Raw genomic sequence first — 56,432 nt, forward strand, 5'->3', positions numbered from 1 at the left:
CTCGACCGGCAACGGCGACGCGGCCGACGGCGCGGCCCCGCAGCTCGTCCTGGACGGGACCCCCGCCGACGGCAGCGTCGCGATCAGCCACACCGCCGACCCGGGCGCCCCCCAGGCGGCCACCACGATCCCGAACGCGTGCGCGGGCACCATCTACCGCACGGGCGTCCTGGACGCGTCCTAGCGCGGAGGCGTCCAGGCGCCGGGACGCCTCCCGGCGCCGACGGTGCCTGCTGAGGGTGTCTAGAGCCCCAGCGCCTCGTCGCGCTGGGCCTCTGCCTCGCGGCGCAGGAGGCGGAACCACATGAAGAGGACGAAGCCGGCGAAGACGAACCACTCGGCGGTGTAGCCGAGGTTCTGGAACGCCTTCAGGTCCAGAGACGTGCCCGCCGCGGCTGCCGCCGGGACGGGGGTCAGCCCGGCGGGGGAGTCGGTGAGCGTGACCCAGGCGTCGTAGACCTCGTCGGGGACCACGTTCACCAGGGACCCCGCGCTGATCATGGCGAGCTGGCCCTCGGGGAGGCCGCCGGCCGCGCGGACCCCCTTCGTGCCCGCGGTCTCGGAGGCCTGGAGCGCGCCGACCACGGTGACCTCGCCCGACGGCGGGGCCGGCGCCTTCGCGCCGGCAGGCAGCCAGCCCCGTACCACCGGCAGGGACTTGCCGCCGTCCGTCTTCAGGAGCGTCAGGACGTAACTGCCCGGGCGGCCGTCCAGCTCACGGTCCGGCACCAGGAACTGCTGGTCGTACCGCCCGCTCACCTGCGCGTGCCGGCCCGAGGTCTCCTTGTCCACCGGCAGCAGCGCGGCCAGCGGTTCGGTCTTCAGCGTGCCCGGGTCGGGGGCCCGCTCCGCCTCCTGATGGGAGTCGACGCGGTCCTCGAACTTGCCCATCTGCCACGTCCCCATGAACAGGCAGAACGGGATCGCCAGCAGGACGAAGACGTTGATCCCCCACCAGCGGGGCGTTCTCAGGAACCGGTACACCCCTCCACGGTACGCAGCCGCCTCACCCCCCGACCGGCCGGGTCCCCAGGTGACGCGCGGCGAAGGCCAGCTCCTGGCGAACCTGCTTGATCCGCTCCTCCACCACCAGGGAGCCGTGCCCCGCGTCGTACCGGTACACCTCGTGGACCGCGTCCCGTGCGGCCAGCCGGTCCACGTAGTTGTCGATCTGGCGGATCGGGCAGCGCGGGTCGTTGACGCCCGCCGAGATGTACACCGGGGCCGTGACCCGGTCCACGTACGTCAGCGGCGACGAGGCCTCGAACCGGTCCGGCACGTCCTCCGGCGAGCCGCCGAAGAGCGTCCGGTCCAGCGCCTTCAGGGCCTCCATCTCGTCCGCGTACGCCGTCATGTAGTCGGCGACCGGGACGGCGGCGAGCCCCAGCGACCAGGCCCCCGGCTGCGTACCGAGCCCGAGGAGCGTCAGATACCCGCCCCACGAGCCACCGGACAGGACCAGCTTGGCCGGGTCGGCGAGCCCCGAGGCGACGGCCCACTCGCGGACCGCGGCGATGTCCTCCAGCTCGATCAGGCCGACGCGGTGCTTGAGCGCGTCCGTCCACTCCCGGCCGTACCCGGTCGAGCCGCGGTAGTTGACGCGGACCACCGCGTACCCGTGGTCGAGCCAGGCCGCCGGGCCCGAGGCGAAGGCGTCGCTGTCGTGCCAGGTGGGGCCGCCGTGCACCTCGAAGACGGTCGGGAACGGCCCCTCGCCCTCGGCCGGCCGCTGCACCAGCGCGTGGATCCGGCCGCCCGGGCCCTCCACCCACACGTCCTCCACCGGAATCGATCCGGGCGCCTTCGGGCCCGGCGGGTCGAGGACGACTCCGCCGGACGTCGAGCGCACGCTCGCCGGCTCGGCGGCCGAGGACCACAGGTACTCCACGGTGCCGTCGGGGCGGGCCGTGGCCTCCGACACCGAACCGGCCGGGGTCTCCACCCGCGCCAGGGCGCCCGTCGCGATGTCGTACCGCCACAGCTCGCTGCGCGCCTCGAAGCTGTGGACGATCAGCAGGCCCGTGCCGTCGACGTACCACTCGGCCGCCACGTCGCCCGGCAGGTCGAGGCGGAGGTCGGTCTCCCGGCCCGTCGCCACGTCCCACAGCATCGGCTCCCAGCGGCCGCGCCGCTGGTGCCCGACGAGCAGCCGGGTGTCCCCGTCCACCGGCGCGAAGCCGAGCACGGAGAGCCCCAGCTCCTTCGTGCCGCCCTTGGAGTCGTCCAGCTCGGCCACCACCGAGGAGTCCTCCGTGCGCACCACCCGCAGGGCCTCGTGCATCGCGTCGCCGTGCTCGGTGTGCTCGATCACGAGCAGCGAACCGTCGTGAGAGAGGTCGCCCACCCCGGCCGACTCCGGGTGCCGGTAGATCTCGACGGGCGCCGCCCCGCCCCGTACGAGATGGATCGTCGAGCCCTCCTCGTCCGTCGACCGGCCGACGACCACCGTGCCCTCACGGCCGATTGCGAGCCCGGCCGGATACGAGGGCGCGAGCCCGGGCACCGCGGGCTCGTCCGCGCCGCCCTCGAAGGGCTGGCGCATCCAGACCCCGAACTCGTCCCCGTCCTTGTCCGAGAACCACCAGATCCACCGCCCGTCGGGCGACAGCGTGCCGTCCGTCGTCCCGTTCGGCCGGTCCGTGACCTGCCGCTGGACACCGGTCGCCCGGTCCCAGGCGTACAGCTCGTACGTCCCCGTCGCGTTGGACACGAACAGCGAACGATCGGGCGCCTCCTCGGCCCATTCGGGCAGGGAGACACGGGGGGCCCGGAACCGCTGCTCCCAGGCGGGGATGTCACGGAGGTCGGGGGTGGCGGTGATCTCGTTGCTCTCGGTCATGCCCCCCATCATGCTCCGATCGGCGGACATTCCGTCGCCCGCGTCCGCAGCCTGTGGACAACTCCCCACGACCTGCCTCGCGGCTACGTCCGCGCGCGGGTGCGGATGACCGCGCGGCCGCCCGCCAGATCCACCGTCGAGCGGTTCGGCGGCGCGCCGTCCTCCTCGTCGTCGCGCAGGACGAGGGCGCTCTGCCGCTCCTTGAGCTCGTTCTGCTTGCCCTGCGAGAACGTGGCGTGCAGCTGCTCGAAGCCGGTCGACGAGACCTGCCCCGTCCGCCGGCCGCGCCCGGTCATGCGCAGGATCTGGTCGGCGAAGGCGACCACGGTGAGCAGGATGACGAGACCCGGCAGCGTCACGAACACGGCGAACTCCATGCGCGCCATTGTCCGGCGGACGGCCCGCGCGGGGCCACCCTTCGCGGCCACCCCTCAGAGCCACCCCTCGTAGCCACCTCTCCTGGCCACCTCCCCCGGGCTGCCTCTCGGGGCTACCGCCCCGGGCTCCCCCTCGGGGCCTACCCCTCCCCCGTCCCCCAGACGTCCGGGCGGACGTGGTGGCTGCGGCGGCCGTCCGGGCCGAGGACCTGGGCGCCGAGCTTGCGGACGCGCAGGGAGAGGGTCGTGCCCGTGATCCGCAGCCCCGGGACGGCCCGGGCGACCGCCGCCGTCACGTCGTTCAGCTCGTCGACCGAGCGCAGCCACACCCCGGCGCTCAGGTTGTGCGGCCCGGTCACCGAGGTGACCAGCCGGGTCTGCCGCAGCCGCCCCACGGCCGCCGAGGTCGCCCGTCGGGCCGCCGACTGGTGGCACGGCGGACGCCAGGAGGACGCCCGTGCGCTCGCCCTGCGCGAACTCCCCGATCTGACCGTCGCCATGGACCCGACGACCGCCCCGCTGTCGCCGTCGGCCGAGGCGGACTCGGCGGTGGAGATCGCCGTCTCCCTGTGGTTCCTGTGGGTGGCCTGCGGGCGGGTCGTCGAGGGCCTGACGCGGCTCCGGCACGCCATGGCCCTGCATCCGGGCCCGCTGCCCGCCCGCGCGCTCTGGCTGGCCGCCTTCCTGGAGCTGGAGGCCGGTCGCCCGGAGGACGCCGACCCCCTGCTCGTCCAGGCCTGGGCCACCGCCGTCCGCCAGGGCGACGACCGCTGCCTGGGGCTCCTGGCGCACCTGCGGGGCTCCACGGCCCTGTTCTAAGGGCGAACGGATGCCGCGGCGGCGGAGTTCCACGAGGCCCTGAACACCATCGGCGACTACCCCGAGGTCGGCCCGAGCCGGGAGGCCGTGTGGGCGGCCCTCGCGCTCGCCCTGATCCGTACCGACCCCGAGGCCGCCCAGGAGGCCCTGGACCGGGCGGCGGGCTGGAACTGGACGGGCCGGGACCTCATGGCCGAGGCCTGGACGCACTACGCCCGCGCCGAACTCCACTCCTGGGAGGGCGATCCGGTACGCGCCGAACGCCACGCGGTCCGCGCCCTGCGCACCCACCTCCGCCTCGGCGGCGTCGTCGGAGCGACCTGCGCGGCCGAACTCGTGGCCCGCCTGCGGATCCTGCGAGGCCGCCCGAGGGACGCGGCCCATCTGCTGGGCGCCGTAGACCTGTTGCGGACCTCGGCCTTCGACGACTCGTACAGCGCCGCCCAGTTCTGCGCCCCGGCGCGCCGCCGCAGCGACAGCGCACTCCGCGAGGCGCTTCCGGCTCCGGAGCTGACCAGGGCGTACGAGGAGGGCGCGCGTCGAGGACTGGAGGAACTGGTGCGGGAGACCCCGTAGAGCTCAGTTCTGCGACGGATCGGAACCCGTCCCGCTCCCGGGCGTTCGCTCGGGCGCCCCTTCGATCGTCTTCGACATCCTGCTGCGGACGACGGCGGTGCCGATGGCGCCCGCGACGGCTGCGGCGCCGAGGCCCAGGGCGAGGGCGGACGGGCCGGAGTCGGAGACGACGTCGGCGGGAACGGTGGCCGCAGCCTCGGCGGCTGTGTGGAGGGGGTGCATGTCCCCAGGGGACCGGACCGCCCCACCCCGGGCCACCCGGCGACCCCCGTTCGGGTCACTCACGACAGCCAGGCCATGCCGATCAGGAGGAAGACGACGAAGGCTATGCCGCCGGCGACGGCGGCGGTCTTCCGGGGCCGCCGCCGGGAGAGCGCGGCGAGCCCACTCTCGGCACGCCGGGCCTGCCGCCGGGAGGCGGCGCGAGGCGCGGGGGGCTGCCCCTGACGCCGCATCGGCTGCTGAGGCGCGCGAGGCGTCTGCGGCCGTACGGGCGGCCGTCCGTACGGCTGTACCTGCGGCTGTACCCGCGCCCGTACCTGCGGCTGAACCGGAGGCATCGGATGCCCCCGCCAGGCCCCCGAGGTGAACCAGTCGGAGATGGCCTGGGCGGGAGGTCTCTGCTCTGGCTCCTTGGCCAGCATGGTGAGGAGGTACGCCTCGAAGGCCGCGGGCAGCCCGACCCCGAGCTGCCGGGGCGGCGCGGGAGGCGTGTCGATGTGCTGGTACAGCAGGGAGGTCGCGGTGTCGCCCTGGAACGGGGGCCGTCCGGTGAGGAGTTGGTACAGCACGCAGCCGAGCGAGTACACGTCGGAGGCGGGCGAGGCGGTCCGCCCGAGGGCGCGCTCGGGGGCGAGGTAGAGGCCGGTGCCGACGATCTGGCCGGTGGTCGTGAGCGCGGCGGAGGGGTCGTCGACGAACCGGGCGATCCCGAAGTCCGCGAGCTTCACGGTCCCGTCCCCGTCGAGCAGCAGGTTCCCGGGCTTGATGTCCCGGTGCACGACGCCTTCCCGGTGCGCGGCGGCGAGCCCGGCGGCGGCATGGCCGGCGACGACGGCCACCCGCTCGGGCGGCAGCACGAGGGGCGGCGCTCCGCGCTCGGAGGCGAGGCTGGACCCTTCGACCAACTCCATGACGAGGAACAGCTTTCCGTCCCACGTACCGAAGTCGAAGACGCCGACGACATGCGGATGACTGAGCCGGGCGGCGGTCTGCGCCTCGAGCCGGAACCGTTCGCCCGCGGAGGGATCGTGTTCGTGCCCGAGCATCAACTTCACGGCCACGGACCGCCCGAGCACCTCGTCGGTGGCCTGCCAGACCTCGCCCATGCCGCCACGCCCGACACACGTTTGAAGCCGATATCGGTCCGCGACCAGCACCTGAGACCCAGCCTTTCGACGGTCGACTACCTGGTCGACAACCTGACAGCAGCACGCGTCGCCGTCTCCGCCGTCCGGCACCGATGCCGTAACAGCGTAGAGCCGCTTGATCGACTTCGAGCACACGCCCCATGGAGCGGCACCTACTCGGGCAACCCCCAGAACGCACCGCGCAGACCGACCTCGGCGAAGTAGGCGGCGGCGGAGGCGGGGTCGCGGCGGGTGTAGCCCGGTTGGAGGCGCCCGGTGTACCAGTCACTGGCGAACCGCCAAAGGGTCCCGAGCCCCATCACATGACCACGCTCCTCCCCGGCCCTCGTCAGCCACGTCTCGACGCAACCTTCGGAACAGAACAGCCGCTGATGGGCGCAGGTGTGCACGACGTCGTCCCAGACCCGCGCCATGGGAACGAGGAAGTGGGCCACTTGCTCGCCCGCCGGGGGTTCCTCCCGGCCGACCACCCAGGCGTGCGGGGTGTCGCAGGCGGGGCAGCGGGTGGCGACCAGGACGTCGGGTTCGTCGTGGAGCAGGTGGGGCAGGGCGAACGAGTCCCAGGCACAGCCGCCCCACCTCAAGGTGTGCGCCCCCATGACGGAGAACCCGAGCGGCACGGAAGCGAAGGGGTGCGCCATGACGACCCGGTCGGCGTCCTCGGGGTCCAGCACCAGATCACGACTCTCATGGAGCCCGAGCAGCTCCTGCCGCACCTGATCACCGCTGAGCCGGGTGAGCCCGGCGAGCTCCGCCACACCAGGCGCGCCCCCGGTCCGCGCGAACCCGTGATAGACGGCCAGCCGAACCCTCTCGGCCCCACTCAGATGCGCCGGCACTGAAGAGGCGGCGTTCCCGCTCATCCCCGTGGCTCCTTCCTGGGCCGAGCCCTGGTCGAGCCCTGATCGAGCCCTCCATGCCCAGGAAACCACTCAGGGGCCTGATCCGCTCTCGCGGATCAGGCCCCTGACCTGGTGTTTCAGCTGTCGGGGTGGCGGGATTTGAACCCACGACCTCTTCGTCCCGAACGAAGCGCGCTGCCAAGCTGCGCTACACCCCGATGTCACTGCTCAGTTCTTCACGTCGCGGCGACATCGATTACTTTAGCCCACCGGCGCCCGGAGACGAAATCCGGTTTTCGCGGCCCCTCACCGCAGGTCGGACGTGGTCCAGGCCGACGATCGCGAGGCCGAGGGCGAAGAAGGCGAGGCCCAGGACGAGGGCGTTGACCGTCACGCCGGCGTAGCCGTAGCGGGTGACGTCGATGAAGGGGTACGTGTAGCGGGTCGGGACGTCCGGGGAGAGGACGGCGCCGCGGATCAGGGCGAAGGTCAGGTACGCCGCCGGGGCCGCCAGCCACTGGGCCGCGTGGCGCCACCGCAGGGCGCCCGGGAGGGTGAGCAGGAGCCAGTCGAGGGCCGCGCCGATCGGGGTCACCGTATGCAGGAGCTGGTTGGCGACCGCCTTCCCGCCCGTGAGCTTCGCGATCTCCGCGGCCTGGTTGAACTCGCTCGAACCGTTCGCCAGGACGAGGTGGAAGACGAGCCCCACCACCGAGATGCAGAGCAGCACCCCGCCCGTCCACACCGCCGGCAGCGGCGGCCGGCCGATCCAGGCGCGGCGGGCCGAGAGCGCGAAGACGACCGCGACCGCGATGTTCGACCAGATCGTGAAGAAGCTCAGGACGACCGGCACGCTCCCCATGACGCACTCGATCACCACGCCCGTCGCCGCCGCGAGCGCGATCAGGGCCCGGAAGACCGCCGCGACGGGGCGACGGACGGTCGGTATGACGGCGGATGCGGGCACGGCCGCGGCGGAGTTCGGCGTGAGCATTCCCCCACCGTAAACGGGCGGCCGCAGAGGGGCCCCGTCAGTCGCGCGCCGTCAGCGTCAGCAGCGTCGCCTCCGGCGGGCAGGCGAAGCGGACCGGCGTGAACCGGTTGGTGCCGCACCCCGCCGAGACGTGCAGGAACGACGTCCGGCCCGCCACCGTGTGCGTGGAGAGGCCCTTCACCCGGTCCGTGTCGAGGTCGCAGTTGGTCACCAGGGCGCCGTAGAAGGGGACGCACAGCTGACCGCCGTGCGTGTGCCCCGCCAGGATCAGCCCGTAGCCGTCCGCCGTGAACGCGTCCAGCGTCCGCAGGTACGGCGCGTGCACCACGCCCATCGAGAAGTCGGCCGACACGTCCGGGCCGCCGGCCACCCGGTCGTACCGGTCCCGCTTGATGTGCGGGTCGTCCAGGCCCGTGAAGGCCAGGTCGAGGCCGGGCAGCTTCAGCCGGCCGCGCGTATTGGTCAGGTTCACCCAGCCCGCCTCGTCGAAGGCGTCCCGCAGCTCCTCCCACGGGTTGTGCACCGCGCCCACCACCGGCTTGTTGCCGTTCAGGCCGTGCCGCCCCTGGGCCTTCTCCAGGAGGTAGCGGGCGGGGTTGCGCAGCCGCGGCCCGTAGTAGTCGTTGGAGCCGAAGACGAAGACGCCCGGGAACTCCATCAGCGGGCCGAGCGCGTCCAGGACCTCCGGCACCGCGTCCGTGTCGGAGAGGTTGTCGCCGGTGTTCACGACGAAGTCCGGGCGCAGCCCCGCGAGCTTCTGCAGCCACGCCCGCTTCTTGCGCTGCCCGCACACCATGTGGATGTCGGAGACCTGAAGGACCCGCAGGTCCCGCATCCCGCGCGGGAGCACCGGGATCGTCACCCGGCGCAGCCGGAACGAGCGGGCCTCGAAGCCCGCCGCGTAGACGATTCCGGCCGCGGCCGTCGCCGTGAGACCTGCCGTGACCTTCAGGGGGATCCCGTACCGTGCGCGCATCCCCCCATCGTCGCAGACCCGATGGGCGGAAATGCGCGGGCGGTCGGGGCTCGGCACCTGACACACTTGGGTCATGACCACGCTCAAGGCCAAGCTTCAGGACGACCTCAACGCCGCCATCAAGGAGCGCGACGAGCTGCGCTCCTCGACGCTCCGGCTCACCCTCACCGCGATCACCAAGGAGGAGGTCTCGGGCACGACCAAGCGCGAGCTCTCCGACGACGAGGTGCAGAAGGTGATCGCCCGCGAGGCGAAGAAGCGCCGCGAGGCCGCGGAGGCCTTCGCCCAGGGTGGCCGCGCCGAGTCGGCCGAGCGGGAGAAGGCGGAGGGCGTGCTCCTCGACGCGTACCTGCCGAAGCAGCTCGGCGACGCGGAGCTGGAGCAGATCGTCGCCGCCGCCGTCGCCGAGGCGAAGGCAGCGGGCGCCGAGGGCCCGCGCGCGATGGGCGCCGTCATGAAGATCGTGAACCCGAAGGTCGCCGGCCAGGCCGAGGGCGGGCGCGTGGCGGCCGCGGTGAAGAAGCTGCTCGCCGGCTAGCCGACAGAGGCAGACGAAGAGCGCAGACGAAGAAGACAGACGAAGAGGGCGCCCCCCCGCCGCGCGGGAGGCGCCCTCTTCGTCATGACTGCTGCTTACGGGCCGTTGCCGCCGCCACCGCGGCCGTTCCCGCCACCGTTCCCGCCACCGTCCCCGCCGCCGATCACGCCCGGCGGGAGGGTGATCTCGGGGAAGCCCGGCTTGTTCGGCTTGTTCGGCTTGTTGTCGCCGCCGGGCTTCTCCTTGTCCTTCTCCTCGCCCGTCTGACCGCGCGGTACGGAGATGGGGGCGAACTGCGGCGTCTCGGAGGCGTCGAGCGCCCCGCGCATCGCGATCTTCCAGATCGGGCCCGGGAGGCAGCCACCACAGACCTTGGGGTAGTACTGGCCGCCGATGGTGATGTTGAACATCGACACCTTCTCGCCGACGTCGTCGCCGACCCAGACGGCCGTGGACAGGTTCGGCGTGTACCCGACGAACCAGGCGTCCTTGCGGTCGTTCGTCGTACCGGTCTTACCGGCGTTGTCGCGGTCGCTCAGACCGGCCTTCGTACCGGTGCCGTCCTCGACGACGCCCTTCAGCATCTGGTTGATGGTGTCGGCCGTCCGCTCGCTCATCGCCCGCGAGCATTCGGTCTGAGGCACCTTCAGCTGCTCGCCGTTGGCCGTCTTGATCGACTCGATGGCGATCGGCGTGCAGTACGTGCCCCGGTTGGCGAACGTGGCGTAGGCGGCGGCCATGTCGAGCGGGGTGGACTCGATCGCGCCCAGCGTGATCGAGGGGCTCTCCTTGACCTTCTTGCCCAGCTCGCGCTCGTACCCGACGTTCTTGGCCATCGTGATCGTCTCGCACAGGCCGGCCATCTGCTCCAGCTTGGCGAAGTAGGTGTTGATGGACTTGCCGAGCGCGCTCGTCATGTCCCAGCTGCCGGTCTCGGACTTGAGCTCGTTGCCGACCTTCCAGTTGGCGTAACCGGCCGGCTTGCCGTCGCAGCGCGTGTACGAGTTCTCCGGGATGTCGATCTCGTACCCGGTGGCGAAGCTCTGCGCCGGGCTCAGCCCCTTCTCCAGGGCGGCCGCGGCCGTGATCGGCTTGAAGGTCGAACCGGTCTGGAAGCCGTACGTCGTGCCGCCCATCTTGCTGCCGACGGCCAGGTTGAGCGTGGTCTGGTGCTGCTTCTGGTCGAGACCGTACGGCCGCGACTGACCCATCGACAGGATCTTGCCGCTGCCCGGCTGGACCTGGACGACCGAGGCGGCGACCTTGTCGTCCTCGTTGACGTGGGCGACGGCGGCCTCGTTGGCCGCCTCCTGCGCGCGCGGGTCGAGCGTGGTCCGGACGGTCAGGCCGCCGAGGTTCCACAGCTTCTGCCGCTCCTCGACCGTCTTGCCGAAGACCGGGTTGTTGAGGATCGTCTTGCGCACGTAGTCGCAGAAGAAGCCGGCGCCGTCGACGGCGGTGATGCAGCCGTTCTTCGGGGTCTTCACCTTCAGCTTGATCGGCGCGGCCTTCGCCTTGTCGGCCTCGGCCTGGCTGATGTCCTTGACGTCGGCCATCCGCTGGAGGACCACGTTGCGGCGCTTCGTGGCTTCCTGGAGGTCGTTGACCGGGTCGTAGCGGCTCGGCGACTGGACGAGGCCGGCCATCATCGCGGCCTCCTCCAGCTTCAGGTCGGCGGCGGGCTTGGAGAAGTAGCGCTGGGCCGCCGCCTCGATGCCGTAGGCCTGCTGACCGAAGAAGGTGATGTTGAGGTAGTTCTCGAGGATCTTCTTCTTCCCCAGCTCCTCCTCGACCTGGATCGCGTACTTCAGTTCGCGCACCTTGCGGCCGATGGTCTGCTGGGTGGCCGCGGCGACCTTCTCGGGGTCGTCACCGGCCTCCTCGACGAAGACGTTCTTCACGTACTGCTGCGTGAGCGTGGACGCGCCCTGGGCCACGCCGCCCGACTGGGCGTTGCGGTTGATCGCGCGCAGCACGCCCTTGAGGTCGATCGCCCCGTGCTCGTAGAAGCGCGAGTCCTCGATCGCGACGATCGCCTTCTGCATGTACGGAGAGATCTTCTCCAGCGGCACGACCTTCCGGTCGCGCGAGTACACGGTGGCGAGGACACCGCCGTCCGAGTCGAGGATGGTGGTCCGCTGACTCAGGGGTGGCGTCTTCAGGTTGGACGGGATCTCGTCGAACCCCTCGACCGTCCCCTTCGCCGCCAGACCCAGTGCACCGGCCGCGGGCAGGGCGATGCCCGCCAGTACGGCTCCCGCGAGCACACTGACACCGAGGAACTTGGCGGCCTGCTGGGTCCCGGTCAGACCTCCGCCCGAGCGCTTCTTTGCCATGGGGGCAGCCTAATCCGTAGTGATGAGCGTTCCGTAGGAGCGGGGGCCTCTCGGAGCGTTCGAGTACCAGACCGTGACATCCGAGCGGGTCCGGGGCGGGTCCGCGCGGGTCAGGGCACACGTCGGAGCGCACGTCAGGGGCGTGTCCGGCAGCGGTGTTCGCATTCGCCGGACACACGGGAATGCCTTGGCCTAAGCTGCTCTCAACTGTCACAGCAGTGTGGTTTTGCATCAAGGCCGAAGCAAGACCCGGGCGTGACATCGGCAGGAATTCCCTTGGCCCCGAACCCTGGGAACCCCCTGCCCGATTCCGCCCCATGCGTCACTCGACGCCCCAAGTGGCACCGTCACAGTCGGGCGAACTGTACCGGTTCGCCGGATTCGGCACGCATGTCCATCGGTCACTCCCCTGGGTGATCTGCCGCGTACGCATAGTCCGTTCGGGCCATTCAAGATTGGGCCCGAAGGGGGTGTTGCGCTGTGCCCACCTTCCGTAACGTCACCAACTGGCAGCGGTGAATATGCCGCTACCGCCGTGGGGGAGCCTCGATTCGGGAGAGGACGGCGCCGGTATGGGCTGGGTAGCTGACTGGAGTGCGCAGGCGGCCTGCCGCACTACCGATCCGGATGAACTTTTCGTGCAGGGAGCGGCGCAGAACAGGGCGAAGGCGGTGTGCACCGGCTGTCCGGTGCGGACCGAGTGCCTGGCCGACGCCCTCGACAACCGCGTGGAGTTCGGTGTGTGGGGCGGCATGACGGAGCGCGAGCGCCGTGCCCTGCTGCGCCGGCGGCCGACCGTCACCTCGTGGCGTCGCCTGCTGGAGACCGCGCGGACGGAGTACGAGCGGGGAGCGGGCCTGCTGCCCGTGGCGATCGAGGACGACGCGACGTACGAGGCGTACGCGGCGGTGGGCTGACCGCCCGCCGGTACGCGCACGGCAAGCGTGGAGCTCAGAGTGACGGCATCCGGCCCGCCGTGAGGCGGTCGCCGATGGCGCGGAGTCCGGACAGGTCGTGCACGTCGCCCGGCAGGGCGGCCACTTCGGCGACGGCCACCTCGGGGTGGAGCGCCGTGAACCGGTCTCGTGTGCGCTGCTCGCGCGCGAGCACCTGCATCCGCTCGGCATGGAGCCGGAGCAGGCCCGCGGTCAGCTGCTGGATGTCCTGTGCGTCGGGGTCGGCATGAACATCGGTCTCGTCGGCTGTGGGGGCAGCCTCGGTGCTCGGCGCAGAGGGGTCTGCGGTCGTGCCTGTGCTTGTGTCGGCGGCGGTCGTGGAGTCTGACGGCTCGTTGGGGGCGGTGGCACGGGAGCCACGCCCTCCAGTCTTCCCGGCCCCCTGATCCACAATGCGCCCCTCGTCAAGATTTTCCGCCGCGGCCCGCGCCCGCTCGGCCGAGAGCCGGGCGGCGCCACTGCCGTGGACGCGGTTGAGGACGAGCCCCGCGAGCGGCATCTCCTCGGCCGCGAGCCGCTCCACGAAGTACGCGGCCTCCCGCAGCGCGTCCCGCTCCGGCGTCGCGACCACCAGGAACGCCGTGCCCGGCGCCTGGAGCAGCTTGTACGTCGCGTCCGCCCGGGTCCGGAAGCCGCCGAACATCGTGTCCATCGCGGCCACGAACGTCTGGACGTCCTTCAGGAACTGACCCCCGAGCAGCTTCCCCAGCGTCCCCGTCATCATCGACATGCCGACGTTCAGGAACTTCATCCCCGCCCGGCCGCCCATCTTCGCCGGGGCCATCAGGAGCTTGATGAACTTCCCGTCCAGGAACGACCCGAGCCGCTTCGGCGCGTCCAGGAAGTCGAGCGCGGAGCGCGACGGCGGAGTGTCGACGACGATCAGGTCCCACTCGTCGCGGGCCCGCAACTGCCCGAGCTTCTCCATCGCCATGTACTCCTGCGTACCGGCGAAACCGGCCGACAGGGACTGGTAGAACGGGTTCTCCAGGATCGCCCGGGCCCGCTCGGCGTCCGCGTGCGCCTCGACGATCTCGTCGAAGGTCCGCTTCATGTCGAGCATCATGGCGTGCAGCTCTCCGCCGTCGGACCCCTTGATCCCCTCCACCTTGCGCGGCACGTTGTCCAGCGAGTCGATCCCCATCGACTGCGCGAGCCGCCGCGCCGGGTCGATCGTCAGGACGACGACCTTGCGGCCCCGCTCCGCCGCCCGTACGCCGAGGGCCGCCGCGGTCGTCGTCTTCCCGACGCCGCCCGCGCCGCAGCAGACGATGATCCGCGTGCCCGGGTCGTCGATGAGCGGATCGAGTTCGAGTACGGGGACGGAGTCCAGACCGTTCGCCGTGCCGTTCACCGGACCCGTCACACGCCCACCCCTTGTTTCCGCAGCTCCTTCGCCAGCCGGTACAGGCCCGCGATGTCCGCCCCGTCCCCCAGGAAGGGGAGTTCGTACGACGGTACGTCCAGCTCCATGAGCACCGCCCGCTGTTCGCGCTCCAGCTCCACCCGCTGCGCGTGCTCGGCGGCCTGCTCCAGGAGCGGCTCGACCAGCTTCGTACCGCCCCGGACGCCGGCACCGGCGAGGGTGCGCGCGATCGCGTCCCGGTGGTCGCCGGAGGCCGCCCGTACGGCCGCCTCGTCGAGGACGTGCGGGCGGACCATGTTCACGATGACACCGCCCACCGGCAGTTCGGCCCCGCGCAGCTCCGCGATGCCGTCGGCGGTCTCCTGGACCGGCATCTCCTCCAGGAGCGTCACCAGGTGCACGGCCGTCTCCGGGGACTTCAGGACGCGCATGACGGCCTGGGCCTGATTGTGTATCGGGCCGATCCTGGCAAGCCCGGCCACCTCGTCGTTGACGTTGAGGAAGCGGGTGATCCGGCCCGTCGGGGGCGCGTCCATGATGACGTGGTCGTAGGTGTAGCCGTTGTTCTTCTCGCGCCGGCGGACCGCCTCGCAGGCCTTGCCGGTCAGCAGCACGTCCCGTACGCCGGGCGCGATCGTCGTCGCGAAGTCGATCGCGCCGAGCTTCTTCAGGGCCCGGCCCGCGGTGCCCAGCTTGTAGAACATCTGGAGGTAGTCGAGGAGCGCGCGCTCGGCGTCGATGGCCAGCGCGAAGACCTCACCACCGCCCGGGGCGACGGCGATCTTGCGCTCCTCGTACGGAAGCGCCTCCGTCTCGAAGAGCTGTGCGATGCCCTGTCTGCCTTCGACCTCCACGAGGAGAGTCCGCTTGCCCTCCGTCGCGAGGGCGAGCGCGAGGGCGGCGGCGACCGTCGTCTTACCGGTACCACCCTTGCCGCTGACGACCTGGAGCCTGCTCACGCCTTCGAGCCTAACCACTGGAGCGCTCGCCTAAGCAGGAGGCTGCCTGTGGCAGCGGATACAGTCGGCTCCATGACCAAGTGGGAATACGCGACCGTGCCCCTTCTCGTGCACGCGACGAAGCAGATTCTGGACACCTGGGGCGAGGACGGGTGGGAGCTCGTCCAGGTCGTTCCCGGCCCGAACAACCCCGAGCAGCTCGTGGCCTACCTGAAGCGGGAGAAGGCCTGATGAGCGGCGCCGCGAACGGCGCCGGCAGCGTCGAGGCGAAGCTCGCCGAACTGGGCCTGACCCTGCCGGAGGTCGTGCCTCCGCTGGCCGCCTACCAGCCGGCCGTGCAGTCGGGCGTGTACGTCTACACCTCGGGCCAGCTCCCGATGGTGCAGGGCAAGCTCCTGGCCGCCGGCAAGGTCGGCGCCGAGATCACCGCCGAGGAGGCCAAGCAGCTCGCGGCCACCTGCGCGCTGAACGCCCTCGCGGCCGTGAAGTCGGTCGCCGGTGACCTGGACCGGATCAAGCGGGTCGTGAAGGTCGTCGGCTTCGTCGCCTCGGCCGCCGACTTCACCGGCCAGCCCGGCGTCATCAACGGCGCCAGCGAGCTGCTCGGCGCGGTCCTCGGCGACAAGGGCGTGCACGCGCGCAGCGCGGTCGGCGTGGCCGTGCTCCCGCTCGACGCCCCGGTCGAGGTCGAGGTCCAGGTGGAGCTCGTCGAGGCCTGACAGCCGATCCTTTCGATGAGAGCCGGTTCTCCCGTCCAGGGGGAATCGGCTCTCGTGCATCACGGTAGTTGCGCATACCATCCGGCCATGCCGAATGGTCAGTGGTACCCACCGGAATGGCCCGACCGCATCCGCGCCCTGGCGGCGGGCGAGCTCACGCCCGCGGCCCCCAGGCGGGCGGCGACCGTCCTGCTGCTGCGCGACGCCGCCGAGGGGCCGCACGTCCACATGCTGCGGCGGCGCACCTCCATGGCCTTCGCGGGCGGTGCGTACGCGTATCCCGGCGGCGGTGTCGATCCGCGTGACGAGCACCCGGTGCGCTGGGCCGGCCCCTCCCTGGAGAGCTGGGCCGAGCGACTCGGCGTCCCGGGTACGCAGGAGGCGCAGGCGATCGTCTGCGCGGCCGTGCGCGAGACCTTCGAGGAGGCGGGCGTGCTGCTCGCCGGCGGGACCGCCGACACCGTGGTCGACGACACCACGGGGGCGGACTGGGAGAAGGACCGGGAGGCGCTGGTCGCCCGCGAGCTGTCCTTCGCCGACTTCCTCGACCGGCGCGGGCTCGTGCTGCGTTCGGACCTGCTCGGCGCGTGGGCGCGGTGGATCACGCCGGAGTTCGAGTCCCGGCGGTACGACACCTGGTTCTTCGTGGCCGTCCTTCCGGCCGGTCAGCGCACCCGCGACGTCTCGACCGAGGCGGACCGCACGGTCTGGATCCGCCCGGCGGAGGGGGCGGCCGGCTACGACCGGGGCGAGCTGACGATGATGCCGCCGACGATCTCCACCCTGCGGGGCCTGGAGCGCTTCGGTACGGCCGCAGAGGCGCTGGCCGCGGCCAAGGACCAGGACCTGACCCCCGTACTGGCGCAGGCGCGTCTCGAAGGCGACGAGCTGATCCTGAGCTGGCCGGGCCACGACGAGTTCACCAAGCACATCCCGACGGGCGGGGACGCGGCGCACGGGGGTCCGCGATGACCGCCGCCGGTTCGCTGCCCGGGCAGCCCCGGGGCGCGGTCGTCTCCGGGCCGGCGACCGCCCGTACCGTCAACGTCCTCGCGCCGAATCCGTCCGCGATGACCCTGGACGGCACCAACACCTGGATCGTCTCCGAGCCCGACTCCGACCTGGCCGTCGTCATCGACCCCGGGCCGCTCGACGACGGCCACCTGCGCAACGTCGTCGCCACCGCCGAGAAGCTGGGCAAGCGCGTCGCGCTCACCCTCCTCACCCACGGCCACCCCGACCACGCCGAGGGCGCCGGCCGGTTCGCCGAGCTGACCGGGACCCGGGTACGGGCCCTGGACCCGGCGCTGCGCCTCGGCGACGAGGGGCTTGGCGCGGGGGACGTCATCACGGTCGGCGGCCTGGAGCTGCGGGTGGTGCCGACGCCGGGCCACACCTCGGACTCGCTCTCCTTCCATCTCCCCGCCGACCGGGCCGTCCTGACGGGCGACACGATCCTGGGGCGTGGCACGACGATCGTCGCCCACCCCGACGGGCGGCTCGGCGACTATCTGGACTCGCTGCGCCGGCTGCGCTCGCTCACCGTCGACGACGGGGTCCACACCGTGCTGCCGGGCCACGGGCCGGTCCTGGAGGACGCCCAGGGCGCGGTGGAGTTCTATCTGGCGCACCGCGCGGGCCGGCTCGCGCAGGTGGAGACGGCCGTCGAGAACGGCCACAAGACGCCGTCGGAGGTCGTCGCCCATGTGTACGCGGACGTGGACCGCTCGCTGTGGCCGGCCGCCGAACTCTCCGTCCGGGCGCAGCTGGAGTACCTGCGGGAGCACGGCCTGATCTGACCCTCGCACCACCTCCCCACCACTTCCCACCCGGGGGCGCGCGGCGCACGGGGCGTGCTTTACGCTCCGTTTACTTGTGGTCGTAGCTCTCGGGGGGAAAGCCCGTGTTCGTCATATCGATTCTGCTGCTCGTCGCAGCGGTCGTGCTCTTCTTCGTCAGTAGGTCCAACGGCTCGAAGGGGCTGAAGCTCGGCGCGCTCGGCGCGGTCCTCGCCGGCGCCTTCTCGCTGATCGCCTCCATGACGTACGTCGTCAGCGCGTACGAGGTCGGTGTCCCGGTCGCCTTCGGCAAGGTGGGCCAGCCGATGACCTCGGGCATGCACGTCAAGTCGCCGTTCACGGACGTCACGACCTTCTCGACCCGCCCGGTCGACCTCAACCTCTCCGACAAGGACGTCGTCGAGGTCCGCTCCTCGCAGGGTGGCGTCATGGAGGTCGAGGTGACCGTGAAGTGGGCGGTCACGCCCACCAAGGCCGTCGAGCTGTACCGCCTCGCGGGCAGCGAGGAGTCGATCCAGACGCGGCTCGTCTACCCGGACAGCCGGGAGATCGTCCGCAACGTCTTCGCCCGCTACACGAGCGAGCAGGGCTACGCGAGCGATCGCGAGAAGATCAACGCCGAGATCGGCACGCTCATCAAGGAGCGCCTCGCCCCGCGCGGCATCGACGTCACCGCCGTCAACCTGCGCAACGTGAAGCCCTCGGCGGCCCTGCAGACCCAGATCGACCGCAAGATCCAGCAGCAGCAGGCGACCGAGCGCGCCACCGAGGCGGCCCGCACGGCCAAGGCCGAGTCCGACCGGCGCCGTATCGAGGCCGAGGGCATCGCCCGCGCCAACAAGATCCTCAACGACTCGCTGACCGACAAGGTCCTGGCGAACCAGTGCATCGAGGCCTACAAGGAGGCCGCCGCGAAGAACCCGGTCTACGCCGTTCCGTGCGGCAGCGGCGGCACGGGGACCCCGGTGATCGTGGACGGTTCGAAGCGGTAGTCGTCGGCACGCGTACGAGGAAGGCCGCCCGGTCGACGACCGGGCGGCCTTCCTCGTTGCGATTGCGGCGCGGTGCGGTGCTCAGCGCGAGCGCTTCGCGAGGCGCTCCACGTCCAGCAGGATCACGGCGCGGGCCTCAAGGCGCAGCCAGCCGCGCTGGGCGAAGTCCGCGAGGGCCTTGTTGACCGTCTCGCGGGAGGCGCCGACCAGCTGGGCCAGCTCCTCCTGGGTGAGGTCGTGGACGACGTGGATGCCCTCCTCCGACTGCACGCCGAAGCGGCGCGACAGGTCGAGGAGCGCGCGGGCGACACGGCCCGGCACGTCGGAGAAGACCAGGTCGGACATCTGGTCGTTGGTCTTGCGCAGCCGGCGTGCGACCGCGCGCAGCAGCGCGGTGGCCACCTCGGGGCGGGCGTTCAGCCAGGGCTGGAGGTCGCCGTGGCCGAGGCCGAGCAGCTTGACCTCGGTCAGCGCGGTCGCGGTGGCGGTGCGCGGGCCCGGGTCGAAGAGCGAGAGCTCACCGATCAGCTCGCCGGGGCCGAGGACGGCCAGCATGTTCTCGCGGCCGTCGGGCGAGGTGCGGTGCAGCTTCACCTTGCCCTCGGTGACCACGTACAGGCGGTCGCCGGGGTCTCCCTCGTGGAACAGCGCGTCGCCACGGGCGAGCGTCGCTTCACTCATCGAGGCGCGCAGCTCCGCGGCCTGCTCGTCATCGAGCGCCGCGAAGAGCGGGGCGCGCCGCAGAACGTCGTCCACGAGTTCTCTCCTATGTCGACCTGCTCAGGGGACCTTGATCCCATGATGCCGGACGCACAAAACAGTGCGATCAATCACAACAAGTTTGACGTACCGAACCGCCCGTCCGTACGTCAGGGCCCCGATTGGGTCCTCATCGGCCGTGCCCGGGGCGGATGTCAGTGTCGGCCCTTAGGCTGGCCGGGTGTCCAACTCGCCGGTGAGAGCGCAGGCCAAGGGGGCTGGAAGAGTGTCCGCGAAGGGTAATTCCGCTGTGGGCGAACAGGGTGCGTCGAAGCGGACAAATGCCGCGAAACGTACGGCGAAGGCTGCCCAGAAGACCGCGAAGCCCGCGCCGAAGACGGCGAAAACCGCGGCCAGGACGAGCCCCAAGGCGGGCCCGAAGGCGGGTGCGAAGACCGCCCCCAAGGCCACCCCCAAGACCACTCCCAAGGCGGCGAAAGCGGAATCCCGGCTCGGGATGGTCCGCAGAGCCCGGAAGATCAACCGGGAGCTGGCCGAGGTCTATCCGTACGCCCACCCCGAACTGGACTTCCGGAACCCCTTCGAACTGCTCGTCGCCACGGTCCTCTCCGCCCAGACCACCGACCTGCGGGTCAACCAGACCACCCCCGCGCTCTTCGCCGCCTACCCGACGCCCGAGGACCTGGCGGCCGCCGTCCCGGAGGAGGTCGAGGAGCTGATCCGGCCCACCGGGTTCTTCCGCGCCAAGACCAAGTCGATCATGGGCCTCGCGGCCGCCCTCAGGGACGACTTCGGCGGCGAGGTCCCCGGCCGCCTCGACGACCTGGTCAAGCTGCCGGGCGTGGGCCGCAAGACCGCCTTCGTCGTCCTCGGCAACGCCTTCGGGGTGCCCGGGATCACCGTCGACACCCACTTCATGCGCCTCGCCCGCCGCTGGAAGTGGACCGAGAGCGACGACCCGGTCAAGATCGAGGCCGAGGTCGCGGAGATCTTCCCGAAGAGCGAGTGGACGATGCTCTCGCACCGGGTGATCTTCCACGGCCGCCGCATCTGCCACGCCCGCAAGCCCGCCTGCGGCGCCTGCCCGATCGCCCCGCTCTGCCCGGCGTACGGAGAGGGCGAGACGGACCCGGAGAAGGCGAAGAAGCTCCTGAAGTACGAGAAGGGCGGCTATCCGGGCCAGCGCCTCAACCCGCCGCCGGACTACCCCGGCCGCCCGGCCGCCCCCGCCCCGGGAGTGGCGCCGGGGGCCGAGTGAGCCCTGGCCCGGGGGAACGAACCCACGCACGGATCGCGTTGTGAATCACGGGGGTGCCTGCCTATGACGCGCACGGACGAAGAGACGGACCGGGAGACGGACCGAGAGACGGAAGCAGCGACGGAACGGGAAAGCGGGACGACGAACGGGCTGCTGCCCGCGGCGACGCCGAAGCCGGCGTCGACGCGAGGGCCGGCGCCAAGGCCGAAGCCGGCGGCCGACGGCATGCCGCGCGGTGTCGGCAGTGGCGGGCTCGTGCGCCGGGACGGGCTGCCCGACTGGCTCGCCCCCGTCGACCGGGCCGCGCGCGGCGTCCAGCCCGAGCAGCTCAGCCGCTTCCTGCCGCCCGCGAGCGGCGCAGGACGGCAGTCCGCCGTCCTCATCCTCTTCGGCGAGGGCGAGCGCGGCCCCGAGCTGCTGCTCATGGAGCGCTCGGGCTCGCTCCGCTCGCACGCCGGCCAGCCCTCCTTCCCCGGCGGCGCCCTGGACCCCGAGGACGGCGACCCGGCCGACGGAGGCCTGCTGCGGGCCGCCCTGCGCGAGGCCGAGGAGGAGACCGGACTCGACCCCTCCGGCGTCCAGCTCTTCGGCGTCCTGCCCCAGCTCTACATCCCGGTCAGCGGCTTCGTCGTCACCCCGGTCCTCGGCTGGTGGCGCACCCCCAGCCCGGTCGGGGTCGTCGACCCCGCCGAGACCGCCCGGGTCTTCACCGTGCCCGTGGCGGATCTCACGGACCCCGCCAACCGCGCCACCGCCGTCCACCCCAGCGGCCACGCGGGCCCCGCATTCCTCGTCGCGTCTGCCCTGGTCTGGGGTTTTACGGCCGGTGTGATCGACCGGCTCCTGCACTTCGCCGACTGGGAGCGACCGTGGGACCGGGCGAAGCAGGTCCCGCTCGACTGGCGCTCATGACAGGCTGACCCAGGAACGGACCGACCCGGGGCCGGGGCGACCGAAGACGAAACTGCGAGGCTATTGACGGTGAACGTGCTGGACATCCTGCTGCTGCTCGCCGCCGTATGGTTCGCGATCATCGGCTACCGCCAGGGCTTCGTGGTCGGCATCCTGTCGGTCATCGGCTTCCTGGGCGGCGGCCTCGTCGCCGTTCTGCTGCTCCCGATCATCTGGGACCAGCTGACGGACAACTCCGAGGTCTCGACCACGGCGACCGTCGTCTTCGTGGTCGTGGTGATCGTCTGCGCCTCGGTCGGCCAGGCCTTCACCACCCACCTGGGGAACAAGCTGCGCCGCCACATCGTCTGGTCACCGGCGCGCGCCCTGGACGCCACCGGCGGCGCCCTGGTCAACGTGGTCGCCATGCTCCTCGTGGCCTGGCTGCTCGGCTCCGCCCTCGCCGGCACCTCGATGCCCACGCTGGGCAAGGAGGTCCGCAGCTCCAAGGTGCTGCTCGGGGTGGAGCAGGTGATGCCCGATCAGGCGTCCACCTGGTTCACCAACTTCACCTCGACGCTCGCCCAGAACGGCTTCCCGCAGGTCTTCAGCCCGTTCGCCAACGAGCCCATCACCGCGGTCCGCCCGCCGGACCCGGCGCTCGCCGGCAGCCCGGTCGCCGCCGAGGCCAAGCGGGCCATCGTCAAGGTCGTCGGTACGGCCCCGAGTTGCGGCAAGGTCCTCGAAGGCACCGGCTTCGTCTTCGACGAGCGCCGGGTCATGACCAACGCCCACGTGGTCGGCGGCGTCGACGAGCCGACCGTCCAGATCGGCGGCGAGGGCAAGCTGTACGACGCGAAGGTCGTCCTCTACGACTGGCAGCGCGACATCGCCGTACTGGACGTGCCGAACCTGAACGTCAAGCCGCTCCAGTTCACCGAGAAGGACGCCCGCAGCGGCGACAGCGCGATTGTCGCGGGCTTCCCGGAGAACGGCTCGTACGACGTCCGCTCGGCGCGCGTCCGGGGCCGTATCAACGCCCAGGGCCCGGACATCTACCACCGCGGTGAGGTGCGCAGGGACGTGTACTCCCTGTACGCGACGGTCCGTCAGGGCAACTCCGGCGGCCCGCTGCTCACCGAGGACGGCAAGGTGTCCGGGGTGATCTTCGCCCGCTCCCTCGACGACAAGAACACCGGCTACGCCCTGACGGTCGACGAGATCCGCGAGGACATCGTCCAGGGCCGCGCGGCGACCCAGCAGGTCGACAGCCAGGGATGCGCGCTGTAGGGCCTGGCCCCGGGCGTCGTGGCGAGAAGGACGGAGGGTACGCCCGGGCTCAGTCCCGGGTGTGCCTGAGCCGCGCCGAGACCCAGCGGGCCCGGCGGCGCAGGATGCGCGGGATCCCGATTTCCTGCACGGGATGCGAACGGCCCTGTTCCTGTGGGCCGCTCCTCTCGTGGGAGCCCGGCCCAGCGGCCGAGCGGCGGTTGCGTGCTGTGTCACCGAAGTCGTGCGTCCAGCCCATACCCCGACGTCTGCCCGTGGCCCAAGGTCGGTAACCGCCCCGGGGCCCGCCAATTGGAGTATGCGCCGGGCACATGGCCGTTCGTAGAACGGAAGTACGCCGACGGTGTGTCAGCCGGGGCGTCAGCGGTCGGGCTCGGGGTCCTTGAGCCAGTTGATGAGCTCCGTGGAGAACGCCACCGGGTCCTCCTCGTGGGGGAAGTGCCCGAGACCGTCGAAGAGCCGCCAGCGGTACGGCGCCTCCACGTACTGGCCCGAGCCGGCCGCGCTGCGCGTCCGCATCACCGGGTCCATGGAGCCGTGCAGATGCAGCGTGGGCACCCGCACGGGGCGCTTCATGCGCCGGTTGAACTGGATGCCGTCCGGGCGGGCCAGGGACCGCACCATCCACCGGTACGGCTCGATCGAGCAGTGCGCCGTCGACGGGATGCAGATCGCCCGCCGGTACACCGCGACCGCCTCCTCGTCCGGCAGACCGGGGCCCGACCAGTCCTCGATCAGCCGCCCCACCAGGGCCGCCTCGTCCGCGACGAGTTGACGCTCCGGCAGCCACGGGCGCTGGAAGCCCCACACGTACGATCCGGCGCGGGACTGCGAGAAGTCCGACAGCATCGCCGAGCGCCAGCGGCGCGGGTGCGGCATCGAGGAGACCGCGAGCCGGCGCACCAGCTTCGGCCGCATGACCGCCGCCGTCCAGGCGAGGTAGCCGCCCAGGTCGTGGCCGACCAGGGCCGCGTCCGGCTCGCCGAGGGAGCGGATGACGCCGGTGATGTCGAGCGCCAGGTTGGCGGGGTCGTAACCCCGGGGCGTACGGTCGCTGCCGCCGACGCCCCGCAGGTCCATGGCCACGGCCCGGAAGCCCGCGTCGGCGAGAGCGGGCAGCTGGTGGCGCCAGGTCCACCAGAACTGCGGGAAGCCGTGCAGCAGCAGGACCAGCGGTCCGTCGCCCATCTCGGCGATGTGGAAGCGCGCGCCGTTGGCGGCCACATCGCGGTGGGTCCACGGACCGTCGATCCGGACGGGGCTGCCGACGGGGCCGCTGCCGTTGCTGCTCTCAGGGACGGTCATGTGGACGAGCGTCCCACAGCCGCGACCTTCTCCTGGACCGCGGCGGGCAGCGCCACCTGTTCGGGGCGGGGGTGCGGCTTGGCGTTCTGCAGGATCGCGGCGGTCTGCTTGGCCGAGGCGATGGACTTCTCCGGCGGCTTGACCTTCTTGAACTTGGCGTAGGCGATCAGCCCGAGCAGCCCCGCGAGCAGCACGTTCGCCGCGAAGGAGAGCAGGAAGCACCAGGCGAGGTTCCACCCGCCGTCGCCGTTGTGGCCGCCGGTCCATGCGTTGATGCCGTACGCGAGCGCGAAGCTCAGCATCGGCAGCGAGAAGAGGAGCACCGTGGCGGCCGTCGCTCCGGCCGCGCCGCCGATGACGCCCCGCTTGACGTCCTGCCGGATCTCCGCCTTGGCCAGGGCGATCTCGTCGTGCACCAGCGCGGACATCTCGGCGGTCGCCGAGGCGACCAGCTGCCCGAGGCTGCGCTCGGCTCCGTTGACCGGGTCGCTCATCGCTGCTCCCTCTTCTCTTCTACGGTCCGACCTCAGATCATGCCGGACTGTCGCCGTCGTCGCTCGATGCCCCCGCCGCCAGTTGTGCGAGCTGCCGGTGCTCGGCGGCCTTCCGCTCGTAGATCGCGGCCATCCGGAGGTGGTACTCGGGGTTGTCCTGCTCGTAGATGTCCGGGATGCCGTCCTCGTCCTCGTCGCGCTCCTCCTCCGCCATCAGCGCCTCGTACTTGCGGACGCGCAGCTTGAGCAGAATGGTGGCGAGGATGGCCGCCGTGAGCGAGCCGATCAGGACGGCGGCCTTGACCTCCTCGGTCAGCGCCGCGTCGCCCTCGAAGGCCAGCTCGCCGATGAGGAGCGAGACGGTGAAGCCGATACCGGCGAGGGAGGCGACGGCGAAGACGTCCGGCCAGGCCAGGTCGCTGTTGAGCTCCGCCTTGGTGAAGCGGGCCGCGAGCCAGGTGCCGCCGAAGATGCCGACGGTCTTGCCGACGACGAGCCCGAGGATCACACCGAGGGTGACCGGGTTCGTGGAGACCTCGGAGAGGGTCTTGCCGGTGATGGTGACGCCCGCCGAGAACAGCGCGAACAGCGGCACCGCGATGCCCGCGGAGACCGGCCGGACCAGGTGCTCGATGTGCTCGCCGGGGGAGTTCTCCTCGCCCTCGTGCTTGGTGCAGCGCAGCATCAGGCCCATCGCGACACCGGCGATGGTGGCGTGAATGCCGCTGTTGTACATCAGGCCCCAGATGACCAGGGCGAGCGGGACGTAGATGTACCAGCCGCGGACGCCCTTGCGCAGCAGCAGCCAGAAGACGCCGAGGCCGATGAAGGCGCCGCCGAGCGCTGCGAAGTTCAGGTCGCTGGTGAAGAAGACGGCGATGATCAGGATCGCGAAGAGGTCGTCGACGACGGCGAGCGTGAGCAGGAACGCGCGGAGCGCCGACGGCAGCGAGGTGCCGATGACGGCGAGGACCGCGAGGGCGAACGCGATGTCCGTGGCCGTGGGCACGGCCCAGCCCTGCGTGGAGCCGCCGCCGATGACGTTGGTCAGCATGTAGACGAGGGCCGGTACCGCCATGCCGCAGATGGCGGCGATGACGGGGAGCGCGGCGGCCTTGCGGTCGCGCAGCTCGCCCGCGACCAGCTCACGCTTGAGCTCGATACCGGCGACGAAGAAGAAGATCGCGAGGAGGCCGTCGGCCGCCCAGTGCTGGATCGAGAGGTCCAGGCCGAGCGCGGCCGGGCCTATGTGGTAGTTCCGTACCGTTTCGTAGCTTTCGCTGAGGCCGGTGTTCGCCCAGACGATGGCGGCGACGGCGGCCACGAGCAGGAGCACACCACCGACGGTCTCGGCGCGCAACGCGTCGGCCACGAACCGTCGCTCGGGCAGCGACAGGCGGCCGAGGAACTTACGGTCGGTAGGGGTGGGTGCGGGCGCGGGCACGGTGGGTGACCTCCGGTCGGTAGGCAGGGCGAAGCACATGCCGACCAGACTTCCCGGCGCACCTAGGTTTTTCTGTCGCGTCTCTGACGCGATCTTTACTTTACCTAACGAGCGGGGGTTGTGTCCGGTGATCTTCACTTTAAGTAGAAGTCGGTATTCCGGCTCGTTGTGGACAAAAAGGGCGCCCACTCCAGGTGGCCTGGAGTGGGCGCCCTTTCCGGAGCCTGAGTTGTGGGGGCTCAGTCCTCGCTGGCCGCGCTCGGCAGCTTCGTCTGGATGAGGTCCATGACGGACGAATCTGTGAGCGTCGTCACATCGCCGAGCTCCCGGTTCTCCGCCACGTCCCGCAGCAGCCGCCGCATGATCTTGCCGGACCGGGTCTTCGGCAGCTCGGCCACCGGCAGGATCCGCTTCGGCTTGGCGATCGGGCCGAGCGTCGTACCGACGTGGTTGCGCAGCTCCGCGACGAGGCCCTCGTCCTCGCTCGCCGTACCGCGCAGGATCACGAAGGCCACGATCGCCTGACCGGTCGTCTCGTCGGCGGCGCCGACGACCGCCGCCTCGGCGACGGACGGGTGCGAGACGAGCGCCGACTCGACCTCGGTGGTGGAGATGTTGTGCCCGGAGACGAGCATGACGTCGTCGACCCGGCCGAGCAGCCAGATGTCGCCGTCCTCGTCCTTCTTCGCGCCGTCGCCGGCGAAGTACTTGCCCTCGAAGCGCGACCAGTACGTGTCGAGGAACCGCTGGTCGTCGCCCCAGATCGTGCGGAGCATCGACGGCCACGGCTCGGTCAGGACCAGGTAGCCGCCGCCCCCGTTCGGGACCTCGTTGGCGTCGTCGTCGACGACGGTCGCGGAGATGCCGGGGAGCGGGCGCTGGGCGGAGCCCGGCTTGGTCTCGGTGACGCCGGGCAGCGGCGAGATCATCATCGCGCCGGTCTCGGTCTGCCACCAGGTGTCCACGATCGGGGTCTTCCCGGCGCCGATGTGCTCGCGGTACCAGACCCACGCCTCGGGGTTGATCGGCTCGCCGACCGAGCCGAGCACGCGCAGGCTCGTCAGGTCGAACTTGGCGGGGATGTCGTCGCCCCACTTCATGAACGTACGGATCGCGGTGGGCGCCGTGTAGAGGATCGTGACGCCGTACTTCTGGACGATCTCCCAGAACCGGCCCTGGTGCGGGGTGTCCGGGGTGCCCTCGTACATGACCTGCGTCGCACCGTTGGCCAGCGGGCCGTACGTGATGTACGAGTGCCCGGTGACCCAGCCGATGTCGGCGGTGCACCAGTAGACGTCGGTCTCCGGCTTGAGGTCGAAGACGGCGTGGTGGGTGTAGGCCGCCTGGGTCAGGTAGCCGCCGGAGGTGTGCAGGATGCCCTTGGGCTTACCCGTCGTCCCGGAGGTGTAGAGGATGAAGAGCGGGTGCTCGGCCGGGAACGCCTCGGGAGTGTGCTCCGTGGACTGGCGGCCGACGATGTCGTGCCACCACACGTCCCGGCCCTCGGTCCAGGCGACGTCCTGGCCCGTACGGCGGACGACGAGGACGCTGGCCACCTTGTCGGTACGGGTGAGGGCCTCGTCGACGGCGGGCTTCAGGGCGCTCGGCTTGCCGCGGCGGTAGCCGCCGTCGGCGGTGATCACCAGCTTGGCGTCGGCGTCCTCGACCCGGGTGGCGATGGCGTCGGCCGAGAAGCCGCCGAAGACCACGGAGTGCGCGGCGCCGATGCGGGCGCAGGCCAGCATGGAGACGACGGCCTCGGGGATCATCGGCAGGTAGATCGCGACCCGGTCGCCCGCGGTGACGCCCAGCTCGGTCAGGGCGTTGGCCGCCCGCGAGACCTCGTCCTTGAGCTGGGCGTAGGTGAGGGTGCGGCCGTCGCCGGGCTCGCCCTCGAAGTGGATGGCGACCCGGTCGCCGTTGCCGGCCTCGACATGGCGGTCCACGCAGTTGTACGCCACGTTGAGCGCGCCGTCGGCGAACCACTTGGCGAACGGCGGGTTCGACCAGTCGAGGGTCTCGGTCGGCTCGGTGGCCCAGGTGAGGCGCTTCGCCTGCTCGGCCCAGAAGCCAAGCCTGTCCGCCGCGGCCTGCTCGTAGGCCTCCGCCGTCACGTTGGCGTGCGCGGCCAGCTCGGCGGGCGGCGCGAACCGCCGCTCCTCCTTGAGCAGGTTGGCCAGGCTTTCGTTGCTCACGACATCTCCCTTTCCCAGGGCGTCCTATGTGCCTATGTGTCCCGCGTCATAGCTCATCAGTCAGAGGGCCGGGTGACAAGAGCCTCCAGGCAATTGGTTTAGACCTGTGAGTCGACGGGGTGCGCGGTGGCGGGATGCGCGGTGGCCCCTCCGTCCCGAGCGGTAGGACGAAGGGGCCACCCAGTCTCACGGACGCGCGGGCGGGACGGTTCAGGACGCGTGGGCCTCTGTCAGGTCCTGCGCCGCCGGACCCGCGGGTGCGAGCGGGTCTTCCGTCGGCCCCGCGGGCGCGAGCCGGTCCTCGGTCGGCCCCGAAGGCGCGACCTGGTCGAAGACGTCCTCGTAGCGGTGCTGCTCGTCCGGTTCGGCCAGCAGGTACGCCTGGGCCTCGCCGACGTGGAAGTACATCCCGTGCAGCGTCAGCGTGCCCTCGGCGAGCCGCCGCGCCACCGACTCGTACGCCCGCAGGTGCTCCAACTGCTGGACCACATTGGTCAGACAGAGCTGCTCCACCGCGTCGGCCGGCAGCCGCCCCGAGATCCGGGCCCAGGCGTGGCTGCGGCTGGCCATCCGCTCCAGGCTGGGCGTCCCGTGGCGCAGCCAGCGCCGCAGCGGGGTCTGCGGGGCGTCCGGCGCACTGTTCATGAGGGCCTGCATGGCGCCGCAGCCGGAGTGTCCGCAGACGGTGATCGACTGGACCCGCAGCACCTCCACCGCGTACTCGATCGCCGCCGCCACCGAGTCGTCGCCGCTCTCCTCGCCGGGCAGTGGAACGAGATTGCCCACGTTCCGTACGGTGAAGAGGTCGCCAGGTCCGCTGGAAGTGATCATGCTCGTCACCAGGCGGGAGTCGGCGCAGGTGAGGAAGAGCTGCGAGGGGCGCTGGCCCTCGCGGGCCAGGCGGGCGAGCTCGTCGCGCACGAGTGGCGCGGTGTTGCGCTGGAACTTGCCGATGCCGCTCGCCAGTTGGTGCGCGGTCGCCGGCCGGCGGCCCGTCTCGGGCCGGTGGTCGGCCGTCGGTCGCCGGCCCGTCGTCCGGTGGGTCTCCTGGGTGGGGTGGTGGTGCTCGCCGCAGTGGTTGCGCCAGGGGGTCCAGGGGCGGCAGCAGGCGTGGGAGGTCGTGTCGGGCTCGGCGATCCGGGCGCCGGACGGGCCGGTCACCTCGACCTTGCCGCCGTGGCGCACCTGGCTCGCCTGCCAGTCGTGCAGGGTCTCGTACGCCGCGTGGTCCATGAAGGACCCGTCCAGTTCGACGACCACCCGAGCTCCTTGGGGTAGTTGGTGCAGGGCCCGGCTCAGCCGGGGAACGGCGAGGAAGGTCAACTGCCCGCGGATGCGCACCAGGTGGCGGCCGTCCCGCTCCTCGCGGGTGATGCGGGTCTTGGTGAGGCGGTGCATGGCGACGCCGGTGGCCACCGCGATCCCGAGCGCGACGCCCTCGAGGATCCCGACGAGGACGACCCCGCTGAGCGTCACGGCGTACACGAGGACCTCGCGGTGCCGGGTGACGCTGCGGATGTGGGTGATGCTGACCATCTGGATCCCGACGACCATGACGAGCGCGGCGAGCGCGGGCAGCGGGATCAGGTCGAGGACGGGCACGAGGAAGAGCGCGGCCAGGACGATCCACAGGCCGTGCAGCATCGTGGAGTTACGGCTCACGGCGCCCGCGGAGACGTTGGCGACGCTGCGGACCGCGACTCCGGCGACCGGGAGTCCGCCGAGGGCGCCCGAGACGACGTTCGCGGCGCCCTGGCCCGCCAGTTCGCGGTCGAGCCGGGACCGGGGCACGCCGTGGCCGTGGTCCGCGCGGGCGGCCACCAGCTTGTCCACGGCGACGGCCGAGAGCAGCGACTGCACGCTGGTGACCAGCGTGATGGTGAGGACGCCCGCCGCGATGCCGAGGACGGGGCCCTCCGGCAGCCCGGGCAGGGCGTGGCTGCTCCAGGACGGCAGGTCCACGCGCGGGACGGCGAGCCCGGCGAGCGCGGCGACGGCCGTCGCGGCGGCCACGGCGGCGAGGGCGGCCGGGACCTTCCGCAGCAGCTTTCCCGTACGGCCGGGCAGGCGCGGCCACAGCAGGAGCAGGCCCACGGTGAGGGCGCTGATCACGAACGCGGCCGGGTGCACATGGGTCAACTGGGCAGGCAGGCCGAGGGCGTTGTCCACGGCGGAGCTCTGCGGGGTGCCGCCGAGCACGATGTGGAGCTGCGCGAGGGCGATGGTCACACCGATGCCGGCGAGCATGCCGTGCACGATCGCGGGGGAGACCGCGAGGGCGGAGCGGGCCACCCGCAGGGCGGACAGGCCGATCTGGGCGAGCCCGGCGAGGACGGTGATGGCGCAGGTGGTGCGCCAGCCGTAGCGCTGGATCAGTTCGGCGGTGACCACCGTGAGGCCGGCGGCGGGGCCGCTGACCTGGAGCGGCGACCCGCCGAACCGGCCGGCGACGATGCCGCCGACGGCGGCGGCCACCAGGCCTGCCTGGAGCGGGGCTCCGGTGGCGAGCGCGATACCGAGGGAGAGCGGCAGCGCGATCAGGAAGACGGCGATCGAGGCGGACACGTCGGCGCCGGCGATGCGGAAGCGGCGCGCGGGGCCGCCGCCCGGCGGGCTGTGCGGTCGCTGGTCGTGGGTACGGCGAAGGGGTGGGCAGAGAGTCATGTGTTCCCGTCTTCTCCGGGGCTGCGCGGTCGCGGCTCGTGCGGGACGAACGTGGGGGTCGCGGCCGTGGGTCACGGCGTGCAGTGGCGGGATGACCGGGCGCCGACGGTGACTATCAACGCTCGGTAAATGGATCGTAATGGAGAGTAAAGACTGCGGCATTATTTTCGGGGCAAACAGGGCAATGATTCACCGGTTGGAGTGACAGTCGGTCACCGTTCCGCTTGTCGTTTCATCGTTCCGGCTTCCGTGGTGCGACGTTGACGCCGCTCGCACCCTGTACGGAACCGAGGAGAGGTGGGCGGATGTCAGCCGCCGGAAGAAGGACCACTGTCCGCACTGTCCGCAGGAGGGCACTCGGCGCCGTCGCCCTCGCCGTCGCCCTGATGACCGGCCTCGCCGGTTGCTCGGATCCCTCGGGGTCGGCGCCGAAGGAGAAGGGCGCCCCCGGGGCGAAGAAGCCCGCCCCCGCCGCCGCGCCGAACGCGCCGCGCCTGATCGGCGACGGCTCCACCGCCTTCACCGGTGCCCAGCCGCGCCAGCCCGTCTGGGAGAAGCTGAAGCCGGGCCAGCAGCCCCCGCAGTTCGTGGTGTTCTCCTGGGACGGCGCCGGCGAGGACAGCCAGAAGCTCTTCTCCCACTTTCGTGAGGTGGGCAAGAAGTACGACGCGACCATGACCTACTTCCTCAGCGGCGTGTACCTGCTGCCAGAGGACAAGCGCACGCTCTACGACCCGCCGGGCCACGCGGTCGGCCGCTCGGACATCGGCTTCAACGACACCGAGGGCATCCGCGCCACCGTCCGCGAACTGCGCGGCGCCTGGCAGGAGGGCAACGAGGTCGGCACGCACTTCAACGGCCACTTCTGCGGGCCCGAGAGCGGGGTCGGCACCTGGTCGGTCGAGGACTGGAAGAGCGAGATCAAGCAGGCCAAGTCCTTCGTGAAGAACTGGAAGACGAACTCCGGCCTGACCACCGAGCAGCCGCTGCCGTTCGACTACGACAAGGAACTGGTCGGCGCCCGCACGCCCTGCCTGGAGGGCCGCGACAACTTCGTGAAGGCCGCGGCCGAGCTGGGCTTCCGCTACGACACCAGTGGCGTCAACGACCAGATCTGGCCCAAGAAGGACCACGGCCTGTGGGACCTGTCGATGCACCTGGTCCCGATGCCCGGCCGCGCGTTCCAGACGCTCTCCATGGACTACAACTTCATGGTCAACCAGTCCGGTACCAGGACGCAGGGCGACCCGTCCCAGCACGCGTACTGGGGCAACCAGATGCGGGACGGCCTGGTGCAGGCCTTCAACCGCTCGTACCACGGCAACCGGGCGCCGGTCGTGATCGGCAACCACTTCGAGTCCTGGAACGGCGGCACGTACATGCGCGCCATCGAGGAGACCATCGCCACGGTCTGCGTCCAGAAGGACGTGAAGTGCGTGTCCTTCCGGCAGCTCGCGGACTGGCTCGACGCCCAGGACCCGGCGGTGATCGAGAAGATGCGGACCCTGAAGGTCGGCGAGGCCCCGCAGGGCGGCTGGGCGACCTTCCTGGCCTCCCAGCCCCTGACCCCGTCGGAGCCGCTGGCCCCGTCGGCGAAGCCGTCGGCACCCCTGGCGGGATCGGAACCGCTGGCCGGGTCGGAGCCGCTGGCCGGGTCCGAGCCTCTGAGGAAGCCCGCCGAGAACTAACCCTTCGGGCGCCGTCGCTCAGCTGGGCTGGGGGACGGCCAGTTCCTCGCCGAGTACGAAACCGGGGTCGATCTGCGCCGCCAGGTCGACCCCGGTCTTGGCGTTGCCCCAGCTCTCCGCGTTCCGCAGGTGGAAGTGGACCATCTGGCGCGTGTACCGCTCCCAGTCGCGATGGGCGTACGAGTCGTCCGCCGCGTTCTGGAGGGCCTGGAGCGCCATCCGGTTGTCCGCCTCCAGGAGTTCGAAGCGGGCCGGGCGGCCCTTCTCCATCCCGCGCACCCAGTCCGAGTGGCCCACCGTCACCAGCAGGTCGTCGCCCACCTCATCGCGCAGGAAGTCCACGTCGTCCTGGCCCTGCACCTTGTTGCCGACGACCTTGAGGGCGACCCCGAAGTCCCGCGCGTACTCCTTGTACTGGCGGTAGACCGACACTCCCTTGCGGGTCGGCTCGGCGACCAGGAACGTCATGTCGAAGCGGGTGAACATCCCCGAGGCGAAGGAGTCCGAGCCGGCCGTCATGTCGACGACCACGTACTCGTCCACCCCGTCGACCAGGTGGTTCAGGCACAGCTCCACCGCGCCCACCTTGGAGTGGTAGCAGGCCACTCCGAGGTCCGACTCGGTGAACGGGCCCGTCGCCATCAGCCGGATGTCACCGTCGTCGAGGCGCACGGTCCGCGCGCAGGCCTCGTACACCGGGTTGTCCTCGCGCACCCGCAGCAGGCGTGAACCCTCACCGGGTGGGGTCGTCTTGATCATCGAGTCCGCCGAGGCGATCCGCGGGTTGTCGCCCCGCAGGTACTCCTTGATCATCGGCAGATGTGCGCCCATCGCGGGCAGCGCGGCCGCCTGGGCCTCGTCGAGGCCGAGCGCGGCCCCGAGATGCTGGTTGATGTCGGCGTCCACGGCGACGACGGCGGCTTCATTGGCGGCCAGGTGGCGAATGAAGAGCGAGGACAGCGTGGTCTTGCCGCTGCCGCCCTTCCCTACGAAAGCGATCTTCATGTTCACGAAGCGTAGCGTCATGATTGCGTCGAGTGGTCAAGGTCCGTGAAGAAGACCACTCCAACGTGGGGCGGGCCGGGGTGGGCGCCATGGGCGCGTAGCCTCCCTACTTATGAGTACGCACGCCTCTGACCCCCTGGCCGCCCTCGGCTCCCTGCCGGGCGTCGCCGACTCGGTGGACTCCGTACGCAAGGCCGTCGACCGGGTCTACGGGCACCGCGTGATGCGGCGCCGCAGCAACGAGATCACCTCCGAGGCCGCCCTGCGCGGGGCGCGCGGCTCGGCTGCTCTGTCCGGTGCCGACTGGGCCCTCGAGGAGGTCCGCCGGCGCACCGACTTCGGTGGTGAAGCCGAGGCGCGGACGGTCGGCGCGGCCCTGCGGCTCGGCGCCGAGGCGGGCCAGCTGCTCTCCATCTGGCGCCAGTCCCCGCTGCGGGTGCTCGCCCGGCTGCACCTGGTCGCGGTCGGCGACGCGGCGCTCGGGACGGGGTCCGGGGCGGGGCTGGGGTTGGCCGACTCGGTCGGCAGGCCGCGGCAGCTCGGTGAGGCGGTCGACGAGCCGCTGATCGAGGCGCCGCTGCCGGATCCGGCGGAGGTGGCCGGTCGGCTCGACGGGCTCAGTGAGCTGATCATCGCGGGCGGTACGGCCCCGGCGCTGGTGACGGCGGCCGTCGTGCACGGCGAACTGCTCGCGCTGCGGCCCTTCACCTCGTACAACGGGCTGATCGCCCGGACCGCCGAGCGGATCGTGCTCATCGGCAGCGGGCTCGACCCCAAGGCGATCTGCCCGGCCGAGGTCGGGCACGCGGAGCAGGGGCGGGCGGCGTACGTCGCCGCGTTCGAGGGGTACTTGTCGGGGACTCCGGAGGGCATGGCCGCCTGGATCGCCCACTGCGGGCGGGCCGTGGAGCTGGGGGTCCGGGAGTCGACGGCGGTCTGCGAGGCGCTCCAGCGGGGCGCGGCCTGAGGCGGCGTTCCGTCCGATGGTCTGAAAAGCCCCGTACACAGGGTTGCGGCGGTACCAGTCCTGGTACCGCCGCTGGCACGTCTGCCGAGTTACCAAGCGTCCTCGATATGTGCCCATCAGGCGGGGTTGCTTTGCCCTTCGCCTGGTGCGGCTGGCCCGTAATCGACGGGTCGACGTCGCGTGGGTGCTCAGCTTCTGTGCGTGGTCCGTGGGGCCTTCTTGCTCAACAGGTGATCCTCTCGGATGTCCTAGGTCTCGCGGGCCTGATTCCTTTCTACTCCTGTCGAGTGGGAAGCGAAAGTCCTGGCTCCAGGTTCTTTACTTTCGCCTCAAATCCGGGCAAAGCGATCGGCAAGGGCGGAGTGCCGCCGCCGGTTGGCGTACCAGACGAGACCGGCCGTCGCGGCGGCCGCGCCCACGGCGGCGACCGCGAGGAGCGCCGGGCGCGGCGGCATCCGGAATCCCGGCAGCCGTTGCTTGAGCCGGACCGGCTTCTCGAAGGAGAGAATCGGCCAGTCCCGGGCGGTCGCCTCGCGGCGGAGCGTCCGGTCGGGATTGACCGCGTAGGGGTGACCCACGGACTCCAGCATCGGTACGTCGGTCGCCGAATCGCTGTACGCGTAACAGCGTGAGAGGTCGTACCCCTCCGACTCGGCGAGCTCCCGGATCGCCTCCGCCTTGGTGGGCCCATAGGCGTAGTACTCCACCTCACCGGTGAAGCAGCCGTCGTCGCCGACGACCATCCGCGTGGCGACGACCCGGTCGGCGCCGAGCATCTCGCCGATCGGCTCGACCACCTCGGCGCCCGAGGTGGAGACGATCACGACGTCCCGGCCGGCGGCGTGGTGCTCCTCGATGAGGGACGCCGCCTCGTCGTAGATGATCGGGTCGATCAGCTCGTGCAGGGTCTCGGCGACGAGCTCCTTGACCTGCGCGACGTTCCATCCTTTGCAGAGCGCGGAAAGGTATTCGCGCATCCGCTCCATCTGATCGTGGTCGGCGCCGCCCACGAGGAAGACGAACTGGATGTAGGCCGTCCGCAGGACGGCGCGGCGGTTGATCAGTCCGCCTTGGTAGAAGGACTTGCTGAAGGTCAGCGTCGAGGACTTCGCAATGACCGTCTTGTCCAGGTCAAAGAAGGCGGCTGTGCGCGGCATCGAGTGGTTTTCCACGAGCCGAGCATAGGTGGCCGCCATTCGGCGTACGCTCGGGCGTGTGGGTTTGCCTGAGAAGGCTCTCGGGTACACCATGGAAGTCACGGATCGTTCGCGACCGTGCTAACCCGGTCCGGCTCCTCCCCCCCCGAGTCGGCCGGAGAGACGACCCCCGCTCTCCCCCCCGGCGGGGGTCGTCGCATGTCCGGACGCGTTTTCGTTCGCCGGATCCTCATCTCTCCCCCTCTCCGCGGCCGGGTGGCCGCGATGGCCTGATGCCCGCGTTTCGTCACTCAGCGTAGTGGTCGGGATGCTCTCCGGGCATCCCCGGTATGGGGCACGGGGATATTCACATCGGCTGGGTTATCCACAGTTTTTGAGCAAGATCCACACGATTTCCGGGATGGCGCCACGGTGATTCCGACCGCGAACTCCGCGGACGGAAGGAATCACCGATCTCGGCCGTGCGACGGGCGCGGACGGGATCGCATCGACAGGGGGCGTGTGCTGTGGCGGGAACCATGACATTCGGAACGGCGAGGGCTTCGGCGGCGGTTGGCGCCTCGGCTGCTTCGGCGCGGGTGCGTCGGGCGTCCTGGGCATCGAGGGCGGCGGGGCCGCCGGGGCCTGCCGGGGGCGGTCGTGCGGCCGGGCCGCTGATCGTGACCGAGGACCTCGGGCTCCTCGACGATCTGCTGCGGCTCTGCGCCGCGGCGGGTGCCGAGCCCGAGGTCCACCACACGGTGCCGGAGCGCCCCGCGAGTTGGGCCGACGCCCCGCTCGTCCTGGTCGGCGACGACGCCGCGGCCCGCTGCCGCGGGGCGGCGCGCAGGCAGGGGGTGATCCTCGTCGGCAGGGACCCCGACGTTCCCGACGACCCCGAGGTGTGGCGGCGGGCGGTCGAGATCGGCGCCGACTGCGTGCTGCGGCTGCCGGACGCCGAGAGCTGGCTCGTCGACCGCATCGCCGACGCGGCCGAGGGCGCGGGCCGGCAGGCCCTGACCGTCGGAGTGATCGGCGGCCGCGGCGGAGCCGGGGCCTCCACGCTGGCCTGCGCGCTCGCGCTGGCCGCCGCCAGGACCGGGCGGCGCACCCTGCTCGTGGACGGAGACCCGCTCGGGGGCGGCCTCGACGTCCTGCTGGGCGGGGAGCGGGCCGAAGGCCGGCGGTGGCCCGATTTCGTCGCCTCCAAGGGGCGGGTCGGCGGTGGCGCACTGGAGGAGTCGCTGCCCTCGGTGCGCGGGCTGCGGGTGCTCAGTTGGGACCGGGGCGACGCGGTCCTCGTTCCGGCCGAGGCCATGCGCGCGGTGCTTGCGGCGGCGCGCAGGAGGGGCGGGATCGTGGTGGTGGACCTGCCCCGCCGGATCGACGAGGCGGTGACCGAGGCGCTGGCCCAGCTGGACCTCGGACTCCTCGTCGTCCCGGGCGAGTTGCGGGCCGTCGCCGCGGCCCACCGGGTCGCCTCCCTCGCGGGCCAGGTCCTCGCCGACCTGCGGGCGGTGGTGCGCGGGCCGTACGCGCCGGGGATCGACGAGCAGTGGGTCGCCGACACCCTGGGGCTGCCGCTCGCCGGAGAACTCCCGCACGATCCGGGCCTCCTGGCCGCGCTCGACAGCGGGGCGCCGCCGGGCGGCGAGGCGCGCGGACCCCTCGGCCGGTTCTGCGCGGCGTTCTGGGAGCGCGCGCTCGCGCCGGAGACCGTCTCATGACCGCCACGACGCACGCGGGCGGCGCGGGGCTCCTGGAGGCCGTACGGCAGCGCCTCGCCGAGAGCGGAGCCGAGCCGACACCGGCGAGGGTCGCGGCGGCGCTGCGCGAGCAGGGCCGGCTGCTCGGGGACACGGAAGTCCTGGGCACGGCCGAGGCGTTGCGCAGCGAACTGGTCGGCACCGGACCTCTGGAGCCGCTGCTCGCCGATCCCGCCGTCACCGATGTGCTGGTCTCGGGCCCCGACCAGGTCTGGGTCGACCGGGGCGCCGGCCTCGAACTGACCGGGGTCCGCTTCCCGGACGCTCCGGCCGTACGTCGACTGGCGCAGCGGCTCGCTGCGGTCGCCGGACGGCGCCTGGACGACGCCAGGCCCTGGGTGGACGCCCGGCTTCCGGACGGGACCCGGATGCACGCGGTACTGCCGCCGGTGGCCGTCGGATCGACGTGCCTGTCGCTGCGCGTGGTGCGGCCCCGGGCCTTCTCCGTGGGGGAGTTGACCCGGGCGGGCACCGTCCCGCCCGGCGGGGAGCGGATCCTTCGCGCCCTGATCGAGGCCCGGGTCTCGTACCTGATCTCCGGAGGGACGGGCTCGGGCAAGACGACGCTCCTGTCCACGCTCCTCGGCCTGGTCGGCGAGCGGGAGCGGATCGTCCTCGCCGAGGACTCGGCCGAACTGCGGCCCGACCATCCGCACGTGGTGCGCCTGGAGGCGCGACCGGCGAACCAGGAGGGCGCGGGCCTGGTGACCCTGCGGGACCTGGTCCGGCAGGCGCTGCGGATGCGGCCGGACCGGCTCGTGGTCGGAGAAGTGCGCGGCGGGGAGGCGGTGGATCTTCTGGCCGCCCTGAACACGGGACATGAAGGCGGCTCGGGGACGCTCCACGCCAATACGGCGGCGGACGTACCGGCCCGTCTCGAAGCCCTCGGGACGGCCGCCGGGCTCGACCGGGCCGCGCTGCACAGCCAGTTGGGGGCGGGCCTCTCGGCGGTGCTGCATCTCGTACGGGACCGGGCGGGACTCCGGCGGATCGCGGAGATCCACGTCCTGGAGCGGGACCGGGCGGGCCTTGTGGTGACCGTGCCCGCGCTGCGCTGGGGAGCGGCCGGGTTCGAGCGGGAGCAGGGCTGGGAGCGGCTGCGGTCGCTGATCGGGGGTGGCGCGTGACGGGGGACCAGTGGGCGACGGCCCAGGGCGCGGCGGTGCTGTGCGCCGGGGCCGCGCTGTGGCGGGTGGCCGAGCGGGAGCGGGGGTTGCGCAGGGCACGCCTGGTGCTCGCGGGCGTCGGGGCTCCGGGCGGGGCGGGGGACCACCGGGCGCCGTCGTGGCGGGCGGTCGGCGAGCGGTGGTGGGCCGCCGTGCGGGGGCGGCGCGCGTGGCTCTGTCTGCCGGTGGCGGCGGTGCTCGCGGTGCTCGGGGAGTCGCCGTTGCCCTTGGTGGCGGGTGCGCTGGCGGTGCCTCTGGTGGGGCGCCGGTTGCGGGCGGTGGCGCTCCGCAGGGAGCGGGAGGCGCGGTCCGACGCGGTGGTGGGCCTGTGCGGCGCGGTCGCGGCCGAACTGAGGGCGGGGCGGCAGCCCGCGCCGGCGCTGCTGTTCGCGGTCAGGGCGACCGGGGCCCTCGGGCCGAAGGAGGAGGCGGAGGTGCTCGCCGCGGCCCGGTTCGGCGGCGACGTGGCACGGGCGCTGCGGAGGGCCGCGCGGCAGGAAGGCGCGGACGGTCTCGCCGGCCTCGCGGCCTGCTGGCAGGTCGCCGTCGACGGGGGCGCGGGCCTTGCCGCCGGGCTCGACCGGCTGGAGGCCGCCCTGCGGGAACACCGGGATCAGCGGGAGAAGCTGCGGGCCCAACTGGCAGGCGCCTGGGCGACGGTGGCCGTCCTCGCGGTGCTCCCGGCCGTCGGGCTCGTGCTCGGTTCCGCGCTCGGCGCCCGCCCGCTGTACGTGCTGCTGCACACGCCGGTGGGGCTCGGGTGCCTGGCCGTCGGCACGGCCCTGGAGGCGGCCGGCCTGTGGTGGGCGGCTCGGATCGTCCGAGGAGGGGAGCGGGTGTGACCGGAGAGTTCGTCCACAGGCTGGGGGTGACGGCCGTGGTGCTGGCCTCGCTCGCCTGGGCGGCCTGGACGGTGGCCGACCGTCGGCGCGAGCGGCGGACCCGGAAACGGATCGAGGCCCTGCTCGGTGTCGCGCCGGCACGGGGGCGCCGGTTCGAGAGCGGTTGCCCGCCCTGGCTGAGGACCTGGGCCGCTCCGCTCGCGGCGGCGGCCCTCGGGTGGGCCCTCGTCGGTGGGGTGCCCGGGATCCTGGCGGGGATCGCGGCGGGCTTCGGCGTACGGCGGTGGAGCGCGCGCCGCGCCCCGGTGACCGGCGACGAGGACGAGGCCGTACGCCAGCTGCCCCTCGCGGCCGACCTGTTGGCGGCCTGCGCGTCCGCCGGGGCGGGGCCGGGCGAGGCGGCGGAGGCGGTGGGGCGCTCCCTGGGCGGGCCCCTCGGCGAGCGGCTGACGCGGACGGCCGGGGAGCTGCGGCTCGGGGGCGAACCGGCCGACGTGTGGCGGAGGTTCGGCGCGATACCCGGCGCCGAGGCCCTGGCCCGCTGCCTGGAACGGGCCGGCTCCTCGGGGGCGCCCGCCGCCGAGGCCGTCTCACGGCACGCGACCGACCTGCGCGCTGAGCGGGCCCGCAAGGCGGCGGCCCGGGCCCAGCGGGCCCAGGTCCTGATCACCGCGCCCGTGGGGCTCTGCTTCCTGCCCGCCTTCCTGGCGGTGGGCGTGGCCCCGGTGGTGATCGGCCTCGCGACCGGACTGCTGCGGAACTGACCGGAACGACGAGCACGAACACGAACACGACGACTGCACATGGGGGTTGGAATGACGAAGATGCGACGGATGGGCGCCTGGTGGCGGGACCGGCGGGACCGGTGGGTGGCTGCGCGGGGTGACGCGGGGATGACCACCTCGGAGTACGCGATGGGGACCATCGCGGCGGCCGGGTTCGCGACGATCCTGTACAAGATCGTGACCAGCGGTTCGGTCTCCGGGGCGCTGGAGTCGGTGATCGGGAAGGCGCTCGATGCGCCGTTCTGACGACCGGGGCGCCGTGACCGTGGAGGCGGCGATGGCCCTGCCGACGCTGGTGCTGTTCACCATGGCCCTGGTCTGGGCGCTGGCCGCCGCCGCGGCGCAGATCCAGTGCGTGGACGCGGCACGGGCCGGGGCGCGGGCGGTGGCGAGGTCGGAGCCGGTGACCGGCGCCGAGGCCGCCGCCCGGGCGGCGGCGCCGGAGGGCGCACGGGTCTCGGTCACCCGTTCGGGCGAGTTGTGGCGGGTGACTGTGGAGGCCCAGGCACCCGGGCCGGGCGGGCTGGGCCTGACGCTGCGCGCCGGAGCAGCGGCGCTCGCCGAGGACGCGGTGGGGGTGACGGCACCGTGAGCGGGACAGGAGCGGTCGGAGTCGCAGCCACGGCCCCGGTCACGTCCACGTCCTCGACGGCGGCCCTGGTGCGGGGTGCCGGGCGGGATCGGGGGATGGCGACGGTGTGGACGGCCTTCGCGGCGTGTGTCCTGTGCGTGGTGTTCGGTGCGGTTCTCGCGCTGGGGCAGGCGGTGGCGGCTCGGCACCGGGCGGGCGGGGCCGCCGACCTGGCCGCGCTCGCCGCCGCCGACCGGGCCCTGTGGGGCGAGGAGACCGCCTGCGCGGCGGCGGACCGGGTCGCCGCAGCGCAGGGGGCGGCCGTGGTGCGGTGCTCGGTGCGGGGCGACCTGGCGGACGTGACGGCGACGGTGCGCCTCGGGCCGTACGCGCCGGAGGTCAGGGCGCGGGCGGGGCCTCCTCGGGCGCTGCCGGGGCTTCCCGCAGCAGTTCCGTGAGCAGGCGCACGGCGCCGCGCTTGTGGAGCGGGTCGTTGCCGTTGCCGCACTTCGGGGACTGGATGCACGAGGGGCAGCCCGCCTCGCACTCGCAGGAGGCGATCGCCTCCCGGGTGGCCGTGAGCCAGGCGCGGGCGGTGTGGAAGGCCCGCTCGGCGAAGCCCGCGCCGCCCGGATGCCCGTCGTAGACGAAGACGGTGGGCAGCAGGGTGTCGGGGTGGAGCGGCACGGAGACCCCGCCGATGTCCCAGCGGTCGCAGGTGGCGAAGAGCGGCAGCATGCCGATGGAGGCGTGCTCGGCGGCGTGCAGGGCCCCGCCGAGGATCTCCGGGTTGATCCGGGCGGCGTCGAGCTGGTCCTCGGTGACCGTCCACCACACGGCCCGGGTGCGCAGGGTGCGGGGTGGCAGGTCGAGCTTGGTCTCGCCGAGCACCTCGCCGGTGATCAGACGGCGGCGAAGGAAGGAGACGACCTGGTTGGTGACCTCGACGGAGCCGTAGCAGAGGCGGCCGGCGCCCCAGGGGATCTCGGTGTCGGTTTCGAGGACGGAGATGGAGGTGGTGTCGCGGGCGGTGGTCGAGTACGGCGGGGCGGCCTCCTCGACCAGGGCCACGGAGTCCTTCAGGTCGAGGGTCTTCACCAGGTACGTACGGCCCTGGTGGAGGTGGACGGCGCCCTCGTGGACGGCGGTGTGCGAGGCGGCCTCGTCGACCGTGCCGAGGAGGCGGCCGGTGGCGGCCTCCACGATCTGGACGGGGCTCCCGCCGCCGCCCCGGATGTCGGTCAGGTCGGCGGCCCGCTCGCGGCGGGTCCAGTACCAGCCGGTGGAGCGGCGGCGGAGCAGCCCGGCGGCCTCCAGCTGGGGCAGCAGGTCGGTGACGGCCGGGCCGAAGAGGGCCAGGTCGGCGTCGGTGAGCGGCAGCTCGGCGGCGGCGGCGCAGAGGTGCGGGGCGAGGACGTAGGGATTGTCGGGGTCCAGGACGGTCGACTCGACCGGCTGCTGGAAGAGCGCCTCGGGGTGGTGGACCAGGAAGGTGTCCAGCGGGTCGTCCCGGGCGACCAGGATCGCCAGGGCGCCCTCGCCCGAACGGCCGGCTCGGCCCGCCTGCTGCCACAGGGAGGCCCGGGTGCCCGGGTAGCCGGCGATCACCACGGCGTCCAGGCCGGAGACGTCCACGCCCAGCTCAAGGGCGGTCGTGGCGGCCAGGCCGAGGAGCTCGCCCGAGTGCAGGGCATGCTCCAGGGCCCGGCGCTCCTCGGGCAGGTAGCCGCCCCGGTAGGCGGCGACGCGGCGGGCCAGGGAGCGGTCGACCTCGGCGAGCCGCTCCTGCGCGATCACCGAGATCAGCTCGGCGCCGCGCCGGGAGCGGACGAAGGCGACCGAGCGGACGCCCTGGACGGTCAGGTCGGTCAGCAGGTCGGCGGTCTCGGCGGTGGCCGTGCGGCGTACGGGAGCGCCCTGCTCGCCGTGCAGCTCGGTCAGCGGCGGTTCCCAGAGGGCGAAGACCAGCTCGCCGCGCGGGGAGGCGTCGTCGGAGACCTCCGTGACGGGCAGGCCGGTGAGACGTCCCGCGGCCTGGGCGGGCTCGGCGGAGGTGGCGGAGGCCAGGAGGAAGACCGGGTCCGCGCCGTACCGGGCGCAGACGCGGCGCAGCCGGCGCAGCACCTGGGCGACGTGGGAGCCGAAGACGCCCCGGTAGGTGTGGCACTCGTCGATCACGACGTAGCGCAGGGAGCGCAGGAAGGAGGCCCACCTGGGGTGGGAGGGGAGTATGCCCCGGTGCAGCATGTCGGGGTTGGTGAGCACGTAGTTCGCGTACTGGCGGACCCACTCGCGTTCCTCGACGGGCGTGTCGCCGTCGTAGACGGCCGGCCGGATCCGGTTGCCGAGCGGAGCCGCCAGCTCACGGACCGCGCGCCGCTGGTCGGCCGCGAGGGCCTTGGTGGGCGCCAGGTAGAGGGCGGTGGTCCCCCGGCCGTTGGCGGCCTCGGAGCCGTCCAGGAGGGTCGTGAGGACCGGGGCGAGGTAGGCCAGGGACTTGCCCGAGGCGGTGCCCGTCGCGATCACCACGGACTCGCCGTCCAGGGCGTGCTCGGCGGCCTCCGCCTGGTGGGCCCAGGGGTGCTCGATGCCCGCGGCCTGGATCGCGCTGATCACCTCCGGCCGGATGCGATGCGGCCAGACTGCATGGCGACCCGCCCGGGCGGGCAAGTGCTCCGTATGAGTGATGCGCGCGGCCCGGCTCTCGCCCGAGGAGAGCCGGTCGAGGACCATGCCGGGGGAGGGGCGGCTGCCCCTCTCCCCGGCTGGACGACTGGGGCGGTGATTCTTGGCCATCGGCACCGAGTGTGTCACTGGCGTGACGGACAATGTCCCAAGGCGTCGTGCATGGCTGCTGGTAAGTGATTGAATGCCATCGCGGCTGGCGATCCGTCCTCCCGACTCCGCCGGGGAGACTTGAGGGACGACCGCTCGATAGCAAGGTGCTGGAGGATCCGTGGACCTGTCCCTGTCGACTCGCAATGTGTCCGGCCCGAGTGGCGACCGTACGGTCGTCGAGGTCGGTGGCGAGATTGATGTATATACCGCGCCCAAGCTGCGCGAGCAGTTGGTCGAGTTGGTGAACGACGGCAGCTACCACCTGGTTGTCGACATGGAAGGCGTGGACTTCCTGGACTCGGCCGGCCTCGGCGTGCTGGTGGGTGGCCTGAAGCGCGTGCGCGCGCACGAGGGCTCGCTGCGCCTGGTCTGCAACCAGGAGCGCATTCTCAAGATCTTCCGGATCACTGGTCTGACCAAGGTGTTCCCCATCCACACCACGGTCGACGAGGCCGTCAGCGCCACCGACTGACGGCCCGCAGAGGCCGGAAGAAGGAGTGGAGAACCGGGCAGGACACGCCCGGTCCTCCGAGTTGCCCGCCCAGACGTCTCCAGGGGGACCGCATGGCCACCGTTGAACTCCGCTTCAGCGCCCAGCCCGAGCACGTCCGCACGGCCCGCCTCGTGGCGGCCGCGGTGGCGCGCAGGGCCGGGGTGGACGAGGCGGTCCTCGACGAGGTCAGACTCGCCGTCGGCGAGGCGTGCTCCCGCGCTGTCGGACTGCACCGCAGCAACGACGTGAGCACCCCCGTCCGGGTCGTGCTGACCGAGGAGGAGAAGACGTTCTCCATCGAGGTCGGCGACGAGGTCCCGGGCGCGGGTGTCGCGGCGGCCGACGCCGCCGGGGTGCCCGGCGCGCGGGACGAGGCGCCGGCCGAGGAGTTCGACGACGCCGACGGCGAGGACGAGATGGGTCTCGCGGTGATCCGGGGGCTCGTCGACGACGTCGAGGTCCGGGCCGGCGAGGAGGGCGGCGTCATCAGGATGAGCTGGCCGATTCACCCGGCCGTCGTGCTTCCCTGACGCACCCCGACCCACCTCGAAGACCCGCCGAAGCCCCACCCCGATCGAAGATCGCGTCCCAAGCGAAGATCGCGTCCCAAGCGAAGATCGCGTCCCAAGCGAAGATCGCGAAAAGAGGCCCTGCCGAGCAGGGCCTCTTTTCATTTCTCTAGATCATCGATCATGTGCCAATGCTTTTGGCCCATTACCGCTTTTGGTGGAAAGATCAAGGCAATGGGGAATTCCATTTGCGGCGCCCTGTTTTGATCAGGTTCCGCTCCCTACAATCCGTCCACATCTTGAGCTCGCAAACGTCAAGGAGGACGAATGGCGGGGCTCTTCAACCCAGACCTGACCGGACACCCCACTTCTCTCGCCGCAGCGGTACTCACGGACGAGAACCGTACGATCGTGATCGTCATCGCGGCCGTCGCGCTCGCGGCCCTGCTCGTCGCCCAGGTCCTGACCCGTCAGGTGCTGGCGGCAGGTGAGGGCACCGACGCGATGAAGAAGATCGCGGCCGCCGTGCAGGAGGGCGCCAACGCCTATCTCGCCCGGCAGTTGCGCACCCTCGGGATCTTCGCCGTCGTCGTGTTCTTCCTGCTGTTGCTGCTGCCCGCCGACAACTGGTCGCAGCGCGCCGGACGTTCTCTGTTCTTCCTGGTGGGTGCGCTTTTCTCGGCGGCCACCGGATACATCGGCATGCGCCTTGCCGTGCGGGCGAATGTGCGCGTGGCTGCGGCCGCGCGAGAGGCGACTCCGGGGCCCGGTGAACCGGAAAAAGATCTCACGACCGTCGCGCACAAGGCGATGAAGATCGCTTTCCGCACCGGCGGAGTCGTCGGCATGTTCACCGTCGGCCTCGGCCTGCTCGGTGCCTCCTGCGTCGTCCTCGTCTACGCGGCCGACGCGCCCAAGGTGCTCGAGGGCTTCGGCCTGGGAGCCGCCCTCATCGCCATGTTCATGCGTGTCGGCGGCGGCATCTTCACCAAGGCCGCCGACGTCGGCGCCGACCTCGTCGGCAAGGTCGAGCAGGGCATCCCCGAGGACGACCCGCGCAACGCCGCGACCATCGCCGACAATGTGGGCGACAACGTCGGCGACTGCGCGGGGATGGCCGCCGACCTCTTCGAGTCGTACGCCGTCACGCTCGTCGCCGCCCTCATCCTGGGCAAGGCGGCCTTCGGCGACCTCGGCCTCGCCTTTCCGCTGATCGTCCCGGCGATCGGCGTGGTCACCGCGATGATCGGCATCTTCGCGGTCGCCCCGCGGCGCTCCGACCGCAGCGGAATGTCCGCCATCAACCGCGGCTTCTTCATCTCCGCCGTCATCTCCCTCGCCCTGGTCGCGATTGCCGTCTTCGTCTACCTGCCGTCCTCCTACGCCGACCTCAAGGGCGTCACCGAGGCCGGGATCAGCGAACACCCCGGCGACCCCCGGATCCTCGCCCTGGTCGCCGTCGCCATCGGCATCGTCCTGGCCGCCCTGATCCAGCAGCTCACCGGCTACTTCACGGAGACGACACGGCGCCCGGTCAAGGACATCGGCAAGTCCTCGCTCACCGGCCCCGCCACCGTCATCCTCGCCGGCATCTCCATCGGCCTGGAGTCCGCCGTGTACACGGCGCTCCTCATCGGCCTCGGCGTCTACGGTGCGTTCCTGCTCGGCGGTACGTCCATCATGCTGGCGCTCTTCGCGGTCGCCCTGGCCGGCACCGGGCTGCTCACCACGGTCGGCGTGATCGTGGCCATGGACACCTTCGGTCCGGTCTCCGACAACGCGCAGGGCATCGCCGAGATGTCCGGCGACGTCACGGGCGCGGGCGCGCAGGTCCTCACCGACCTCGACGCCGTCGGCAACACCACCAAGGCCATCACCAAGGGCATCGCCATCGCCACCGCCGTCCTGGCGGCGGCCGCGCTGTTCGGCTCGTACCGCGACGCCATCGCCACGGCGGTCGCCGACGTCGGGGCGCAGGCCTCCGGGATGACCCTCTCCATGGACATCTCGCAGCCGAACAACCTCTTCGGGATGGTCCTCGGCGCCGCGGTCGTCTTCCTCTTCTCGGGGCTCGCGATCAACGCGGTGTCGCGCTCGGCGGGCGCGGTGGTCTACGAGGTGCGGCGGCAGTTCCGCGAGCACCCCGGGATCATGGACTACACCGAGAAGCCCGAGTACGGGCGCGTGGTCGACATCTGCACCAAGGACGCGCTGCGCGAACTCGCCACGCCCGGGCTGCTCGCCGTGATGGCGCCGATCGCGGTCGGCTTCACGCTCGGCGTCGGCGCGCTCGGCTCGTACCTCGCCGGCGCCATCGCGACCGGCACCCTGATGGCCGTCTTCCTCGCCAACTCCGGTGGCGCCTGGGACAACGCCAAGAAGCTCGTCGAGGACGGCCACCACGGCGGCAAGGGCAGCGAGGCGCATGCCGCCACCGTCATCGGCGACACCGTCGGCGACCCGTTCAAGGACACCGCGGGACCGGCCATCAACCCGCTGCTCAAGGTGATGAACCTGGTCGCCCTGCTGATCGCGCCCGCCGTGGTGCAGTTCAGCTACGGCGACGACGCGAGCGGCGGACTGCGGGCCCTGGTCGCGATCTTCGCGATCGTCGTCATCGTCACCGCGGTCTACGTCTCCAAGCGGCGCTCCGTGGTCGTCGGGGACGACGAGAGCGACGACGTGGGTGACGAAGGCAACGCCGCGCGACGCTCGGCGGCTTCGCCGGACGCACCGGTGATTTCGTAATACCAGGTCAGAAGGCAGGCGGGCAGCACGTTCTGACGTGCTGTCCGCCTGTCCCGCGTCCCGCGTGAGGTGTGTCTCCCATAGTGCAATCGGCTGCAATATGGGATGAATCCGTCGCCTGAAAGGTGGAAGCCGTCCGCTCGGCGTGTATGTTCCGGGGCCGAGAGCCTTGGAAGGGACCGATCCGTGAACAAGAAGCTTGCTGTCGCGCTGTCAGGCGCCGCTGTACTGGTGCTCACGCTGTCCGGCTGCAGCGACGACGGCGACAAGGTGAACGACTGGGCCAAGACGGTCTGCGACCAGGCGAAGCCCCAGATCCAGAAGCGGGCCGACGCCCAGCAGCTGATCATCTCGACGGCCGCGGACGGCAAGCCGGCCGACATCCAGGCCGCCGACTCGAAGGCCTTCCAGGACATCGCCAACGCGGACCGTGCCCTCGCCAAGGCCATCGAGGGCGCGGGGGTGCCGCCCGTCGACAACGGCGAGAAGCTCCAGCAGGACGCGGTCAGGGAGCTCAACGCCACGGCGGTGGCCTACGAGGGACTGAAGAAGCAGGTCGACGCGCTCGACCCGAGCAACCAGCAGAAGTTCGCGGACGGTCTCCAGGACGTCGCCGACGGTCTGAAGAAGATCGAGAAGATGGACCAGGACGCGCTGGCCAAGCTGCAGTCCGGCGAGCTGGGTACGGCGATGGCGAAGCAGCCGGGCTGCCAGAAGGCCACCCCCGCGCCCGCCGCGACCTCGCCGAAGGCGGGCTCCACGCCGTCCGGCGGGGCCTCCGTCAAGCCGTCCGGCTCCGCGAGCAAGAGCTCGGAGTAGCACCGCCGTACGAAGGCCCCGGGACGAGCCGGCCTCGCCCGGGGCCTTCGCGCGCGCCCGGGGCCTTCGTACGTGCCCGGCGCCTCCGTACGTGACCGGGGCTTCCGTACGACCGCACTTGCGGCCCCCACGCGTGCGGGGCTGACGCGGCAATGTCCGTGGCGCCCGCCACAATGGTGGGGTGAGTACGACCAGCCTGACCTCCCGCCTCCCCGTCCCCGCGCGTGCCGCCCGGCTCCGCGAGGCCCTGCTCGCCGCCGACTTCACCGCCGACGGCCTGCTCGAACTGCTCGGCGCCCCCGCGTATGCCGCGCTCGCCCGCAGCGAGACCGTGCCCGCGTTGCGCGCCACCCGGGGGGACTCCGCGCTGGAGACCCTCGTCCGGCTCTTCCTCCTCCAGCAGCACGTCTCCCGCGCCCGCGCCGCCGCCGCGCTGCCGCTGGAGGAGTGCCTGGAGGACGGCTGGCTGGTCCCGGAGGGCGAGCAGGAGATCGGCGCGTCCGTCGACGTCCGGCCGTACGGCGGGCCCGACGGGCAGGACTGGTTCATCGTCTCCGACCTGGGCTGCGCGGTCGGCGGGGCCGGCGGCATCGGCAGCAAGGACGAAGGGGTCGTCCTCGGCGTCGGCGGCGCCTCCACCACCCTGGCCGGCATCACCGTCCGTACGCCCGTCTCCTCCGCGCTCGACCTCGGCACCGGTTCCGGCATCCAGGCCCTGCACGCCGCCCAGCACGCCACGCTGGTCACCGCGACCGATCTGAACCCGCGCGCCCTGGACTTCACCCGCCTCACCCTCGCGCTCTCCGGAGCCCGCGAGGCCGAGCTGCTGCAGGGCTCGCTCTTCGAGCCGGTCGACGGGGACACGTACGACCTGATCGTCTCGAACCCGCCGTTCGTCATCTCCCCCGGCGCCCGGCTCACCTACCGCGACGGCGGGATGGCCGGCGACGACCTCTGCCGCACCCTCGTCCAGGAGGCCGGGGAGCGGCTCAACGACGGCGGATACGCCCAGTTCCTCGCCAACTGGCAACACGTCGAGGGCGAGGAGTGGCAGGAGCGGCTGCGCTCCTGGGTGCCGCGCGGCTGCGACGCCTGGATCGTGCAGCGCGAGGTCCAGGACGCCACCCAGTACGCCGAGCTGTGGCTCCGGGACAGCGGCGACCACCGTGCGGACCCGGCGGAGTACACGCGGCGGTACGGGGCCTGGCTGGACGAGTTCGAGGCCCGGAAGACCAAGGCCGTCGGCTTCGGCTGGATCACCCTGCGGAAGAACGCGGCCGTGGCCGCCGGCGCGGTCGAGCCCTCGATCGTGATCGAGGAGTGGCCGCACCCCGTCGAGCAGCCGCTCGGCGACACCGTGGTCGCCCACTTCGAGCGCCAGGACTACCTGCGCTCGCGCGACGACGCGGCCCTGCTCGCCGACCGCTTCGTCCTCGCGGACGAGGTCGTGCAGGAGCAGGTCGGGCTGCCGGGCGCCGAGGACCCGGAGCACGTGGTGCTGCGGCAGAACCGGGGCATGCGGCGGGCGACCAAGGTGGACCACGTGGGGGCCGGTTTCGCGGGCGTCTGCGACGGGACGCTCAGCGCGGGCCGGATCCTGGACGCGATCGGTCAGCTGATGGGCGAGGACCCGGTGCTGCTGCGGGACCGTACGCCGCAGGCCATCCGGCTCCTGGTGGAGGAGGGCTTCCTGCTCCCGTCGAGGTGAGGCCGTTGAGCCGACGCCCACGGCCTCCGTCGAGCTGAGCCCCGGCGAGCCGCCCCCGTCGAGCCGAGGCCGTCCGTCCGAATCGTGACGCCCGACACGCCCCGCGCCGTCGCGAGGTGACGGAGGAGGCGGCCGGGGATGGGGGCACTACCGGCCATATTCGTGAACCCGTACGGGACCGTCCGCGTCGTTCACCCGGAATTCGCACCGGAGACGCCGGGAGGTGCCAGCCTCTGCCTTCAGGGCCACCGGGCGCCACCAGGGCCCGTGAAGGGAACGGGGTACGGGCATGGAGAGCGGGCCTGCGATCTTCGCCGGAACGGCGTTCGCGCTGTTCGGAGCCGCACTGCTGCTGTGGACGGGGGTGCGCGTGGCGCACGGGGAACCCGTCGCGCAAGGGGTCGCCACGCGGGTCGCCGCCACGCTCACGACGATCTTCGGACTGGTCTTCCTCCTCCTCGGCGTGTGGTGCTTCGGCCGGGTGTGACGAGGTCGTTCCGCTTGCTCACGCCTCACCGGACCTGGAGTCCGGGCGGCAGGAATGCCAGAAGTCGGGTTACCGTTCGAGTGGCCGTTGCGGGCTTTCGCCGTTTGACACGGGGGCGGGTTGTACCGTCACACTCCGCAGCGATGGCAGCGTCACCGTGCGTGCCGCCGCCGTGCGTGCCGGCGGAATGCCGGCGCCGTACGTGCCACCGAGCGTCGACCGGAGAGAAGAGCGAAGTTGTCCCCGACCAGCGAGACCGCACAGGGCGGCCGCCGACTCGTCATCGTCGAGTCGCCTGCCAAGGCGAAGACGATCAAGGGCTACCTCGGCCCCGGCTACGTCGTCGAGGCGAGCGTCGGGCACATCCGCGACCTCCCGAGCGGCGCCGCCGAGGTGCCGGAGAAGTACACCGGCGAGGTGCGCCGCCTCGGCGTCGACGTCGAGCACGACTTCCAGCCCATCTATGTCGTCAACGCCGACAAGAAGGCGCAGGTCAGGAAGCTCAAGGAGCAGCTGGCCGGGGTCGACGAGCTCTACCTCGCCACCGATGAGGACCGCGAGGGCGAGGCCATCGCGTGGCACCTCCTCGAGGTCCTGAAGCCCAAGGTCCCGGTCCACCGGATGGTCTTCCACGAGATCACCAAGGACGCGATCCAGGAGGCCGTCCGCAACCCGCGCGAGCTGAACCAGCGCATGGTGGACGCCCAGGAGACCCGCCGCATCCTCGACCGGCTGTACGGCTACGAGGTCTCGCCGGTCCTGTGGAAGAAGGTCATGCGCGGCCTCTCCGCCGGCCGTGTCCAGTCCGTCGCCACCCGGCTCGTCGTCGAGCGGGAGCGCGAGCGCATCGCCTTCCGCTCCGCCGAGTACTGGGACCTCACCGGCACCTTCTCCACCGGCCGCGCCGGTGACCCCTCCGACCCGTCGTCGCTGGTCGCCCGCCTGAACACGGTCGACGGGGCGCGCGTCGCCCAGGGCCGTGACTTCGGCGCCGACGGCCGGCTGAAGAGCGCGAACGTGCTGCACCTCGACGAGGAGAAGGCGCGGGCGCTCGCCGCCTCGCTCGCCGACACCTCGTTCGGCGTCCGGTCGGTCGAGTCGAAGCCGTACCGCCGCTCGCCGTACGCGCCGTTCCGGACGACCACCCTCCAGCAGGAGGCGAGCCGGAAGCTCGGCTTCGGCGCGAAGGCGACCATGCAGGTCGCGCAGAAGCTGTACGAGAACGGCTTCATCACGTACATGCGTACGGACTCCACGGTCCTCTCCGACACCGCCGTCTCCGCGGCCCGCGCACAGGTCACGCAGCTGTACGGTGCCGACTACCTGCCGGAGAAGCCGCGCGTCTACGCGGGCAAGGTCAAGAACGCGCAGGAGGCGCACGAGGCGATTCGCCCTTCGGGTGATCGTTTCCGCACCCCGGCCGAGACCGGTCTGACCGGCGACCAGTTCCGGCTCTACGAGCTGATCTGGAAGCGGACCGTCGCCTCCCAGATGAAGGACGCGACCGGTAACTCGGTGACCGTGAAGATCGGCGGCCGGGCCGCCGACGGCCGGGACGTCGAGTTCAGCGCGTCCGGCAAGACGATCACCTTCCACGGCTTCATGAAGGCGTACGTGGAGGGGGCCGACGACCCGAACGCCGAGCTGGACGACCGCGAGCGCAGGCTGCCGCAGGTCGCCGAGGGCGACGCGCTCTCCGCCGAGGAGATCACGGTCGACGGCCACGCGACCAAGCCGCCGGCCCGCTACACCGAGGCCAGCCTGGTCAAGGAGCTGGAAGAGCGCGAGATCGGCCGCCCGTCGACGTACGCGTCGATCATCGGCACGATCCTGGACCGCGGCTACGTCTTCAAGAAGGGGACGGCGCTCGTGCCGTCGTTCCTCTCCTTCGCCGTGGTCAACCTGCTCGAGAAGCACTTCGGCCGGCTCGTCGACTACTCCTTCACCGCCAAGATGGAGGACGACCTCGACCGCATCGCCCGGGGCGAGGCCCAGGCCGTGCCGTGGCTGAAGCGTTTCTACTTCGGCGAGGGCGAGGCCTCCTCGGCGGGCGGCGCGGCCGACGCCGGGAACGGCGACGGCGACCACCTCGGCGGACTCAAGGAGCTGGTGACCGACCTCGGCGCGATCGACGCCCGGGAGATCTCCTCCTTCCCGGTCGGCGACGGCATCATGCTGCGCGTCGGGCGCTACGGCCCGTACGTCGAGCGGGGCGAGAAGGACACCGAGGGCCACCAGCGGGCGGACGTGCCCGAGGACCTCGCGCCCGACGAGCTCACGGTCGCCCACGCCGAGGAGCTGCTCGCCAAGCCGAGCGGCGACTTCGAGCTGGGCGTCGACCCGGTCAGCGGCAACCAGATCGTCGCGAAGGACGGCCGCTACGGCCCGTACGTCACCGAGATCCTGCCCGAGGACACCCCGAAGACCGGCAAGAACGCGGTGAAGCCGCGGACCGCCTCGCTCTTCAAGTCCATGGCGCTCGACACGGTGACCCTGGAGGACGCGCTCAAGCTGATGTCCCTGCCGCGCGTGGTCGGCGCGGACGCCGAGGGCGTCGAGATCACCGCCCAGAACGGCCGCTACGGCCCGTACCTGAAGAAGGGCACGGACTCGCGCTCCCTGACGGAGGAGGACCAGCTCTTCACGATCACGCTGGAGGAGGCGCTCGCGATCTACGCGCAGCCCAAGCAGCGTGGCCGGGCGGCCGCGAAGCCGCCGCTGAAGGAGCTGGGCACCGACCCGGTCAGCGAGAAGCCGGTGGTCGTCAAGGACGGCCGCTTCGGCCCGTACGTGACGGACGGCGAGACCAACGCGACCCTGCGGACCGGGGACAGCGTCGAGGACATCACGCCGGAGCGCGGCTACGAGCTGCTCGCCGAGAAGCGGGCCAAGGGGCCGGCGAAGAAGACGGCCAAGAAGGCGCCCGCGAAGAAGGCGGCCGCCAAGAAGGCCGCTCCGGCGAAGAAGACGGCGGCCAAGAAGACGGCCGCGAAGAAGACGACGACGGCCGCCGCCAAGACGACCGCGGCGAAGAAGACGACCGCCGCGAAGAAGACCGCGGCGAAGTCGGAGTAAAGACGGCGCCGAAGTCGGAGTGAAGCGGAACCCGACGCTCTGCGGCGGGGTCTTGTAAGGGGCGGGGGCAAGTGACCCCCGCCCCTTACACGTTTCCCCGCCTCCCGACGTTTGTTCGGATGCAGGCCACGGGGAGTCAGAGGGTCCGGATAGGGTGGACGGATGACGCGAGCAGAGCAGCCAGACTCCGACGTCGCGCTTGTCGCAGACTCAAGGGAGCGTGCCGTACGGGCGCTGTTGCGCCATCAGCCCTTGCGACGGTTGTGGAGCGCCCAGTTCGTCGGCGGTACGGGTGACGCGCTCGCCGTGCTCGTCCTGGTGCTCCTCGGGCTCCAGGCCGCCGTCTCCGAGCAGGCCTTCGGGGGTGGATACCGGGGCGCCGCGCTCGCCGTCGCCGCCGTGATCGGCGCCCGGCTGCTGGCCTCGGTGCTCTTCGGGGCCGTCCTGCTCGGCCCGCTCACCCAGCTGACCGGGCCGAACGGGCCCCTCGACCGGCGCTGGACCATGATCGGGGCGGACGCCCTGCGGATCGCGCTGCTCGTGATCGCGCCCCTGTGGATCGACTGGACCCCGGACAAGGCCCTCGGGTTCCTGCTCGGCACCGTCTTCGTCGTGGGCGCTGCCGAACGGCTGTGGACCGTCGCCCGCGAGGGCGCGGCCCCCGCGCTGCTCCCTGCACCGCCGCTGGAGGGCGCCGCCGTGCGCCCGCTGCCGGACCACCTCGACGCGCTGCGGCGACTGTCGCTGCGTACGGGCTTCCTGGCCGTACCGGCCGCGGCCGCCGTGCTGCTCGCCGCCACCCTGGTGAGCAACCTCCTGGGCGCCGGCATCGACTGGTTCACGCTGCACCAGGCCGCCCTCGGCTCCTACGTCGCCGCCGGTCTGTTCGCCGCCTCCGTCTCGGTCCTGTACTTCGTGGAGCTGCCCGGCGGGCAGACTCCGAGGCCGCGTTCGCCGCTGGAGGGCCTGCGCCTGGCCGGCGCGGAGAAGGGCCGCACGGGCGCGGTCGGCCTCCTCGTGATCGCCTGTGCCACGGTCGCCGGAGCCGTCGCCGCCGCGGCGGCGGTCGCCGTCCTGCACGCGTACGACCTGGGCGGTGGCCCGGTCACGTACGCGCTGCTGATCCTCGCGCTGAGCGGCGCCACCGCCGTCGGCATCCGCACGGCCGGTTCCGTGCTCACCGTCCTCTCCCGCCGCCGGCTCCTCGCCCTCGCGATCGCCCTCACCGGCATCGCGCTGCTCGCGATGGGCCTCGTGCCGGACACGGCCACGGTGCTGCTGCTCTCCGTACTCGCCGGGTACGCGGGCGGGGTCGCCGCCAACACCGGCCACACCCTCATCGACCAGGAGACCGAGGAGGCCCGGCGCCCCAAGGTCACCGAGCACCTGCAGGCCGTCGTCCGGGTCGCCATGGCCGTCGGCGCGCTCGCCGCGCCGCTGCTCGCCGCCGCGATCGGCCCGCACCGGCTCGCCTCGGGCAGCTTCGTCTTCGCCCACGGCGGCGCCGCGTTCACGCTGATGCTGGTCGGCGCGCTGCTGCTGCCCGTCGCGGCCCTCGTCCTCGCCAAGACCGACGACCGGGCCGGCGTACCGCTGCGCCGCGACCTGCGCGACGCGCTGCGCGGCGCCGACCCGGTGCAGGCGCCCGCGCCGACCGGCTTCTTCATCGCCCTGGAGGGCGGCGACGGCGCCGGCAAGTCCACCCAGGCCGAGGCGCTCGCCGAGTGGATCCGCGCCAAGGGCCACGAAGTCGTCGTCACCCGCGAACCGGGTGCCACCCCGATCGGCAAGCGGCTGCGGTCGATCCTGCTCGACGTCTCCAGCGCCGGGCTCTCCCACCGCGCCGAGGCGCTGCTGTACGCCGCCGACCGAGCCGAGCACGTCGACTCGCTGGTCAAGCCCGCCCTGGAGCGGGGCGCGGTGGTCATCTCCGACCGGTACATCGACTCGTCCGTCGCCTACCAGGGCGCCGGTCGCGACCTGTCGCCGACCGAGATCGCCCGGATCAACCGCTGGGCCACCGGCGGGCTCGTCCCGCACCTGACCGTGCTCCTCGACGTCTCGCCGGAGACCGCGCGGGAACGGTTCACCGAGGCCCCGGACCGGCTCGAGTCCGAGCCGCCGGAGTTCCACGCGCGCGTGCGGGCCGGTTTCCTCGCGCTCGCCGCCGGTGACCCCGGCCGCTACCTCGTCGTCGACGCCGGCCAGGAGCCGGAGGCCGTCACCACCGTCGTACGCCACCGGCTCGACCGGATGCTGCCGCTGTCCGAGGCCGAGGTGAAGGCCCAGGAGGAGGCGCGGCGGAAGGCCGAGGAGGAGGCCAGGCGCAAGGCGGAGGAAGAGGCCGCGCGCAAGGCCGAGGAGGAGCGCCTCGAGCGCGAGCGCCAGGCCCAGCTGGCCAAGCTGCGTGCCGAGGAGGAGGAGCGCAAGCGCCAGGAGGAGGAAGAGGCGCGGCGCCGCGAGGCCGAGCGCCAGGCCGAGGAGGCCCGCCGCCGCGCGGAGGAGGCCCGGCTCGCCGCCGAGGAGGAGCGCAAACGGCGCGAGGCCGAGGAGAAGGTCCGCCGCGAGGAGGAGGAACGCCGCCGCAAGCAGGCCGAGGAAGAGGCCCGGTTGCGCGCGGAGGCGGAGGAACGCCGCCTGGAGAAGCAGCGCAAGGCCGAGGAGGCCCTGCTGAGGGCCGAGGAGGCCCGCCGTCTGGCCGAGGCGGCCACCGCGAAGGCTGCTGAGGAGACCGCGAAGAAGGCCGCGGCGGAGGCTGCGGCCGAGGCGGCGCGGCAGGCGGAGTCGGAGAAGGCCGAGAAGGCGGCGGAGGCCGCGCGGAAGGCCGAGGCGGAGAAGGCCGCGAAGGCGGCCGCGGCGGCCAAGGCCGCGGAAGCGGCGAAGTCCGCGGAGGCTGCGAAGGCGGCTCAGGCTGCCGAGGCGAAGAAGGCGGCGGAGGCGGCGGCGAAGGCTGCCGAGGCCAGGAAGGCGCCCGAGTCGGCGAACGAGATCACGGTCCCGACGCCGGTCGTCCAGCCCGAGACGCGGTCCGAGGCCCTGCCCGACGACGTGACGCAGGCCGTGCCCGTGGTGTCGCCGAACGAGATCACCGTCCCCACGCCGGTCGTGCG

51 protein-coding genes, 1 tRNA gene and 1 pseudogene (2 of these 53 cut by a window edge) are annotated in these 56,432 nt (G+C 72.0%); 30 read left to right on the forward strand and 23 right to left on the reverse strand.

Annotation, left to right across the window (positions count from 1 at the left end; genetic code table 11):
• Window positions 1–184 carry the 3' end of a hypothetical protein gene (locus tag AB0F56_RS09140; protein WP_362005909.1) on the forward strand. It extends 1,019 nt beyond the left edge of the window, so the window shows 184 of its 1,203 coding nt (coding positions 1,020–1,203); its start codon lies off the left edge, out of view; the stop codon is at window positions 182–184.
• A gap of 59 nt (window positions 185–243) precedes the next feature.
• Here the strand turns inward: AB0F56_RS09140 and AB0F56_RS09145 are convergent, their stop codons facing one another.
• The 4 genes from AB0F56_RS09145 to AB0F56_RS09160 all read right to left on the reverse strand — a co-directional run bounded on the left by AB0F56_RS09145 (window position 244) and on the right by AB0F56_RS09160 (window position 3,575).
• Window positions 244–984 carry an SURF1 family protein gene (locus AB0F56_RS09145; RefSeq protein ID WP_362005912.1) on the reverse strand — a complete coding sequence of 247 codons (741 nt, stop codon included), beginning with the start codon at window positions 982–984 and terminating at the stop codon, window positions 244–246.
• Window positions 985–1,006: 22 nt separating this feature from the next.
• The gene (locus AB0F56_RS09150) at window positions 1,007–2,848 is read right to left on the reverse strand and encodes a prolyl oligopeptidase family serine peptidase (protein WP_362006176.1); all 1,842 of its coding nucleotides are present in this window, start codon (window positions 2,846–2,848) and stop codon (window positions 1,007–1,009) included.
• Between the two features lie 74 nt (window positions 2,849–2,922).
• Complete coding sequence (locus AB0F56_RS09155; RefSeq protein WP_362005913.1) at window positions 2,923–3,216, reverse strand: DUF6191 domain-containing protein; 294 nt, start codon at window positions 3,214–3,216, stop codon at window positions 2,923–2,925.
• A 140-nt stretch (window positions 3,217–3,356) separates the two neighbouring features.
• Complete coding sequence (locus AB0F56_RS09160; protein WP_362005916.1) at window positions 3,357–3,575, reverse strand: hypothetical protein; 219 nt, start codon at window positions 3,573–3,575, stop codon at window positions 3,357–3,359.
• Between the two features lie 4 nt (window positions 3,576–3,579).
• Between AB0F56_RS09160 and AB0F56_RS09165 the strand changes: the two genes are divergently transcribed.
• Together AB0F56_RS09165 and AB0F56_RS09170 are read left to right on the forward strand one after the other, a co-directional pair.
• On the forward strand, window positions 3,580–4,035 hold the full coding sequence (locus AB0F56_RS09165; protein WP_362005918.1) for a hypothetical protein: 456 nt from the start codon (window positions 3,580–3,582) through the stop codon (window positions 4,033–4,035).
• An 87-nt stretch (window positions 4,036–4,122) separates the two neighbouring features.
• Complete coding sequence (locus tag AB0F56_RS09170) at window positions 4,123–4,611, forward strand: hypothetical protein (RefSeq protein WP_362005921.1); 489 nt, start codon at window positions 4,123–4,125, stop codon at window positions 4,609–4,611.
• 3 nt (window positions 4,612–4,614) lie between these two features.
• Here the strand turns inward: AB0F56_RS09170 and AB0F56_RS09175 are convergent, their stop codons facing one another.
• From AB0F56_RS09175 to AB0F56_RS09200, 6 genes are all read right to left on the reverse strand, one after another.
• Window positions 4,615–4,833: a hypothetical protein gene (locus AB0F56_RS09175; protein ID WP_362005923.1), complete on the reverse strand. Its 219-nt coding sequence runs from the start codon at window positions 4,831–4,833 to the stop codon at window positions 4,615–4,617.
• A gap of 59 nt (window positions 4,834–4,892) precedes the next feature.
• Window positions 4,893–5,990, reverse strand: a complete 1,098-nt coding sequence (locus tag AB0F56_RS09180; protein ID WP_362005926.1) for a serine/threonine-protein kinase — start codon at window positions 5,988–5,990, stop codon at window positions 4,893–4,895.
• A 143-nt stretch (window positions 5,991–6,133) separates the two neighbouring features.
• Window positions 6,134–6,844, reverse strand: a complete 711-nt coding sequence (gene merB / locus AB0F56_RS09185) for an organomercurial lyase (protein ID WP_362005928.1) — start codon at window positions 6,842–6,844, stop codon at window positions 6,134–6,136.
• A 123-nt stretch (window positions 6,845–6,967) separates the two neighbouring features.
• Window positions 6,968–7,041: transfer RNA gene (locus tag AB0F56_RS09190), tRNA-Pro, on the reverse strand.
• A 38-nt stretch (window positions 7,042–7,079) separates the two neighbouring features.
• A complete protein-coding gene (locus tag AB0F56_RS09195) occupies window positions 7,080–7,817 on the reverse strand; it encodes a Pr6Pr family membrane protein (RefSeq protein WP_362005931.1) in 738 nt (245 codons plus the stop codon).
• Window positions 7,818–7,854: 37 nt separating this feature from the next.
• A complete protein-coding gene (locus AB0F56_RS09200; protein WP_362005933.1) occupies window positions 7,855–8,793 on the reverse strand; it encodes a metallophosphoesterase in 939 nt (312 codons plus the stop codon).
• A gap of 73 nt (window positions 8,794–8,866) precedes the next feature.
• Between AB0F56_RS09200 and AB0F56_RS09205 the strand changes: the two genes are divergently transcribed.
• The gene (locus AB0F56_RS09205) at window positions 8,867–9,331 is read left to right on the forward strand and encodes a GatB/YqeY domain-containing protein (protein WP_362005936.1); all 465 of its coding nucleotides are present in this window, start codon (window positions 8,867–8,869) and stop codon (window positions 9,329–9,331) included.
• 95 nt (window positions 9,332–9,426) lie between these two features.
• Here the strand turns inward: AB0F56_RS09205 and AB0F56_RS09210 are convergent, their stop codons facing one another.
• On the reverse strand, window positions 9,427–11,667 hold the full coding sequence (locus AB0F56_RS09210) for a transglycosylase domain-containing protein (protein WP_362005939.1): 2,241 nt from the start codon (window positions 11,665–11,667) through the stop codon (window positions 9,427–9,429).
• A 572-nt stretch (window positions 11,668–12,239) separates the two neighbouring features.
• Here AB0F56_RS09210 and AB0F56_RS09215 point away from each other — a divergent pair.
• On the forward strand, window positions 12,240–12,584 hold the full coding sequence (locus AB0F56_RS09215) for a WhiB family transcriptional regulator (RefSeq protein ID WP_015034550.1): 345 nt from the start codon (window positions 12,240–12,242) through the stop codon (window positions 12,582–12,584).
• A 34-nt stretch (window positions 12,585–12,618) separates the two neighbouring features.
• Here AB0F56_RS09215 and AB0F56_RS09220 read toward each other — a convergent pair whose 3' ends face one another.
• Together AB0F56_RS09220 and AB0F56_RS09225 are read right to left on the reverse strand one after the other, a co-directional pair.
• The gene (locus AB0F56_RS09220) at window positions 12,619–13,989 is read right to left on the reverse strand and encodes an ArsA family ATPase (protein ID WP_362005941.1); all 1,371 of its coding nucleotides are present in this window, start codon (window positions 13,987–13,989) and stop codon (window positions 12,619–12,621) included.
• Window positions 13,986–14,948: an ArsA-related P-loop ATPase gene (locus tag AB0F56_RS09225; RefSeq protein WP_362005944.1), complete on the reverse strand. Its 963-nt coding sequence runs from the start codon at window positions 14,946–14,948 to the stop codon at window positions 13,986–13,988. Before AB0F56_RS09225 ends, AB0F56_RS09220 begins: the two co-directional genes overlap by 4 nt.
• A gap of 72 nt (window positions 14,949–15,020) precedes the next feature.
• On the opposite strand from AB0F56_RS09225, the gene AB0F56_RS09230 reads away from it, so the two are divergent.
• The 5 genes from AB0F56_RS09230 (at window position 15,021) to AB0F56_RS09250 (ending at window position 18,458) form a co-directional block, all read left to right on the forward strand.
• On the forward strand, window positions 15,021–15,179 hold the full coding sequence (locus AB0F56_RS09230) for a DUF4177 domain-containing protein (RefSeq protein ID WP_003967454.1): 159 nt from the start codon (window positions 15,021–15,023) through the stop codon (window positions 15,177–15,179).
• Window positions 15,179–15,667, forward strand: a complete 489-nt coding sequence (locus AB0F56_RS09235; RefSeq protein ID WP_362005947.1) for a RidA family protein — start codon at window positions 15,179–15,181, stop codon at window positions 15,665–15,667. The genes AB0F56_RS09230 and AB0F56_RS09235 overlap by 1 nt, the downstream gene beginning before the upstream one ends.
• Window positions 15,668–15,754: 87 nt before the next feature.
• Window positions 15,755–16,639, forward strand: a complete 885-nt coding sequence (locus tag AB0F56_RS09240) for an NUDIX hydrolase (protein ID WP_362005949.1) — start codon at window positions 15,755–15,757, stop codon at window positions 16,637–16,639.
• The gene (locus AB0F56_RS09245) at window positions 16,636–17,466 is read left to right on the forward strand and encodes an MBL fold metallo-hydrolase (protein ID WP_362005952.1); all 831 of its coding nucleotides are present in this window, start codon (window positions 16,636–16,638) and stop codon (window positions 17,464–17,466) included. The genes AB0F56_RS09240 and AB0F56_RS09245 overlap by 4 nt, the downstream gene beginning before the upstream one ends.
• Window positions 17,467–17,570: 104 nt before the next feature.
• On the forward strand, window positions 17,571–18,458 hold the full coding sequence (locus AB0F56_RS09250; RefSeq protein ID WP_362005954.1) for a prohibitin family protein: 888 nt from the start codon (window positions 17,571–17,573) through the stop codon (window positions 18,456–18,458).
• An 81-nt stretch (window positions 18,459–18,539) separates the two neighbouring features.
• Here AB0F56_RS09250 and AB0F56_RS09255 read toward each other — a convergent pair whose 3' ends face one another.
• Window positions 18,540–19,214, reverse strand: a complete 675-nt coding sequence (locus AB0F56_RS09255) for a Crp/Fnr family transcriptional regulator (protein WP_015034542.1) — start codon at window positions 19,212–19,214, stop codon at window positions 18,540–18,542.
• 253 nt (window positions 19,215–19,467) lie between these two features.
• Between AB0F56_RS09255 and nth the strand changes: the two genes are divergently transcribed.
• The 3 genes from nth to AB0F56_RS09270 all read left to right on the forward strand — a co-directional run bounded on the left by nth (window position 19,468) and on the right by AB0F56_RS09270 (window position 22,617).
• Window positions 19,468–20,436, forward strand: coding sequence for an endonuclease III (gene nth / locus AB0F56_RS09260; protein ID WP_362005956.1), 969 nt, complete (start codon window positions 19,468–19,470; stop codon window positions 20,434–20,436).
• A 225-nt stretch (window positions 20,437–20,661) separates the two neighbouring features.
• On the forward strand, window positions 20,662–21,348 hold the full coding sequence (locus AB0F56_RS09265; RefSeq protein WP_362006178.1) for a CoA pyrophosphatase: 687 nt from the start codon (window positions 20,662–20,664) through the stop codon (window positions 21,346–21,348).
• Between the two features lie 69 nt (window positions 21,349–21,417).
• A complete protein-coding gene (locus AB0F56_RS09270; protein ID WP_362005959.1) occupies window positions 21,418–22,617 on the forward strand; it encodes a MarP family serine protease in 1,200 nt (399 codons plus the stop codon).
• Window positions 22,618–22,666: 49 nt separating this feature from the next.
• Here the strand turns inward: AB0F56_RS09270 and AB0F56_RS09275 are convergent, their stop codons facing one another.
• From AB0F56_RS09275 to AB0F56_RS09300, 6 genes are all read right to left on the reverse strand, one after another.
• Complete coding sequence (locus AB0F56_RS09275; RefSeq protein WP_362005960.1) at window positions 22,667–22,855, reverse strand: hypothetical protein; 189 nt, start codon at window positions 22,853–22,855, stop codon at window positions 22,667–22,669.
• A gap of 122 nt (window positions 22,856–22,977) precedes the next feature.
• Window positions 22,978–23,922, reverse strand: a complete 945-nt coding sequence (locus AB0F56_RS09280) for an alpha/beta hydrolase (RefSeq protein WP_362005963.1) — start codon at window positions 23,920–23,922, stop codon at window positions 22,978–22,980.
• On the reverse strand, window positions 23,919–24,416 hold the full coding sequence (locus AB0F56_RS09285; protein WP_362005966.1) for a phage holin family protein: 498 nt from the start codon (window positions 24,414–24,416) through the stop codon (window positions 23,919–23,921). Before AB0F56_RS09285 ends, AB0F56_RS09280 begins: the two co-directional genes overlap by 4 nt.
• A 37-nt stretch (window positions 24,417–24,453) precedes the next feature.
• Window positions 24,454–25,899 carry a Na+/H+ antiporter NhaA gene (gene nhaA, locus AB0F56_RS09290; RefSeq protein ID WP_362005968.1) on the reverse strand — a complete coding sequence of 482 codons (1,446 nt, stop codon included), beginning with the start codon at window positions 25,897–25,899 and terminating at the stop codon, window positions 24,454–24,456.
• A 200-nt stretch (window positions 25,900–26,099) separates the two neighbouring features.
• Complete coding sequence (acs, locus tag AB0F56_RS09295) at window positions 26,100–28,055, reverse strand: acetate--CoA ligase (RefSeq protein ID WP_362005971.1); 1,956 nt, start codon at window positions 28,053–28,055, stop codon at window positions 26,100–26,102.
• A 210-nt stretch (window positions 28,056–28,265) separates the two neighbouring features.
• Entirely contained in the window at window positions 28,266–30,719 is a 2,454-nt protein-coding gene (locus AB0F56_RS09300; protein ID WP_362005972.1) for a bifunctional SulP family inorganic anion transporter/carbonic anhydrase, read from the reverse strand.
• A 305-nt stretch (window positions 30,720–31,024) separates the two neighbouring features.
• Between AB0F56_RS09300 and AB0F56_RS09305 the strand changes: the two genes are divergently transcribed.
• The gene (locus tag AB0F56_RS09305; RefSeq protein ID WP_362005974.1) at window positions 31,025–32,407 is read left to right on the forward strand and encodes a hypothetical protein; all 1,383 of its coding nucleotides are present in this window, start codon (window positions 31,025–31,027) and stop codon (window positions 32,405–32,407) included.
• A gap of 18 nt (window positions 32,408–32,425) precedes the next feature.
• Here the strand turns inward: AB0F56_RS09305 and AB0F56_RS09310 are convergent, their stop codons facing one another.
• Entirely contained in the window at window positions 32,426–33,412 is a 987-nt protein-coding gene (locus AB0F56_RS09310) for an ATP-binding protein (RefSeq protein WP_362005977.1), read from the reverse strand.
• 112 nt (window positions 33,413–33,524) lie between these two features.
• Here AB0F56_RS09310 and AB0F56_RS09315 point away from each other — a divergent pair, with 112 nt between their 5' ends.
• Window positions 33,525–34,379 (forward strand): oxidoreductase, encoded by an 855-nt coding sequence (locus tag AB0F56_RS09315; RefSeq protein WP_362005978.1) that lies wholly within the window; start codon window positions 33,525–33,527, stop codon window positions 34,377–34,379.
• A 329-nt stretch (window positions 34,380–34,708) separates the two neighbouring features.
• Here the strand turns inward: AB0F56_RS09315 and AB0F56_RS09320 are convergent, their stop codons facing one another.
• Window positions 34,709–35,575, reverse strand: a complete 867-nt coding sequence (locus AB0F56_RS09320; RefSeq protein WP_362005981.1) for an HAD-IB family hydrolase — start codon at window positions 35,573–35,575, stop codon at window positions 34,709–34,711.
• 614 nt (window positions 35,576–36,189) lie between these two features.
• On the opposite strand from AB0F56_RS09320, the gene ssd reads away from it, so the two are divergent.
• From ssd to AB0F56_RS09355, 7 genes are all read left to right on the forward strand, one after another.
• On the forward strand, window positions 36,190–37,242 hold the full coding sequence (gene ssd, locus AB0F56_RS09325) for a septum site-determining protein Ssd (RefSeq protein ID WP_362006180.1): 1,053 nt from the start codon (window positions 36,190–36,192) through the stop codon (window positions 37,240–37,242).
• Window positions 37,239–38,408, forward strand: coding sequence for a TadA family conjugal transfer-associated ATPase (locus tag AB0F56_RS09330; protein WP_362005982.1), 1,170 nt, complete (start codon window positions 37,239–37,241; stop codon window positions 38,406–38,408). Before ssd ends, AB0F56_RS09330 begins: the two co-directional genes overlap by 4 nt.
• On the forward strand, window positions 38,405–39,289 hold the full coding sequence (locus tag AB0F56_RS09335; RefSeq protein WP_362005985.1) for a type II secretion system F family protein: 885 nt from the start codon (window positions 38,405–38,407) through the stop codon (window positions 39,287–39,289). The genes AB0F56_RS09330 and AB0F56_RS09335 overlap by 4 nt, the downstream gene beginning before the upstream one ends.
• The gene (locus AB0F56_RS09340) at window positions 39,286–40,053 is read left to right on the forward strand and encodes a type II secretion system F family protein (RefSeq protein WP_362005988.1); all 768 of its coding nucleotides are present in this window, start codon (window positions 39,286–39,288) and stop codon (window positions 40,051–40,053) included. The genes AB0F56_RS09335 and AB0F56_RS09340 overlap by 4 nt, the downstream gene beginning before the upstream one ends.
• Window positions 40,054–40,113: 60 nt before the next feature.
• Window positions 40,114–40,320, forward strand: a complete 207-nt coding sequence (locus AB0F56_RS09345; RefSeq protein ID WP_362006183.1) for a DUF4244 domain-containing protein — start codon at window positions 40,114–40,116, stop codon at window positions 40,318–40,320.
• Window positions 40,307–40,666, forward strand: a complete 360-nt coding sequence (locus tag AB0F56_RS09350) for a TadE family type IV pilus minor pilin (RefSeq protein WP_362005991.1) — start codon at window positions 40,307–40,309, stop codon at window positions 40,664–40,666. The genes AB0F56_RS09345 and AB0F56_RS09350 overlap by 14 nt, the downstream gene beginning before the upstream one ends.
• A 95-nt stretch (window positions 40,667–40,761) precedes the next feature.
• Window positions 40,762–41,103 carry an Rv3654c family TadE-like protein gene (locus AB0F56_RS09355; RefSeq protein WP_362005994.1) on the forward strand — a complete coding sequence of 114 codons (342 nt, stop codon included), beginning with the start codon at window positions 40,762–40,764 and terminating at the stop codon, window positions 41,101–41,103.
• On the opposite strand, the pseudogene AB0F56_RS09360 reads toward AB0F56_RS09355, so the two are convergent.
• A pseudogene (locus tag AB0F56_RS09360) lies at window positions 41,045–43,521 on the reverse strand (DEAD/DEAH box helicase). The gene AB0F56_RS09355 and the pseudogene AB0F56_RS09360 overlap by 59 nt on opposite strands.
• Window positions 43,522–43,601: 80 nt before the next feature.
• On the opposite strand from AB0F56_RS09360, the gene AB0F56_RS09365 reads away from it, so the two are divergent.
• The 8 genes from AB0F56_RS09365 to tmk all read left to right on the forward strand — a co-directional run.
• Window positions 43,602–43,955, forward strand: coding sequence for an STAS domain-containing protein (locus tag AB0F56_RS09365; protein WP_362005997.1), 354 nt, complete (start codon window positions 43,602–43,604; stop codon window positions 43,953–43,955).
• 92 nt (window positions 43,956–44,047) lie between these two features.
• Window positions 44,048–44,506 carry an ATP-binding protein gene (locus tag AB0F56_RS09370; RefSeq protein ID WP_362006000.1) on the forward strand — a complete coding sequence of 153 codons (459 nt, stop codon included), beginning with the start codon at window positions 44,048–44,050 and terminating at the stop codon, window positions 44,504–44,506.
• 306 nt (window positions 44,507–44,812) lie between these two features.
• Window positions 44,813–47,233: a sodium-translocating pyrophosphatase gene (locus AB0F56_RS09375; protein WP_362006002.1), complete on the forward strand. Its 2,421-nt coding sequence runs from the start codon at window positions 44,813–44,815 to the stop codon at window positions 47,231–47,233.
• A 186-nt stretch (window positions 47,234–47,419) separates the two neighbouring features.
• A complete protein-coding gene (locus tag AB0F56_RS09380; RefSeq protein WP_362006005.1) occupies window positions 47,420–48,052 on the forward strand; it encodes a small secreted protein in 633 nt (210 codons plus the stop codon).
• 181 nt (window positions 48,053–48,233) lie between these two features.
• A complete protein-coding gene (locus AB0F56_RS09385) occupies window positions 48,234–49,760 on the forward strand; it encodes a methyltransferase (protein WP_362006008.1) in 1,527 nt (508 codons plus the stop codon).
• Window positions 49,761–50,049: 289 nt separating this feature from the next.
• Complete coding sequence (locus tag AB0F56_RS09390; RefSeq protein WP_362006011.1) at window positions 50,050–50,247, forward strand: hypothetical protein; 198 nt, start codon at window positions 50,050–50,052, stop codon at window positions 50,245–50,247.
• Between the two features lie 237 nt (window positions 50,248–50,484).
• Window positions 50,485–53,322 (forward strand): type I DNA topoisomerase, encoded by a 2,838-nt coding sequence (gene topA / locus AB0F56_RS09395; protein WP_362006014.1) that lies wholly within the window; start codon window positions 50,485–50,487, stop codon window positions 53,320–53,322.
• A gap of 162 nt (window positions 53,323–53,484) precedes the next feature.
• A protein-coding gene (tmk, locus tag AB0F56_RS09400; protein ID WP_362006017.1) for a dTMP kinase crosses the window boundary here: on the forward strand, window positions 53,485–56,432 show its 5' portion. Its footprint extends 379 nt past the window's final position; 2,948 of the gene's 3,327 nt are visible here — the first part of the coding sequence; the start codon lies at window positions 53,485–53,487; its stop codon lies beyond the right edge, outside the window.

The organism is Streptomyces sp. NPDC026092, from assembly GCF_040638605.1.
Classification (GTDB): Bacteria; Actinomycetota; Actinomycetes; order Streptomycetales; family Streptomycetaceae; genus Streptomyces.

What these genes read in the sequence shown, in the direction of transcription:
- AB0F56_RS09150 (WP_362006176.1), bottom strand. Translation starts at nt 2,848, where the DNA reads ATGGGGGGCATGACCGAGAGCAACGAGATCACCGCCACCCCCGACCTC.
- AB0F56_RS09155 (WP_362005913.1), bottom strand. Translation starts at nt 3,216, where the DNA reads ATGGAGTTCGCCGTGTTCGTGACGCTGCCGGGTCTCGTCATCCTGCTC.
- AB0F56_RS09175 (WP_362005923.1), bottom strand. Translation starts at nt 4,833, where the DNA reads ATGCACCCCCTCCACACAGCCGCCGAGGCTGCGGCCACCGTTCCCGCC.
- merB (WP_362005928.1), bottom strand. Translation starts at nt 6,844, where the DNA reads ATGAGCGGGAACGCCGCCTCTTCAGTGCCGGCGCATCTGAGTGGGGCC.
- AB0F56_RS09195 (WP_362005931.1), bottom strand. Translation starts at nt 7,817, where the DNA reads ATGCTCACGCCGAACTCCGCCGCGGCCGTGCCCGCATCCGCCGTCATA.
- AB0F56_RS09200 (WP_362005933.1), bottom strand. Translation starts at nt 8,793, where the DNA reads ATGCGCGCACGGTACGGGATCCCCCTGAAGGTCACGGCAGGTCTCACG.
- AB0F56_RS09205 (WP_362005936.1), top strand. Translation starts at nt 8,867, where the DNA reads ATGACCACGCTCAAGGCCAAGCTTCAGGACGACCTCAACGCCGCCATC.
- AB0F56_RS09210 (WP_362005939.1), bottom strand. Translation starts at nt 11,667, where the DNA reads ATGGCAAAGAAGCGCTCGGGCGGAGGTCTGACCGGGACCCAGCAGGCC.
- AB0F56_RS09215 (WP_015034550.1), top strand. Translation starts at nt 12,240, where the DNA reads ATGGGCTGGGTAGCTGACTGGAGTGCGCAGGCGGCCTGCCGCACTACC.
- AB0F56_RS09230 (WP_003967454.1), top strand. Translation starts at nt 15,021, where the DNA reads ATGACCAAGTGGGAATACGCGACCGTGCCCCTTCTCGTGCACGCGACG.
- AB0F56_RS09235 (WP_362005947.1), top strand. Translation starts at nt 15,179, where the DNA reads ATGAGCGGCGCCGCGAACGGCGCCGGCAGCGTCGAGGCGAAGCTCGCC.
- AB0F56_RS09240 (WP_362005949.1), top strand. Translation starts at nt 15,755, where the DNA reads ATGCCGAATGGTCAGTGGTACCCACCGGAATGGCCCGACCGCATCCGC.
- AB0F56_RS09245 (WP_362005952.1), top strand. Translation starts at nt 16,636, where the DNA reads ATGACCGCCGCCGGTTCGCTGCCCGGGCAGCCCCGGGGCGCGGTCGTC.
- AB0F56_RS09265 (WP_362006178.1), top strand. Translation starts at nt 20,662, where the DNA reads ATGCCGCGCGGTGTCGGCAGTGGCGGGCTCGTGCGCCGGGACGGGCTG.
- AB0F56_RS09275 (WP_362005960.1), bottom strand. Translation starts at nt 22,855, where the DNA reads ATGGGCTGGACGCACGACTTCGGTGACACAGCACGCAACCGCCGCTCG.
- AB0F56_RS09280 (WP_362005963.1), bottom strand. Translation starts at nt 23,922, where the DNA reads ATGACCGTCCCTGAGAGCAGCAACGGCAGCGGCCCCGTCGGCAGCCCC.
- AB0F56_RS09285 (WP_362005966.1), bottom strand. Translation starts at nt 24,416, where the DNA reads ATGAGCGACCCGGTCAACGGAGCCGAGCGCAGCCTCGGGCAGCTGGTC.
- nhaA (WP_362005968.1), bottom strand. Translation starts at nt 25,899, where the DNA reads ATGTGCTTCGCCCTGCCTACCGACCGGAGGTCACCCACCGTGCCCGCG.
- AB0F56_RS09300 (WP_362005972.1), bottom strand. Translation starts at nt 30,719, where the DNA reads ATGACTCTCTGCCCACCCCTTCGCCGTACCCACGACCAGCGACCGCAC.
- AB0F56_RS09305 (WP_362005974.1), top strand. Translation starts at nt 31,025, where the DNA reads ATGTCAGCCGCCGGAAGAAGGACCACTGTCCGCACTGTCCGCAGGAGG.
- AB0F56_RS09310 (WP_362005977.1), bottom strand. Translation starts at nt 33,412, where the DNA reads ATGAAGATCGCTTTCGTAGGGAAGGGCGGCAGCGGCAAGACCACGCTG.
- AB0F56_RS09315 (WP_362005978.1), top strand. Translation starts at nt 33,525, where the DNA reads ATGAGTACGCACGCCTCTGACCCCCTGGCCGCCCTCGGCTCCCTGCCG.
- AB0F56_RS09320 (WP_362005981.1), bottom strand. Translation starts at nt 35,575, where the DNA reads ATGGCGGCCACCTATGCTCGGCTCGTGGAAAACCACTCGATGCCGCGC.
- AB0F56_RS09330 (WP_362005982.1), top strand. Translation starts at nt 37,239, where the DNA reads ATGACCGCCACGACGCACGCGGGCGGCGCGGGGCTCCTGGAGGCCGTA.
- AB0F56_RS09345 (WP_362006183.1), top strand. Translation starts at nt 40,114, where the DNA reads ATGCGACGGATGGGCGCCTGGTGGCGGGACCGGCGGGACCGGTGGGTG.
- AB0F56_RS09350 (WP_362005991.1), top strand. Translation starts at nt 40,307, where the DNA reads ATGCGCCGTTCTGACGACCGGGGCGCCGTGACCGTGGAGGCGGCGATG.
- AB0F56_RS09355 (WP_362005994.1), top strand. Translation starts at nt 40,762, where the DNA reads ATGGCGACGGTGTGGACGGCCTTCGCGGCGTGTGTCCTGTGCGTGGTG.
- AB0F56_RS09370 (WP_362006000.1), top strand. Translation starts at nt 44,048, where the DNA reads ATGGCCACCGTTGAACTCCGCTTCAGCGCCCAGCCCGAGCACGTCCGC.
- AB0F56_RS09375 (WP_362006002.1), top strand. Translation starts at nt 44,813, where the DNA reads ATGGCGGGGCTCTTCAACCCAGACCTGACCGGACACCCCACTTCTCTC.
- AB0F56_RS09390 (WP_362006011.1), top strand. Translation starts at nt 50,050, where the DNA reads ATGGAGAGCGGGCCTGCGATCTTCGCCGGAACGGCGTTCGCGCTGTTC.